The following is a 55153-nucleotide window of genomic DNA, read 5'->3' as shown; positions in this document are numbered from 1 at the left end:
GAAGACAGCAACGCCGGCGACGATCGCGACAAACTAGGCCGCGACCTCTTCAGTCCAAACGGCAAAGGCGCCATCGAGGCCGTCAAACGTTTCAATCAACGCGACCGCGCGCCGGGCACGCATTTCAGCTACGCAAGTATCGAAACGGAAGTACTCGGTCTGGTTCTGAGTCATGCAACGCATCAGACCGTGGCGCAGTATGCGAGCGAGCGCATCTGGAAGAAAATGGGTATGGAAGCGGATGCATCGTGGGGACGTGACGCAACCGGAGACGACATCACCTACTGCTGCGTGAACGCAACGCTGCGCGATTGGGCAAGACTCGGTTTGATGCTCGCCTACGACGGCAAGTGGAACGGTCAGCAGATCGTGCCGCGCGACTGGGTGTTGCAGGCGACCAGCGTGGCCTCTCCCGATAGCTTTCTTGCTCCAGGCAAGGCTACCCCGTTGTTTGGCTACGGTTACCAGGTTTGGATATTGCCCGGCGACCACCGCATGTTCGCGTTGCAAGGCATGGACGGTCAAAGAATCATTGTCGACCCACGCTCGAAGCTTGTCCTCGTGCAAACCGCGGTATGGACTAGCGATCATGACCCCGGCATGCGTGAGGTCTACGCGTTGTGGAACGCGCTGGTCGCCCAATTCGGATAACGTGATCTCGGGAAGGCTCGCGGTGATCGCCATTCGCCCAGCCTTCCCACGAGCCGAATCTCGCTAGCTCAACCCTTGAGCCGTCATCGCCAGCAACAACCGTTCCGCGCCAATACCGAAACCCGCCCCCTCGCGATACGCCCCACCGCCCACTACCTGCTGTTGCGCGCCGAGTTCGGTACAACGCAGTTCGAAACCCCGGCCGTTCAGATAGTAGCTAAGCCCTCTTCTTGCAGCGGTGTCGATCTCGTAGCAAAGTCCGAGCGAGTCGAAAAAGCCGGTCACGATCTCCTGACTGCGTCTTGCCGCGAAGTCGGGATCGGCGCACAGGTATTCGAATCCGAATTGCGAGAATTCACGATAGCGCCCTGCCTGCGGTCTCTCATACCGGTAGCACCGCGCGATGTAGAAGAACATACGTTCAGGCTGTCGCTCCAGCAACTCGGCACAGCGCTCCTGGAATAGCGCGGTAGCTTCCGGAATGAGGCAACACGGTCGCCCTTTCTTGTCGGGGAAGGCCCACATCTGGCCGACGATCTCGCTGCCGCCGGCCTTCTGGATAAACGTGTCTTGCGACCAGAGCGCGGGAACGATCGCCTCCTCCGCGCCGAGGTCAATGAAGATAACTCCGGAACCGGTTTTCCAGTGCGCGAATTTTTGCCGCCTCTTTCCCGACGACGAAGCGGGTTCCGCGGATCATGGTCATAAAAACCTCTCTGATTTGGTGGTGGAGTGCTGGAAATAAAAAAAGGCGCCTGAGGGGCGCCTTGGTTGTCGTGCAGGGAACGGAGTGGAGATCCCGCGTTCCTTGCTATGGACGTAACGAACCATGGCGCAATGCAGTGCGACCGTGGTGGTGAGACTTGCTTGTGACGTTACGGAGTTCCATGCTGTCTATAGTGGCACATTAAAAAGGTTCTGTGTGCACGTTTGCCGATGTGTCCGAGTACTTTTTCAATCAATCAGGCCGACGCACATCATCTCTGAGCGGCAACCAGATTTCCACCACGCCCGTGCCGGCGCAGGGATCGAAGTCTTCGCTATACCGTTCGAATTCCGGCGCCTCCGCCGCCTCCCTGCCCGACTCCGGCAGCCAGCGATTCCAGATGCCGTGAACCGTTTCGTGCAGCGTGGAGATGTGCCCTTTGTGTTCAAAGACCGCATAGCACCGCGGTTCAATTTCCACGCAGCGGAAAGAAGCGGGCAAGCGCTCGCGGTTTGTCACCTGCACACCCGCGATGTAGTCGAATCCGCCCTCTCCATCCGCATTGCAGCACACACCATAGGTCACGCCATTCACCTGGTCGGGCAGATTGCCGATGTACGGATTAAAAGTTTGCCAAAGCGCCGGAATACCTTCGTTGGTTTCGAACGTGAATCGGCCGCCCATGCCGGCGATCAGCAGCCTTTCGCCCATTTCGAAGCGCGGCGCGGCAATCTCGGTGAGTTTCGTTTCTTTCATACGTAGCGGCTCCACAAGGGAAAGTCCATTGAGTTCGCGCCGTGCCCGCACCTGTTCGGGTGTAAGCCCGAACAAATCGCGAAAGGCGCGTGTGAATGCCTCGTGAGAGCCATATCCGGCGTCGATCGCCACGCCGAGAATGTCCGGCGCGCCTTGCGTCAACGAGCGCGCGGCGCGCGTCAGCCGTCGTGAACGGACGTAGCGCATGACAGGCCAGCCCGTGCTCATCGAGAAAAGGCGTGAAAGACCGAAGCGCGACATGCCGCAATTCGAAGCGATTCGTTCAAGCGTGAGTTCGTCGCCGAGTTCGATTTCAATGAACCACAGCGCCTTGGTAACCGGATTCATACCGTTCCCAGAATTGGCGTCCGACGGGAATATACGATATCGGCGGACGATCCATTTGATCGTTCTTGCGCAATGGTTAATGAACTGGACGGCTAGCCCATTACCCGCATCAAATCGCCTCGGCCACACGCACAATCAGAAATGCCGCTGGCACCAGCATCAGTTGCGCGAGCAACGTTCCCACCACCCGCGCGCCGATCAGCGTGGTGATCGCGCGCCGGAACCGGTTCTCGGTGACGCGCCCTTCCATGACGTCGTCCGTCATGACGGATATTTGCGGGTCGATGACGACGGTCAGCACGATCGTCGCGAATCCGTTGATCACGGAAGAAAGATTCGCACAGGTCACACGCAACTCAGGCTTCAGAAAACCCGCGTATAACGAAGCGAAAACGCCGACCGTCCAGAGCGACATGGCCAGTACATTCAGCGTGATGACTTTCCACGACACCCCGGCATCGACGGCCAATTGGGTCACGTTTTGCCGGGCAGGCAGGCGCGCGCCGCCGCGAATGTAGGCGATTCCGCCACGACTAAACGCATGAAGCGCAAGGCGTGGAATCGACCGATGCACCTGGAAATGGATCACCGCGCGGCTGAAGTAGCGCTGAAAGGTCGGAATGAGAAACGCCCCCACGACCGTCGCGAGGGTCGCCGCTAACAGGAACAACCGGAAATCCCCCAGCATGCCAGTCTGCACGTGATAGGCGAGATCTTCTTCGACCCGCTTCGCCAGAAACGGCCCCTGGAACGAATTCGCCGTGCGCGAAACCAGCGCGATAATGCCGAACAACGCGAACGAAACGGCAATCCGTCGGGTACGCACCCCGGCGATCCGAACGGCGTACGCCAGTGTCGCGATAACGTGAATGACGAACGTGAGCGCGCAGATGATGATCAGTTGGGTATCCATGAGCGTGGCGGGAGTCCAGGCTGGGAGAGTCTACCTGACCTGCTTCCAGCCCATGGACACGCCACGCTCACCGCGTGCCGACCTTATGCCGGCTCATCGGCAGATCGGCGCGCCGTTCCAGCACGGCCGGCGCCGTTTCGCGCATGGACAGCGCGCACAGGCTGGAGATAATGCCGAGCAGCGAGAACATGACCGCCGGCCCCATCCACCCCACCACGCCATACAGGCCGGTGGCCACGAACGGCAGCAAACCCGCCACGACCGAAGCCCCGTTGTAACCCAGCGAAATCCCCGACGATCGCACATTCGCCGGAAACTGCTCGGAGAACCAGCTCGATTCGACCGCGAAGATCGGATCGTGACTGAACAGCAACGACAGCGTGACTGCCGTAATGACCATGATGGCGGCGCCGGTGTTGATCAGCATGAACATCGGCATGCCGAACACAACGGTGAATAGCGCACCGAACAGGAACAACGGCCGCCGCCCCAACCGGTCGCTCAGCATGCCGTAAAGCAGATGACTGCCGAGACCGAGCGCCGAACCGATCATCGTCCCCCACAGCACATTCTCTTTAGCCGAGACATGCGCAAGGATCACGTACGACAGCATGAAACTGGTCGTAATGTAGTACCCCCCCGTTTCCGCGAGACGCAAGCCGATAATCTTCAGGATCATGCGCCAGTCGCTGCGAATCACCTGCAACGCGGGCTGTTTGACGATCGTGTCGCTGGCCTTGATTGCCTCGAAAGCGGGCGACTCCTTCACGCTCAAACGGATAAATAAGCCGATCGCCACCATCACGAACGACACCAGAAACGGCGCGCGCCACACCCAGTTGCCCTCGAACATCGTCGACGAAATAAGAAACGCGCCGTTGGCCAGCAACAGACCCAGCGGAATCCCCACTTGCGGCACCGCGCCGAAAAATCCGCGACGTTTGGCCGGCGCATGCTCGCACGCCATCAGCACCGCACCGCCCCATTCCGCGCCGAAGCCGATGCCTTGCACCATGCGCAGCAGAATCAGCAGTACGGGTGCCAACACACCGACCTGATCGTAAGTGGGCAGCGCGCCGATCAGTACAGTCGCGGCGCCCATGGCGAGCAGCGACCAGAACAGCACCGTCTTGCGCCCCAGACGATCGCCATAGTGTCCCGCCAGATAACCGCCGAACGGCCGCATCAGAAAGCCGACCGCCAGCGTGGCGAAGGCCGCCAGGATACCGACGATCGGTTCGTTCGTGTGAAAGAATATCTTGCCGAACCAGCCGGCGGCGGCAGTGCCGTAGATAAAGAAGTCGTAGCTCTCCACCGCCGAGCCGATCATCGAGGCAAAGGACACCTTGATCGGATTGTCCCTGGCGGGAAGTGTCGCGGATGAGGTACTCATGGCTTGTGTCTCCGAATCGTTTTAGTAGCTGAATATCGCGCCGAGGCCAAGGCCGAGGCTAAAGCTAAAGCCGAGGCCAGCCCCGCGGTTGAAGCCGCCCGTCAACGCCAGGTTTCGATGACCCGGCTGTCGTCGCGCAATCCCAATCCCGCATCAGCCGCCCGCTGATAACGCTCGTGCGCGATTTTCAGCAGCGGCACGTCGGCACCGCACTGCGCGGCGGCCGCATTCACCAGGCCGCTGTCCTTAACGAAAATATTGATCGCGCTGGTGACCTCGACGTCGGTGCCGGCCATCATGCGCGGGCCGCGATCCGACAGCATCCACGAGCCCGCCGCGCCTTTTTCGATCAGCTTCAGCACGGCGGCCGGATCGAGTCCGAGCGCACCGGCGAGATTCAGCGCTTCGGCGGCGGCCACGATATGCACCGAACACAGGTGCTGATTCACCACCTTGATGCTTTGCCCATCACCGAGTTGCTGGCCCGTGACATGCACGCTGCCCATGGCTTCCAGCACCGGCAGAATGCTGTCGACGTCCCGCTGCTCGCCCGCCGCGAAGATCACGAGCATGCCGGTTTTCGCCCGCGCGACGCCGCCCGTCACCGGCGCATCGACCACGCGCGCGCCGGCCTCGCGCAAACGCGCACCCTGCTCGCGCACGCTTGCGGGGCCGACCGTGGACATGATCACCCACGTCTGCCCCTTCACCGCGCTCACGGCCTCGTCGACCAGCGTCGACAGATGCTCCGGCGTGGCGACCATCACGACGACGACCTCCGCCGCCGGCGCCGCACCCAGGCTGGCGACCGCCTCGATCCCGCTCGTCTGCGCGTTGTCACGCGCGCGGCCGACCACATCCACGCCGGTCACCGCATGCCCCGCCTGCTGGATGCGCAGCGCCATCGGCAAGCCGATCGCGCCGACGCCCACAAAGGTCACGTTCATCGTGGTCTCCTCACGCCAACCATTGTTTGATGCTGCCGACCAGCGACGACGTCGAGATGCCGTACCGGTCGTGCAGCGTGGGCAGCGCGCCCGCCGCGAGAAACTGATCCGGCAGTGCGATCTGCCGGAATACCGGCTGCACGCGGGCACGCATCAGCGCCGTGGCGACGGCTTCCCCCAGGCCGCCGACACAACTGTGATTCTCCGCGACGATCACCAGACGCCCCGAGCGCCGGCACGCTTCGACAATGGTCTCCTCGTCGAGCGGCTTGATGGTGGGCACGTGCAGCACGGCGACATCGGCGGCGCCGTCGCCGAGCGCTTGCGCGGCTTCGAGCGCGCGCATCGTCATGATCCCCGACGAGATGATCAGCACGTCGCGGCCGTCGCGCAGCAGCTTCGCCTTGCCCAGTTCGAACCGGTAGCCGTATTCGTCGAGCACCAGCGGCACCTTGCCGCGCAGCAGACGCATATACACCGGACCATCATGCGCGGCGATCGCGGCGACCGCCTGTTCGGTATCCAGCGCATCGCACGGATCGACGATCGTCAGGCCTGGAATGCCGCGCATCAGCGCGATATCCTCGGTGGCCTGGTGGCTCGGACCGTAGCCCGTCGTCAGACCCGGCAGCGCGGCACAGATCTTCACGTTGAGGTTTTCCTCGGCGATCACCTGATGGATGAAGTCGTACGCGCGGCGCGTGGCGAACACCGCGTACGTCGTCGCGAACGGAATGAAGCCTTCCTTCGCCATGCCGCCGGCGGCGCCCATCAACAACTGTTCGGCCATGCCCATCTGGAAATGGCGCTGCGGGTACTCGTTGGCGAAGATGTGCAGATCGGTGTACTTCGACAGATCCGCCGTCATGCCGACGATATTCGGCCGTTTGGCTGCTTCCGCCACGAGCGCGTGTCCGAACGGCGCGGCCGTGGTGCGCTGGCCTTCCGCCGCGATCGACGCGATCATTGCCGACGTCGTCAGGCGGGGTTTATTGATCACGGTGCTCATGTCCGGTCTCCTGCAGGTTGCGCTGCATCGAGCACGGCGATGGCCTGCTGCCATTCCTCCGGGTCGACGCGAATGAAGTGGTTTTTCTCGCGCTGTTCGAGGAACGGCACGCCTTTGCCCATCAGCGTATCGAACAGGATCACGCGCGGCACCGGGTCGCTGACGTCACGCGCCTGATCGAAGGCGGCGATCACGGCGGCGAGATCGTTGCCGTCCACACGCTGCACGTGCCAGCCGAATGCGCGCCATTTGTCCGCCAGCGGCTCGAAGCCGAGAATGCGCTGCGACGGGCCGTCCGCCTGCTGCTGGTTGACGTCCACCAGCGTGATCAGATTGCCGAGCTGGTGATGCGCGGCGGACATCGCAGCTTCCCACGTGGCGCCTTCGTCGAGTTCGCCGTCGGACATCGAATTGAAGACCCACGCGGGGTTGCCTTTCTGCCGCAAGCCGAGCGCCATGCCCACCGCGATGCTCAACCCTTGGCCCAGTGAGCCGCCCGAGATTTCCATGCCGGGGGTATAGCTCGCCATGCCGGACATCGGCAGGCGGCTGTCGTCGGAACCATAGGTTTCCAGTTCCACCTCGGGAATCACGCCCGCTTCGATCAGCGCCGCGTACAGCGCAATCGCGTAGTGCCCATGCGACAGCAGAAAGCGATCCCGGCCTTCCCACTCAGGTTCGCCGGGACGCAGGTTCATCGCATGGCAGAACGCCACGGCAAGCACGTCGGCGAGGCCGAGCGCCTGACCGATATAGCCTTGGCCTTGCACTTCGCCCATGCGCAACGCAAAGCGGCGGATCCGGTACGCGTGACGTGCGAGCTCGGCGTGGGGACTTGCGCCGGAATCGGCCTGAGAACCAGCCTGAGAGTCGGCGGGTGTAGCGGCGCGCTGCCGCTGTGTTTCGGTGATCGCTGTCATGTCTCCGTCCTGGGTGTCTTTGGAATGCGCTGCCTGGCGTGGCGGGCGGGTCGGCTGACTCGTTGGCGATTGATGCCTTTCATTCATCAGTTGCTAACCAGTTCGACGTAGAGCCAGCGTATCATTGGGGAAAACGCGCTGACAAAAGAAAAGATTGCACCCATTCATGAACGGAATTCACGCATGAAGCCGATCCGCAAATTGCCACTGCCGTTTCTGCGCGTGTTCGAGGCAGCGGGCCGCACCGCGTCGTTCGCAACGGCGGCGCAGGAACTCGATCTGTCGCCGAGCGCGGTCAGCCACTCCATTCGCAAGCTGGAAGAAACCGTGGCTTTACGCTTGTTCCAGCGCAGCACTCGCGAGGTGACGCTGACCCGCGAGGGAGCGATCCTGCTCGAACACGTGCAGCGCGGCATGGAAGAGATGCGCCGCGGCCTCGCGCTCGTCACGACCGACGAACCGAGCCCGCTACGCCTGCACACGGCCCCGAGTTTCGCCACGCAATGGCTGTTGCCCAGACTGGCCGGCTTCGTGAAAGAGAATCCCCGGATCGACCTGCGCTTTTCCGCGAGCACGGATTACGCGCGCTTCGAGGACGACGACTTCGACCTCGATATCGTCTACGGCGAGCCCAAACCGTCGCCCTACGAAAAGATTCCGCTCGCGCTGGAGAAACTGACGCCGCTTTGCGCGCCGGCACTCGCGCGAAAGATTCAGCGCCCGGAGGATCTGTACGAACACACGCTCATTCAATGCGACGTGCAGATGTTTCAATGGAAAGGATGGTTCGAGGCCAACCAGCTAACGCCGCCGAATCAATATGGATTGCGCTTCGATCGCAGTTCGATGGCGATCGCCGCCGGCGTCGGCGGACTCGGCGTGGTGCTCGAATCCACGCTGCTGGCCGAGCGAGAGTTGAATCAGGGCACACTGATGTCTCCCTTGATCGGCACCACGCGGGAAGTGCCGTACGTGGGTCACTATCTGGTGTACCCGAAGCGGCTGCATCATCACCAGGCGTTCGACACGTTCAGGAGCTGGTTGCTGAAGGAATTGGGAATCGAGAACTTACCTGGCTCTTTAATCTAAACCGGCTTTCTGGATGGCCCATGAAATGGAATGTAAGTTGGGCTGCATTCCGACAATGCACTGGGCATCAAATTAGCCGGCACACGACTCAAACGCTCAGGCTTATTTATTGTGGCATCCGACGTACTTGCTTTAGATTCAAACCTGCTTTATCGTAATCCGTATCGCGTCGACAAGAAGCAAAATAGACGGCACTCCGGCTTCACTCCAGTTGCACTGCGGCAACGGCAAATACATTAAACGAATCGATCAACGCGCGGGCCAGCGTGATATGCAGGGCCAGGTTCTTCGTCAACGAAGCGTCCTGCAAGGTTGTCATCCACCACTAGTCGAGCTCTTCTGAAAGCCGTCAACCTATGCAAAGCAGCTATAACCTGGGGTTAGTCGCTTTTTCGCTTATCGTTGCGACATTGGCGTCCTATACGGCATTGGACCTCGCCGACCGTATCTCCTTACTCGCTTACTCCCGTTCCCGGCATAGTTGGTTAGCCGGTGGCGCATTGGCCATGGGAATTGGAATCTGGTCGATGCACTTTATCGGCATGCTCTCGTTTTCCCTGAGTATTCCGATTGGCTATGACCTTGCATTGACCGGTTACTCGCTCGCGATCGCCATTCTCGTTTCGTGGTTCGCGTTGCATGTCGTCACGCTCGATCGCCTGAAGATATCGGGCCTCATTGCCGGCGGCACGCTAATGGGATTCGGTATCTCCGGCATGCACTACCTCGGCATGGCCGCCATGCGGATGAACCCGGCCATTCACTACGATCCCGTTATCTTCGCCGCGTCGATTCTGATTGCGATCGCGGCCTCCACGGTGGCGCTGTGGCTCACCAACACATTGCGCGGCGCAGGGCCCAACCGTTTGATGCGCAAACGCATTGGCGCGGCCTGTGTGATGGGCATTGCGATCGTGGGCATGCATTACACCGGCATGGCCGCGGCGGACTTCGCTGTCGGCTCGATTTGCGGCGCGGCGGGCGGCATCAAGCCGCAGTGGCTGGCACTCGCGATCGTTCCGCTGTCTATCGCGATTCTGATCGTGACGTTGCTGCTGAGCCGGCTCGACGCGAGAGCGACGTTTCTGTCGAACTCGATTACCCGGCTCAATGAACAGATCGATCGAATTCAGGGGCCGGCGCGGTAGGTCGCGCCGATCTTTACGTGCCCCTCATTGCGGTTGCCGCGCGTAGTAGATGTCCCATTCGTCCTCCGCCTCTTTGACGAACCCATGCCGCTGATAAAAGCGGTTGGAGTCGCTATCGCGGAGCGCGCCTAGTTTGACTTCAATGGAACGCGCGTCCGCATCGGCGAGGATCGTCTTCATCACCATCGAGCCGATGCCTTTTCCCTGATGCTCGGGTATGACATAGAAATGCCCGAGTTTCAGAAAGTCCTTTTCGGGTCGCGTTAGAACGAAGCCCACCGACACACCGTCGATCACGATGAACCTGCACAGTTCCGGTTCGAACGATGCGAGGAAACGATCGCGTGCCCGCTGCGGGTCGAAGCGCCCAATCCGCTCCAGACTTTCCCTCATCGCGGCGATGCGCATTTGAACCAGCGTATCGGCGTCGGCGTGGGTGGTAGTCTCGAACCTCAGGTTCATTGTCATGGCTCTAAAAATAGCGTTATTCGTGGGTCTACAAATCATGGCGCGATTTTCTTATCGTGTGAGCCTTCCCGATTGAACGCACAGGAGTTCCACCATGACCACCCCCGAAGCCACGCCGCCGTCCGAGCGCAGCCGCATTCGCCGCCTCGCACAGCGTGGCCATTACGACCGCGCCACGCTCCATGCGGTCATCGACGCCGCGTACGTCTGCCATGTCGCCTTCGCCGACGAGCACGGCGTGCATTGCATCCCCACCGCGTGCTGGCGCGACGGCGACTATCTGTACATTCACGGCTCGAACGGCAGCCGCATGCTGAAGCTGGCAGCCAGCCGCGCGCAGGTCTGCGTGACGATCACGCACCTCGACGGCCTGGTGCTGGCGCGCTCGGCCTTCAACCATTCGATGAACTATCGCTCGGCGGTGATCTACGGTGAATTCGATGTGGTCGCGGAGGCGTTCAAGTCCGCGGCGCTCGATACGTTGATGGAGCACATCGCGCCAGGGCGTTCACGCGAGGCCCGTCCAGGCAACGCCAACGAACTGGCCGCGACCACCATCCTGCGTATTCCGCTCGACGAAGCCGCGTGCAAGATCAGCACCGGCGGTCCGGAAGATGACGAAGCGGATCTAGATCTGCCGGTCTGGGCTGGCGTGCTGCCACTGGCGCTGCAACCGAACGTGCCGGTGGTTGTCGCCGCGCCGCGCGGCACGCCCGACTACGTGGAACGTTGGCAGAAAGCCGCGCTCAACCGCAACGCCGTGGAAACGCTAACGGCGACAACGCCGTAAACGACCCCGCGCTCGCATTACCCCGCGTGCTTCTGCCGGTTCATTTCTTTCGACTGATCCGGAGAAGGCGCGGACATCTGCTCGGCGCGTCGCTTCAACGCATCGTTCATTTCACGCATGCTGTCGATCGTGTCTTTTAGAACACTTCGCGTCAAACGCCCGACGAGAACACCGGTGAATGTCTCGCCTTGAATAAAACGTGTTCCGTTGCCCACCGGTTCGAGCACAAACCAATGCTCTCCGTCGAACAGACCAGGAAGCCACACGGACCCTTTCCACCGCAACTCCCGCTCCTGCCGAACGACCAGGATTCGCGGATGAAACACCATGGCGTCCGGCCCCGTTCCTGCGGCGAATTCAATCACGCTGCCTTCCCGGAGAGGTCCATCCAGCCTCGAAATTTCGGGGTTCCACGCGGGGTAGTCGGCGGTCGCGGTGAGAACCTGCCAGACTGCTTGCGGCGAACTGTCGATCATCACGTCGGTTTCTATCGCGCCGTCGCGGTGCAGCGCGATGAGTGCCAACGCAACCAGAACAATCAGGCCAAGCAGGCCGACGATCAGGCGTTTTACCAGCTTCAAGTTTGATTCCTCGATATGCGCGCGGGGGCTGGCGCATGCTCTGCGACGGAACCAGCGCTCATCACACTATCGCCCAAGCGGCCAGTAGGACATGAAATGCCGCTCGTCCGTTGAACGATCCACTTTGAAGCCATTTCTTTCGTAGAGGTGCCGGGCCGGCCAATTCGATTCGCCGCAACATGCTCCCCCTCACCCCGCCCCCAGCACCAGCCCCATGATCGGCTGCAAAAAAATATGGGTACTCACGTGCGCGGTTTCCGCCGTGACAAAACCATAGCGCCAGTAGAGAAAACCCCACAGAACGCCAGCGAGAATAAACCGCACGACCACATACAGCAAAAAAACCGGCGTCAGGTGCGGCGGATAAAACGGCGCCTCGTTGATCAGCATCGGCACAGCCTGGGCAAGAATAATGGCGAACCAGTAGGCGGCATTCGGCAAACGCCCTTGCGAATCCCGCCAGACAAGTCCAAGAACCCACAACACCGTCGACATGAAAAACAGGCGATAGAAGATGTCCTCGTTGAACGCGCGCAGCATGAAGTAAGTCAGGCGCGCAGTCAGCGTAGTCCCGGAAAAATAAGCGACGTAACTCGAAGGCAGCAAGCGCCGAAACACGACAAGATCGACGAACGCAACGTAGAGCGCGACGAGCAGGCCAATACCAAAAGCAACCGCAAACGGATGACGAAGACCGTGAGCCGCCAGTCGAAGCCCACTATGCTCGGCGCAATAAATCCCAACTACGCCGAGCGCAAGAAACAACGCGACGCGAGCCCACGGCAGGCCGGCGGTAACGGCGTCGAAAACCCTATCGAGCCCAGCCCGCGAAGCGATCAGCGCGCCGACGCCCAGAAGCACGCCGGCCGGCAGCCAGTTCGAACGAAGTGAGCGTTCGGGGAATGTCGACATACTCATGGGCTTTCAGAAACCATGCAACACCTCGATAACGTTGAACGATATTCGCCGCGACATCCGCTACGTCTGTTCGACTCGAACGTATTGAAACATTGAAAAGAACGAAACGCGCATTTTGCTTAAACGAAATTCAGCCTTACAACTTTGCCGGTCGCAACGAATCACACCAGCGCCAGCCTGTATGATGGCGGCTCCGCGCCGGACCGCACACCGAGGCGGCTCGCGCGACTCGCAGCCACCACCCTGGCCACCGCGCGCCAACGCATTTCATTCACCCATTCACTCACCCTAAGCAGGAGGAAGACCGCCATGACGGCCGCCACGCAATTCGATCAAGTTTCCGTTATCAAACGCGCCAACGTCTATTTCGACGGCAAGTGTGTCTCGCATACCGTTCTGTTCGCCGACGGCACACGCAAGACCCTCGGCGTGATTCTGCCGGGCACGCTGAACTTCGGCACCGACGCGCCGGAACTCATGGAAGTGCAAGCGGGCCAATGCCGCATCCGCCTGGAAGGCAGCGAAACGTGGCAGACATATAGCGCGGGCGAGTCGTTTTCGGTGCCGGGCAAGAGCCGCTTCGATATCGACGTGGTCGAGACGCTCGACTACGTTTGCAGCTATCTGTAAGCGCAACAATAGCGACGACGACGCGCGGACACCTTGCCGCCCGTCATCTCCGCGAAAGGCAAGCGTTCGGCACGCTAATCTAAGCAGCCGCCGCTTCCCCAACCAGCCAATCGCGGAACGCAATCAGCTTCGGTAACGCGCCGCATTCCGGCCGATACACGACGTAATACGCCAGCGCCGAGGTCAACGCCACCTCGGGAAACAGACGCACCAGCCGCCCCGCCGCCAGGTCGTCGCTCGCCATCACACTGCGGGCCAGCGCTACACCGTGTCCATCTATCGCCGCCTGCAGCACCGCGGCGGAGTTGTTGATCCGCAAACCCCGTTTCGTCGCCACGTCTTTCACACCGGCGGCGTCGAGCCACGCGTCCCATGTCGCGAAGCCCGCGTGACTTTCCACCGACTGATCGTGAATCAGCGTCTGTCCGGCAAGATCGGCCGGCTTGCGCAAGCGGCGGCTGTTCTGCAGCAGCACCGGCGAACAGACCGGATAGAGCTCCTCGTCCATCAGCTTGAGCGCCGTCAAGCCGGGCCACGACCCGGTGCCGTAACGCACGCCGATATCGATACCCTGCGCGACGAAATCGAGCAGTTTGAGGCTCGTGTCGAGCCGCACGTCCGTCTCCGGCCATGCTGCCTGAAAGCGGTCGATACGCGGCAACAGCCACTTCGCCGCGAACGCCGGACTCACCGTGACGGTCAGCACGCCGTTCGCCGACCCCTCCTTCAAACGCGACAGCCCGAGATTCAGGCGATCGAATCCCGCGCGAATGTCCGGCAGCGCGCGCTGCGCCGCTTCCGTCGGCACGAGACGCGCGCGGCCGCTGCTGCTGCGATGAAACAGCGGCGTGCCGAGCCAGTCTTCGAGACTGCGCACCAGTTGCCCGATGGCCGCCGGCGTCACGTTGAGCTCGACGGCCGCCGCGGAAAAGCTCTGATGCCGGGCGCTCGCCTCGAAGGCGCGCATTGCGTTCAGATAGACAGGTGACTTCATCATTAAAAGATTTTCTTTACTGACCACGAAGATTATCTCATTTGCCGGGGCAGCCGCCGACGCCAATAATCACTTCGCAGATCGAGCTGATTTCACGAAAAAACGCGGCGCCAGTAAGACACGCGGCGCAATCCGGACTCTTATCACGGAGAATCATCATGAACAGTTTTTCTTCTAATGTAGCGATCGTCACGGGCGGCGGGTCGGGGATCGGCAAGGAAGTGGCACGGCGTCTGGTCGAAGCCGGCGCATCAGTAGTGATAGGTGGTCGCGACGCGAAAAAACTCGCGCAAGCCGCCAGCGAAATCGATCCGGGCGGTGCGAAGGTGCGCACGCTGGCGGGCGACATCGCGTCGCCCGCGACGGCCAATGCGCTGGTCGATCTCGCGACACAAGCGTTCGGCGGCGTCGACATTCTGATCAATAACGCGGGCGTGTTCCGTCCGAAGGCGTTCCTCGACGTCGACGAGTCGGAGTACGACTGGTTCCTCGACACCATTCTGAAGGGCAAATTTTTCATGGCCCAGGCCGCGGCACGCGCAATGAAACTTCGCGGCGGCGGCGCGATCGTTCAGACCGGTTCGCTGTGGGCCTTGCAGGCGATCGGCGCGACGCCATCGGCGGCTTACTCGGCGGCGAACGCGGGCGTACATGCGCTCACCCGCAACCTCGCGATCGAACTCGCGTCGGCCCATATCCGCATCAATACGGTGGCGCCCGCGGTCGTCGAAACGCCGGTCTACAACACCTTCATGAGCGACGAGCAGGTGAAAGACACGCTGCCGTCGTTCAACGCGTTTCATCCGCTGGGCCGCAATGGGCAACCCGCCGATATCGCCGAAGCGATCCTGTTCCTCGCGTCGCCGCGAGCCTCGTGGATCACCGGCACGGTGCTGCCGGTGGACGGCGGCGTGATGGCCGGCCGTCAGGCTTGATCGGTTCGCGCGCTCTCACTCAACGAGGTTGCCCATGATGCAAGACTGGAATGCTTACCGCGACACCCTGCTCGGCCGCGTCGCGGACTACGCGAAACTCAGCCCCGACGTAATGCGAGGCCTGCAAACGATGGACGGCGCCGCCGCGAAGACCGGCCACCTGGAGCCCAGGATTCACGAGCTGATCGCGCTCGCCGTGGCGGTGACTACACGTTGCGACGGCTGCATCGCCGTGCATACGAAAGCGGCCGTGAACCACGGCGCGACACGCGAGGAAATCGCCGAAGCGTTGGGCGTCGCGATCTCGCTGAATGCCGGCGCCGCGTTAACTTACTCGGCGCGCGTGCTCGATGCGCATGCCGCGTTGCCTGGCCGGTAGCCCAACGCCGCATGGCCGGTGACCAGGTGCGGTGCCGGCCATGACCACCGTTGTCTCGCTATCCATTCGATCAAGGATCGGATCAAGGAGCAACGCCATGACACACACCGGCAAAACCGCGCTGCGCGCCGACGTCCGCTCGCGTGCGGACATGCGGAACGTCAGTCAGCGTAGCGCCGATGAACTCGGTGGACTCGACATTTTCTTCGCGAACGCGGGCGTCGCTTTCTCCCAGCTTTGAACAGCGCGCCACGCCGCCCGGATCACGTGAAAGCGATTGACGTCGGCGACTTCGCAGCCGGACAATTACTTCCCCTTGCGGTCGTTTCACGACGGCGGCAAGACGGTGTTTTGCGTGCCTCCACATGGAGATTCGTATGAGCTATCACCTGGAAGGGCGTTTACTCGAGGTGTGCAATTGCAAGGTTCTGTGCCCCTGCTGGATCGGCGAGGACCCCGACAACGGAACCTGCGACACCATCGTCGCATGGCACATCGACAAAGGAACGGTTGAAGGCGTGGATGTCGGCGGCAACACCATCGCGGCCGTCGCGCATGTCCCCGGCAACATCCTGCAAGGCAACTGGACCGCCGCGATTTATATCGGCGACCAGGCGTCGCCGGAGCAGGAAGCCGCGCTATTGAAGGTCTACACCGGCCAGGCCGGCGGCCCGGTCGCCGACCTCGCCAAGCTGATCGGCCAGGTGGTGTCGGTGGAGCGCGCGCCGATCCGCTTTACCGTGGTCGCGGGCAAGGGCGAACTCGAGATCGGCACGGACTACTACGCGGAACTCGAGCCTTACTCGGGGGCGACCGGCGGTCAGACTACCCTCTCAGACACCGTGTTTTCCACCGTGCCGGGTGCGCCGGTGTTCGTCGGCAAGGCCCCCACCTATCGATCGAAAAACGCGGCGCTCGGTATCGACCTCAGTATCAAGAATCACAACGCGCTGCAGAGCATCTTCGTCTTCGACGCATGAACGCGCCGGCAAGCCGGGCGCCGCCCGGCTCCTCGCGCCATGGTCATGTATTCGTGCCGGTCCTGGCCGCCTTGATCGCGTTTGCCTGGGCGACGTTGTGGGCGTGGGCGCGCAGTCCGTATGGCAACTATCTCGCTCACGGCGACTGGACCGCGTCGGGACCGGCGGCTTTTCTGTGCCGCGCCGTGCCCGGCGGTAGCGTGTTGTTGCCCGCACTGCTCTACGCGGTCGCATGGATTCTGATGACGGCGGCCATGATGCTGCCGAGCACCTTGCCGTTATTCAATACCTTCGACCGCCTGACGGCGCAACGTCACGATCATGCGCGCCTCCTCATGCTGCTCGGCCTCGGCTATATGACGGTGTGGGGCGCCTTCGGACTCGTGGCGCACCTGCTTCATAGCGCCGTGTTCGCGGTGTTTTCCCGCGTGCCCGCACTCGCGTGGCACGGCTGGATGATCGGCGTCGCGATCGTCGGCCTGGCCGGCGCATTCCAGTTCAGCAAGCTCAAACATCGTTGCTTGGACAAGTGCCGCACGCCGCTGAGTTTCGTCATCGAGCACTGGCATGGGCACGCGCAGGCCCGCCAGGCATTCGCGCTCGGTGCGCACCACGGGCTGTTCTGCGTCGGTTGCTGCTGGGCGTTGATGCTGTTGATGTTCGCGCTCGGCGCCGGCAGCCTCGGCTGGATGCTTCTGCTGGCCGCCGTGATGGCGATCGAAAAGAACGTCCGCTGGGGCAGGCGGCTGAGCGCGCCGTTCGGTGTGGCGCTGCTGTCGTGGGCAGCCTTCATGGCGGCGACTCATGCCTGAGGCACGAGGGTCCGCCCGGGTTGCGGACGATGCGCGTCATCGGTTTGGACAGCGCGCCGGTCATCCTCCGCGAGTGCGCTACGGCCTCATTCGGCAGCCGCGACACGCGGTGCCGCCGCCTTCGCGCGCGTCGTCGTCGCGAGTCGTTTCGTGCACCATTGCACGAACATCGCCAGCAAGGCGGCCTCGATAAACGCGACCAGCCGGCGCTGATGAGGCAACGCGAACGACAGCAGCAGACAGAACGCAGCAAACGAAAACCGGCCGAGCACCATGCCGCGCAGCAGCGAAATCACGAAAGCAGGACCGTGCGCCCGCTGCGACGACACCGACAGCACGATGCCGAGCAGCGGAAAGACCGCGAGCAAACCGCTCCAGGCGGCGCCTAGCCGTCCCGACAACGACGTAACCAGCAGCGTCAGTACCGCACCGGCCGCCATCCGGCCGATCAGGTCGGCGCGCGACAGCGGCGCACCGGCTGCGACCGCCGAACCGCGCGGCAGGAACGACTGGCCGAAACACACCGCGGCGAGCGCCGCGAGAGCGGCCCATACCGGCGACGCAGGCAACCCGGACAGACCGCACGCGGCCACGAACCAGGCGATCAATCCGCTCGCCAATGCAACCGGCCACGAGCTCGAGCGGCAGGTCCACGCGTAAGCGAAATTGAAGGATTCAGACGCGAGGATCGCGGACAGCGACAGCGTCGCGGCACGCGCGCCGAATGCGGGTCCGTGCTCGAGCACGAGCAGATACAGAATCGGCCCCGCGACCACCGGCAGACCCGCCAACCAGCCGGCGATGGAGGGCCCCCACCACTTGCCCGACATCGAAACGATCAGCAGAAACAACGGGACGAGCGTGAGTTTGAGCGCGAGCATGCCGGGAATCGAGCGGATGTAAAGTGGGATCTTACCGTGCGCTCCCAGCCAGTTCCTTCCGTAACCGTTTCCTCGACCGTCAGCCAACCGGCGGTACAGAGCGCGCATCGTGCCGCCGTAACGTGCGATACAGCATCCACGTAGCGGCCGAGCCCATGCCGATCGTCATCGACCACGCGACGCCGGTCACACCCCAGTAGTGCGTCATGGGCGGCACGATCGCGATCAGCAGCACCATCTGGATCAGCGACGCATGCGTGACCGCCTTCGCATCGCCGACCGCGCGTAGATACGCGACGAACACCGCGATCAGCGCGCCGATCGCCATGTTGATGACGAAGATCTTGAAGAGCGGCACGGCCGACATCCACGCAGGCCCGAGAATCAGCGAGAACAGCGGTTCGGCGATCATGCGCAGCAGCACGACCAGGACCGCGAGGCCACCGGCCACGATCATCAGATACAGCCTGACGCGCCGCGCCGCCATGCGCGCGTCGTGCCGGTGTTGCGCGGAAAACGTCGGGAACAGGTATTGGCCCATCGCGAACGCGGCATCGGTCAGCAGCATCTGCGCGAGCTTCGACGACATCTGATACGCGCCGAGTTGCGCCGGCCCGAGCAGCTTGCCGACAATCACCTTGTCGAACTGGTTGAGCAGCAGGTTGACCACACTGCCCGCCCAGATCCACCGGCTGAAGTCGATGTAATGGCCAATGCCGGCCCACGCGAGGCGGATCGGCGGGCGCGGCCGCATGGTGAGCCAGGTGAGCAGGCTTTTCAGCGTATCGCCGACGATCATCCCGATCAGCAGCGAATACGCGCCCGCGCCACTGAGTGCGAGAGCGAGTCCGGTACAGCAATCGACGAACGCGGCAGCGGTCTCGATCCCCGCAAGTTGCTGAAAACCGCGATTGCGTTGCACGACGAAATAGGCAGGCGAAGCGAGACCGCGAATCAGCGGCAAGGCCGCCGCGAGTTGCAGCAGCGTGAGTGCATTGCCGAGGTGAAACTGCCGATTCATCACCGGCGCGAGCGCGACCAGCAGCAACGCGACCACGATGCCGCGTGTCGTCAGCGTGGTCCAGACCGCACCGAGTTCCTGATGCGTGGGCGTGTCGCGTCCCTGAATGACCGCCTGCGCCAGTCCGGTGTCGGACAGCGATTCCGCGATCGCCACCGCGAGCAGCGCAATGCTGACACTGCCGATCGCCGACGGCCCGAGAATGCGCCCCAGCGCAAGAAACTTCACCGCCACGAGACCGCGTACGACGACCTGCTGCAACAATACCCAGGTGGGCGCACTCGGCCCGAGGCCTCCTCGCACCGAGAAGGCCGCAACCCTGATCGATCTCACTGTCTCCCCTCCCTGGTCGCTTGGTCCCCGGATGGCGTCTTGCTTGGCGATCAGGGCGGATGCGGCGTCGACCGAATTTGCGTCATCTTTGGACAACGCTCTGTGCGGCACTGAACGTGGCGTGACAGAAATATGGCCGGAGCGAGTCAGGCAGACTTTGTTTAGGAACGGAAAGCAAACGGAAACCAAACGGAAACGGCGCCAGCGAGCCTTCGCTTGCGCGGCTGGCGCTGGACCGCCAGGGTATTTCCCTGGCGACCTACGAGGGGCTGCCGCGGCGGCGCAGTTCTTCGGTGGTCGCGCCGTCGCCGTCGGGCCGCCAACCAGGTGGCTTGAACAGATACCCGCAGACTTCGCCCAGCGAACGCGCGGTCTTCAGGTCGCGCCATAGCGCACGCCAGTGATCGAACTCGATCGTCAGCAAATTGTAGGTCGTGACAGGATGCACGAGCCCGTAGCGGCATGGCGTGTCGCGCCGCTCAGCGATGTAAGTGCCGAACAGCCGGTCGAACACGATCAGCACGCCGCCATAGTTACCGTCCAGGTATTCGACGTTCGACGCATGATGCACGCGATGCGCGGAAGGCGTATTCAGAATCCACTCCAACGGCCCGAGGCGGGGAATCCAGGTGGTGTGTATCCAGAACTGATACAGCAGGTTGAGCGCCAGCAACGTCAGCACGATGCGAGGCGGCATGCCCAGCCACGGCGCGAGCAGGAAGAACAGTTGCGAACCGGCGAGGCGCCCGGCCCACCCCAGGCGATACGCCGCCGACAGCGTCAGTTGATTCGGCGAATGATGAACCGCATGGTTGCACCAGAACCAGCGTGTGCGATGCGCCGCGCGATGAAACCAGTAGTAACAGAATTCCTGACCGATGAAACAGGCGACCCAGCCGCTCCAGTGGTTCATCGGCACGGTCCAGAGCCGGTGATGCCAGACCCAGTTCATCGCGTCGCCATAGAAAGCCAGCGGCAGCAACCAGCGCAGCGGATATTCGCGCACCATGAAGTCGGCCAGCGACACCGCCGCCGCGCGCCAGTCGTAGCCGTGCCGGCCGCGCCGAAGGGTTAGCGCGAGCGCCTCGATCAACGAGGCCACGAGCACCAGCGCGAGGCTGTATTTGAGGATCGTCAGCAACACATCCATGAGCAGACACTCCGTTTGGGGAATGTCAGTCAGCGTAGAGCCACGCACCTCGCGCCGCAATCGACCTGGGACGAGCCGGGTCTGCTACGTGGCGAAACGTCGGTACGACAAACGCTCCTACGGCCGCAGACGCTCCATCAACGCCGCACGATGCTGCCGGCTGCATGGCACTTCGGCGCCGCTCCGCAGCACGAGCGTGGCATCGCCCTTGCCTCGCGGCCGCACCGCGAGCACGGCCGCCAGCGCCACCGCGGCGCCGCGATGCGTGCGCACGAACGCTGGGCCGAGGTCGTCGAGCACGGCGCCCAAGGTGCGCCGCAGCAACAGACTTCGGCCCGGCAGATGGAGGCTGACGTAATTGTCCGCGGCCTCCAGCCACTCGATATCGGCGCAACGCACCACGTGCGTTTGCCCGCGCTCGGCGATCACGAGGTGGGCCGGCACGCCGGGATTCGGGCGCGCGGCAGCGGGCCGCTGCGCACCGCGCAAGCGCTGCACCGTGCGCGCGAGGCGCTCCGGCTCGACCGGTTTGAGCAGATAGTCTGCCGCGTGCGTATCGAAAGCGCGCAAGGCGTACTGGTCGAACGCCGTGACGAAGACCAGCGCCGGACCGGGGTCCGGCAATGAAGCCGCGACGTCGAAACCGTCCACCTCGGGCATCTGCACATCGAGGAAGATCACGTCCGGCTGCAACTGCGCCGCCAGCGTCAGCGCCGCCGCGCCGTCGGCGGCTTCGCCGACCACCTCGAGGTCGGCAAAAGCGCCCAGCATGCGCGCCAGTTTGCTGCGCGCGAGGGCTTCGTCGTCGACGATCAGGGCGCGCATGGCAAGCTCACTCCGGCAATCAGGCCACCGCCCGGCCGCAGCCGCAACTGGAGGCTGGCGCGCGTGCCGTACAACGAGCGCAGACGGCCCTCGAGGTTGCCGAGACCGACGCCGCGCCGCTCCGGCAGGCGCTGCAGATCGCCGTCGTCCTCGATCTCGATGCGCAGTTGGTTCGCATCGCGCTGGGTACGGATCGCGATGTGGGTGAACGCGCTGCGCCGCTCGACGACATGGCGAAAGCAGTTTTCCAGCAGCGGTTGCAGCCCGAGCGTCGGCACCCGGCAACGTTGCGCGGTGCTATCGACGTCCCACGAGATTCGCACCCGGTCCGCGAAACGTTGGGTCATGATGTCCGCGTACGCGTGCAGCAGCGTCAACTCGTCGGCGAGCGACTGCTCGGGGCGCTGGCTTGCGTCCGTCGCCGCCCGCAGCAAGGTCGCGAGGCGCGTCAGTAGCAGGTCGGCCGCGTCGGGGTCGCTATGAATCAGCGAAGAAACGGTATTGAGCGCGTTGAACAGAAAGTGGGGTTGCAGCTGCTGGGTCAACTGGGCGAGTTGCGCCTCGCGCGCGAGCTTCGCCTGCTGTTCGGTGCGCAGCCGCTCGGCGGCCCACGCGGCGTACGATCGCAAACCGAAACCGAGGCCGCCGAACAGCGCGTAGAACACGACGAATTTGCTGCCTTCGTAAGCCAGCACGTCGAGCCATGGTCCGTGCACGAATCGCACGCCGGCGAGGGCATAGATACCCATCCGCAGCGCGTACATCGCCGCCACGTACGCGACCAGTTGCAGCGGCAGCCACGCCCAATGGTGCAGGAACCACTGCAGCGGGCGGCTGAGCAGATGATCGAAACGGTTGGCGCGCCGCACCTGCACGACGACCAGCACCGAGGCCGCCAGCGCCGAGGTGCCGCCGTCGACCAGCGGGCGCCAGAACTGCCGGCCGCCCGACCACGCGTACTCCTGCACGTCGATCGCCAGCATGAACAGCCAGAACGCGGCCCAGATCCACACGAGGCGTCGCCGTGAGCGCGGGGGCATTGTTTCAACGGCGAGGCGATGAGCGTTCATGTGGGTGTCGATGAACCACGTATCCGTTCCGGGTCGATCGTGCCTGGCAGCAGCGCGGCAGTCTTCAGGCGCGGCTCCGGCGAGCGGACCATGGTAATCGCGAATTCGCCGCCGGGTCCAGAATTACCGCTCGCCGCCGTCCACGAGATAGCCGGCCAGCCGAACCAGCATCGCATCGCAGTCGCTCAGTTGCCGAACCGTAATGAACTCGTCGGGTTTATGTCCCTGGTCCATGCTGCCTGGTCCGCAGACCACCGTGGGAATGCCTGCTTCATCGAACAATCCGCCCTCGGTGCCGAACGCCACCGTGCCGAACTCGGCGGACCCGCTCAGCAGCGTCAACAGACGTGCCGCTTCGCTATCCGGCGAGGTGGCCAGTCCCGGGTACGCGCCCAGCGACTGCAGATGAATATCGGTCTCGGCCTGAACCGAATGCATGGCGGGCAGCAATTCCGTTTCAGCATACGACCGCAGTTCGTCCGAGACCGCTTGCGCATCGAAGCCCGGCAGCGCGCGCACCTCGAAATCGAACTCGCATTCCGCCGGCACGATGTTCAGCGCCCGGCCGCCTTTGATCAGGCCCGTCTGCACCGTCGTGTACGGCGGATCGAAACGCCGATCGTGATGGTCGGTCTCGGCCAGCCGCGCGCCGATCTGCCCCAGCCGCCCGATCAGCCGCGCCGCGTATTCGATCGCGTTGACGCCATACGGTGCGTAAGCCGAGTGACACGCCGCGCCTTTTACCTGGCAGCGCATGGCGAGTTTGCCTTTATGACCCAGCACGGGCTTCATGCCGGTCGGCTCGCCGATCAGGCACACGCGCGGCTTGTGCGCGCGCTTTGCCAGTTCGGCCAGCATCGGTCGTACGCCGAGGCAGCCCACTTCTTCGTCGTAGGAGAACGCAAGGTGCAAGGGCAACGCCAGCGGCGGGTCGAGAAAAGCGGGCACGGCCGCGAGCACGGCGGCGATAAAGCCTTTCATGTCGGCGGCGCCGCGACCGTACAGGCGGCCGTCTTTCTCCGTCAAACGGAACGGCTCCACCGTCCATGCTTGCCCGTCGACGGGAACGACATCGGTATGACCGGACAGCACGATCCCGCCGCGATCCGTTGGGCCGATGGTGGCGAACAGATTCGCCTTGGTGCGCTCCGGGTTGTAGAACAGTTCGCTGCGCACGCCGAGATCCGCCAGGTAATCGCGAATGAACGCGATCAGTTCCAGATTCGAATCCCGGCTCACCGTCGCGAAGCCGATCAGTTGTTCGAGCAGCGCGCGGCTGGACCCCTTATTCATCGCCCGGCACTCCGTAGCCCGGTGCCGCCGTTGGATTCAACGCGCGCGTCAGATAGTCCTGCATCTGCGGCCGATACGCTTGCCAGAGATCGTCGAGCTTGCCGATCGGGTCTTGATCCGCCCAGTCGAGCCGCAAATCGACAATCGGCCAGCTTACGTCGCCGACCACCTTGAGCGCCGCCGAATGCACCGGCCCGGCTTCGCCGCCGGCCGCCATCGCGGCATGCATGGCCGACAGCAGACGCTCCGCGAGCATGCCCGGCGCCTGCTCGAATGCATGAACCATCGCGTCGATTACCTCGCGAGCCGCCAGCAGATTGCCCGCTGCAACACACTGCTTACCGGCCACTGCGTGGTGCAGACCCAGCGCCTCGTCGCCGCTGAAAAACGCGGTACGTCCCGCGCTATCGATCACCGTCACCTGTCGATAAGCGCGCCACGCGTCGGCGCCGAGCGCGTGCTCCAGAGCCGCCGCCGGATCGCCCCGTGGTGCCTCTTCGAGGCTATCCAGAATCCGTGGCCCGAGCGCGGGCAGCGTGACGTTCTGCGTCGCGACCGCGCCCACACCCGCGCGCACCCACGGGCAGCGGGCGCCCACCGCGATACTCGACGAACTGATCGCGATGCCAAGCTGGCCGGTCTCCGGACAACGTCCAATGATCGAGAATGTCATGCCCTGCTCCTTAAGCGTGGTTCGCCTGCCAGCCGTCCGGGATCACCGCGATCACGTCGATTTCCATCAGCCACTGCGGCTGGCCCAGCGCGCTGACCACCAGTCCGGTCGAAATCGGGAACACGCCCTTCAGCCATTTGCCGACTTCCTGATAAACCGGTTCGCGATAACGCGGGTCGATCAGATACGTCGTCGTCTTGACGATGTGGGACAGATCGCTGCCTGCTTCCAGCAGCAGTTGCCTGACGTTTTTCATCGCCTGTTCGGCCTGCGCCTGCGGATCGCCGAGACCGATCAGACGACCGTCGAAATCGGTGCCGACCTGGCCGCGCACATAGACGGTATTGCCCGCGCGAACGGCCTGGCAAAGATCGTTATCGAGCGACTGGTTCGGATACGTGTCTTTCGTGTTGAACATGCGGATGCGCGTATGAGTCGGCATTAATTCACTCCCAATTCGTTGACGTGTTGAACTCGCGATACAGCGGACGAGCTGGCGGGTACTTCGTTGCGAGCTTGCGGGGTCTCGCGCTGTGAAGCGTCGCGATAGGACAGGTATTTGCGCTGCGTGGCGATGTGATCGGCGATATGTTTGGCGTCGTGCCACACGCCCCAGATGAACGTGGAGCCGCGCCGCGACAGCCACGGCAAACCCAGAAAATAGACGCCGGGCTCGCTCGACACGCCGCGTTGATGCCGTGGCTTACCCTTCGCGTCGAACGCGTCGACGTGCAGCCAGTCGTAGTCGACCGCGTAACCGGTCGCCCAGACGATCGAGCTCACGCCGGCCGCGGCCAGATCGAGTTCGAGAATCGGATCGCTCACGCAGGCCGGGTCGGCAAACGTGCGGCGGGCTTCGGGCTCTTCCGGCAAATCGAGCCCGTTACGGGCGATGTACGCGTCCGCCGCATCCAGCAACGACAGATAGTTTTCGTCGCCACGCGCGAGGTTGATCGCGAGATCGGCTTCGAACGTGACGCGCGCGTCGTCGAAGGTTTTCGTCAGACCGACCAGCGTCACGCCCTGATGCGCGAGCGCTCTGAAGTCGACCGTATGGCCGCCGCGCGCGCCGCTTACCGCGATCGTCACGTGTTCCTTGCCAGGCTGCGCCGCTTCCTTGTCCCATTCGCCGAGCACGCCGAGCCACCAGCAGAAGTCGCGATTGCGATAGGCGCGCGGAGGACGGTCGTGAGGACCGACCGACAGGTAAACGCGCCGCCCGGCACGCTGCAGTTCGTCCGCGATCTGCACGCCGGACGAGCCGGCGCCGACCACCAGCACGCCGCCCTCGGGCAGTTGCCCGGGATTGCGGTAGTCCGCCGAATGAATCTGCGTGAGCGCGCCCGTTTGCGGCGCGATCGGCGGAATCACCGGGCGCTGGAATGGCCCGGTCGCCACCACCACGCGGCCGGCCTCGATCACGCCCGTCGAGGTCTCCACGGTGAATCCCGGCCGTCCTGCATGACGCGCCACACGCGTCACCTCGACGCCCGTGCGGATCGGTGCGTTAAACTTTTTCGCGTACGCCTCGAAATAGTCGGCGACCCGCTCTTTCGGCGCGAACGCGTCGGGGTCGAGATCGTCGAATTCCAGACCGGGGAAGCGGTCGTGCCAGACCGGACCGTTGGCGACCAGCGAATCCCACCGCCCGGTGCGCCAGCGTTCGGCGATGCGATCGCGCTCCAGCACGAGATGCGGCACACCGAGCTTGCTCAGGTGTTCACTCATCGCCACGCCGGCCTGACCTGCCCCAATCACCACCGTATCGATCGACATTTTTTCAGCAGTCATCGCTGTTTCCTTTTGAAAAGCGTTGGATGGCAAGCGCCCGTTCTGCCCTCAGCGCTCAACCATGAAGAAAATGTACGCCGGCCACCTGATTTGGAAAAACATATTTAAAAAATCCATAGCATCGTTTTTTTCTATGCAACGAGTTTTTGTGTGGATCACAATGCAGCCAGTGGAAACCTGATTGAGGAGAAGGACGGATGGAAAGCAATCCGCTGCGTTACTCGCTACGCCAGTTGCGTTATTTCGTCGTGACGGCGGAAGCGCTGTCGTTCACCGCCGCGGCGAAACGCCTGCATATCTCGCAGCCGTCCATCTCGACGTCGCTGGCGGATCTCGAGGAATCGTTCGGCGTGCAGCTGTTCATTCGCCATCACGCGAGCGGTTTGTCGCTGACGCAGGCGGGGCGCGACCTGCTCGGCCACGCGCGCAATCTGCTGAAGAATGCCGAAGACCTGCAATTGGCCGCGAAAGAAATGGATGGCGGCATGACCGGCACCATCGCGCTGGGATGCCTCGTTTCGCTGGCGCCGCCGCTCATGCCCGGCATCATCAGCCGCTTCGTGCAGGACCATGCGGGCATTGCGTTTCGCACCGTGGAGGCGCATCAGGACACGCTGCTGAACGGCCTGCACGACGGCTCGCTCGACATCGCTCTAACGTATAGCCTCGATATCACGGAGGGCATCACCTTCACGCCGCTGCTGTCGTTGCCGCCCTACGTGATTCTGCCCAGGACCCACCGGCTCGCCCGCGCCCGCAAGGTGTCGCTCGAAGAATTGTTGTCCGAGCCTTATGTGATGCTGGATCTGCCGCACAGCCGCGAGTATTTTTCAGCGCTGTTCGACGCGGTGGGCAGCCGTCCGGTCGCCGCGTTCCGCTCGTCGCAGCCGGAAGTGGTGCGCGGCATGGTGGCGAACGGGCTGGGTTACAGCATCCTCAATTTTCCACTGAAGTCGAACCGCACCGTGGATGGCGAGGACTTCGTGATCAAGCGGTTCAAGGACGACGTGAACGCCACCACGCTCGGTATCGCGCAATCCAACGCAATGAAGCCGCGTCAGGTGGTGCGACGCTTTTCGACGTTCTGCGAGTCGTATATCCGGCGGCTGCATATCGATCGGTGAGTCAACAAAAAAAAGCAGCGACGGAAACTTCGTCGCTGCTTTCCTGCCGGCCAGTGTTATCGGCCGCGACAGTGAACCGCTTCAATGAACCGTTACGCTCGCCTGATTCTGGCGCCGACGATACGCGGTGTCCCGCGTGGCGAGCCAGTAGTACAGCGGCGTCGTGACGATAATGCCCACCAGCCAGGACAGGTCCGCGCCGTCCAGGTGCGCCGAGAACGAGCCGACGTACATCGGCGTGTTCATGAAAGGAATCTGCACGACGATCCCCACGGCGTAGGCGATCAGCGCCTGCATGTTGAAGCGTCCGTAAATCCCGCCGTCCACCCGGAAGATCGAATCGACGTCGTATTTGCCCTTGTGAATCACATAGAAGTCGATCAGATTGATCGCCGTCCACGGCACGAGCACCACGAGCAACGCCAGCACCAGATCGACGAAGTGGCCGACAAAATCCTTCGACGCGCCCACCGCCGCAAAACAGCAGGTCGCCATGATGATCAGCGACAGCACGGCGCGCGCCTTGACGGTCGGAATCCACTTATACGCAAAGGTCTGCAACGATGTGATCACCGACAGCACCGCGCCGTACAGATTGAGCGCATTGTGGCTGATCACGCTCAGCAGAAACAGCACCAGCATGAACGGCCCGATCGCGCCGGTCGACAGTTTCACGGCGTCCATCGTGTCGACGCCGGGAGGAACGGCCAGCACCGCCACCGCGCCGAACACGAACGCCAGCGACGAGCCGAGCGTGCAGCCGAGGTAAGTCGCCCAGAACGTACGGGCCACGCCGACATTGGCCGGCAGGTAACGCGAATAGTCGGACACGTACGGCGCAAACGCGATTTGCCAGAGCGCCGACAGCGACACCGTAGCCAGCCAGCCGGCAAAATTGAAGCCGCCGCGCGTCAGAAAGTCGGCCGTCGTCACGTGGGTCGCGATATACGCGAAGCCGATCACGATACCGATACCCAGCACCCACGTGCCGATCCTGTTGAGAATGTGGATGAACCGGTAGCCGATGATACCGATCAGTCCCGACCCCAACGCACCGACCAGAATGCCGACCGGCACCGGGATCGTCGACTGGATACCGTGCAGCGACTTGCCCGCCAGCACGATATTCGACGCGAAGAAGCCGACGTACATCACCCCGGCAATCACCGTGACGAGCAGCGCGCCCCACGAGCCGAACTGGGCCCGGCTTTGAATCATCTGCGGAATACCCATCTGCGGGCCTTGCGCGGAATGCAGCGCCATCAGCACGCCGCCGATTGCCTGACCGACCAGAATCGCAATGACACCCCAGAACAGGTTGAGGTGGTAAATCTGCACGCCCAGCGCCCCTGTGACGATCGGCAACGGAGCGATGTTGCCGCCGAACCAGAGCGTGAACAGGTCGCGCACCTTTCCGTGTCGTTCCTCGTGCGGAACATAACCGATGGTGTGTTTCTCGATCAGTGGAACCGCACTGCGGCTGTCGGCCATATCACCCTCCCTTTGCTTCGTTGTCGCGCGGTGGCGCTCGGTAAGTTGCGACCGGGGCGTCGACGTCGCGCGGCAGACCGGCCTGCGCCCCTGCCTGTGCCCCGCCTGCGCCCCATGTGTCAATTCAATTTACTGAGGCCATATTTCTTTGACCAACACTGTTTACCGATGCCTTGCATAGATTTTTTCGATGCAGCGTGTGGCTCGATGCGGGGCACACACGGGCCGCCCGCAACCTCGCCACCGAGTCGCGGCACTTGCCGACGCGGTAACCAGCACGCGCAAATCGCTCGCGGCGCTATCCAATCGACAAAAGCTTATTGGCGTAGCGGTGCGCGAATTCTCATACTGGATAGCTCTCAATCCGCGGAGTCTCCCTCGTATGTCTCTTTCGCTAGACCACATCGTGATCCGCGTCAAGGATCTGGAACGGACCATCGCCGACTTCCACTCGCTCGGCTTCACGGTGCAACGCGGCGGCACGCACGCCGACGGCGCGACGCACAACGCGCTGATCGGACTCGCGGATGGCAGCTACTTCGAGTTGATCGCGTTTCTGCAGGACGCGCCACAACATCGCTGGTGGGATGCGGGCGACCGGGTTGGCGACGGGTTCGCCGACTTCGCCCTGCTGCCGCGCTCGGTGGCCGCGACCATCGAGGCCGCGCAGGGGCGCGGCGTGCGCTATGAAGGCCCGATCGACGGTGGACGCATCAGGCCGGACGGCGCACGGCTCGCGTGGCAAATCGGCAAACCGGCGACGCCGGACCTGCCCTTTCTCTGCGGCGACCTCACACCACGCGATCTACGCGTGGCGCCGGGCGAAGTGCGCACGCATCGGAACGGTGTGCTGGGGGTGTCGAGTTTGAGTATCGCGGTGCGCGATCTGCCGGCGAGCGTGGCCCGCTATCGCGCTTTGCTCGGTGATTCATTGGAGGTCAATGCGGGAAATCTCGCGGGCTATGGCGTGGCGTTTGCCAGCTTGCCTTTGGGCGAGACGACCGTTACCTTGCTCGCCCCTTCGGGCGACGACGCACGAAGCACTCTCGCCCATGATCTTCGCGAGCAACTCGCGACGCGCGGTGAAGGTGTTTTCGGCGTCACGCTGCGCACGCAAGACAAGGCGTTCGCGCGCGCGTTGCCGCTTGAAGGAACTCATGGCGCGCGCCTGGAGATCGTGGCGACGTGATCCGCTAAAGCACGCCGTGCGTGCGTCACAACGCAAACGCCCCCCTCGCCAAGCCACGCACGGCATTGCCATCCCTTCACGACGCCGTCTCGGCCGCCAACGCGCCACCCAGATACGCGTCGCGAATCCGCCGGTCGCCCAGCAACGCGCCGGCCTCGCCCGACAACACCACGCGTCCGGTCTGCAACACGTAGCCGCGATGCGCGATCTGCAACGCCAGACTCGCGTTCTGCTCGACCATGAAAAACGTCACGCCCTGCTGGTTCAGCGTACGAATCAGATCGAGCACCTTGTCGACATAGAGCGGCGACAAACCCATTGTCGGTTCATCCATGCAGACGAGTTTGGGGCGGCTCATCAACGCACGCGCCATGGCCAGCATCTGCTGCTCGCCGCCCGACAATGTGCCGGCCCGCTGCGCGAGTCGCTCCTTCACACGCGGAAACAGCTCCAGCATCCGCTCGTAATCCTGCGCGATGCCGTCACGGTCGCGTCGCGTGAATGCGCCCATCAGCAGATTCTCGCGCACGCTCATATCGCCGAACAGCCGGCGCGCTTCGGGGACGGACGCGATACCGCGCCGCACGATCTGCGGCGTGAGCAAGCCGTTAATCGGCTCGCCGTCGAAGCTGATCGTGCCCGAGCGCGGCCGGTGCAAACCCAGGATGATCTTCATCGCGGTCGATTTACCGCTCGCATTGCCGCCCAGCAAGCTGACGATCTCGCCGTGCGGCACTTCGAGGCTCACGCCGAAGTGGACCTGAATCTGGCCGTAATACGTATCGACCCGGTCGAGTTTGAGAAGCGGTTCTGTCATGGCGAAGCGGTTGGTTGGTGCAACGGTGAGGGAGTGCTCATGTCGGCTGATCGCGGGCCGTCATCCATGCTGTGCGGCGATAACGGCAGACTCGTGCGGCGCCGTGGCAATGCTTTCATTGCGTCCGCCTTGCGTGCCGACCTGCCGGTGGCCGAGGTAGGCCTCGATCACCGCGGGGTCGTTGCGCACGTCGTCGGGCAAACCGGCGGCGATTTTCTTGCCGTCGTCGAGCACGATCACGTGGTCCGATAAACGCATCACCAGATCGAGCTTGTGTTCGATCAGCAGGATCGTCAGACCGTCGCGCTTCAGTTCCAGAATCAGTTCGAGCATTTCGGCCGTCTCCGATTCGTTCATGCCGGCGGTCGGCTCGTCGAGCAGCACCATGCGCGGCCGTAACGCCAACGCGCGTGCGATTTCCACGCGGCGCCGGTTCGCATACGAAAGACTGTGCGCCGGCTGATCGATGCGCGGCGTCAAGCGCGTGCCGAAACGCGCGATGATCGCCTCGGCATCCGCGCGTAGCGCCTCTTCCTCGCGCCGCACCGAGGCCGGCCTGACAAGCGCGCGCGCCACTTCGGCGAACGCGCCGACCACCGGCCAGCCGGGACGCGTCAGCGCGAGCCGCGAGTGCGCGCCGATCAGCACGTTATCCAGCACGCTCAGGTTGCCGAACACGCGGCCATGCTGAAACGTACGCGCCACGCCGCGAGCCGCGAGACGTTCCGGCGAGGTGCCCGTCACGTCTTCGCCGTCGAGGCGCACTTCGCCTTCGTCCGGCACATCCATGCCGGTCAGCAGATTGAACAACGTCGACTTGCCCGCGCCGTTCGGCCCGATCACGCTGACGCATTCGCCGCGCGCGACCGAGAGGCTGACGCCATCCACCGCGGTCAGTCCGTCGAAACGGCGCGTCACGCGGCGCACGTCGAACAGAATGTCGCGAGCGGTTTCCGTGTTTCGATTCATGATGTCGTTGTCCTCATGCCGTGCCGAACAGACCTTGCGGCCGGAAACGCACCAGCAGAAGCAGCACGACGCCATAGATCAGCATCCGGTAATCGGCCGCGAAGCGGAATAGTTCCGGCAGACTGATCAGTGCGACGGCGCCCACCACCGCGCCGGCCACGCTGCCCAGGCCGCCGAGTATCACCATCGTCAGCGCGAGAATCGACACCTGGGAATCGAAGGTCTGATAGTTGATGTAGCTGTACAGATGCGCGGCGATCGCACCGCCGATCCCCGCCGCGAAACCGCCGCACGCGAACGCGATCGCCTTGTAGCGATTCGGCCGCACGCCGTAGGCACGCGCCGCCACGTCGTCCTCGCGAATCGCGCGCCATGTACGGCCTAGATGCGAACGCAGCAGACGAACCTGCAACAGGGCCAGCACCACCAGCACCGCCAGCGCGAACCAGTAAACCGAGCGTGCGCTGGTCACCTGCCAGCCGAACAGCGAGAGCGGCGCAATACCGGTGATGCCGATCGGCCCGCGCGTGAGGCTGTCCCAGTTCAGCACGACCAGCCCGACGATCTCGCCGATCCCCAGCGTGGCAATCGACACATAGTGGCCGCGCAAGCGGAACGACGGATAGATCAACAGCGTGCCGAGCAAGGCCGTGATCACGCCCGCGAGCGGAATCGTCAACGCGGGCGACCAGCCGAGATTCACCGACAGCAACGCCGAACCATATGCGCCGATCAACAGCAACGCGGCATGTCCCAACGAAATCTGCCCGACCGTGCCGGCCACCAGCGTCAGGCTCAACGCGAGCAACCCATAGATCCAGCCGTTCGTCAGCGTTTGCAGCAAATACGGCGACGGCGCCACCAGTGGCAGCGCGAACGCCAGCAACGTCACCGCAATCAACACGCTACGCGGCACGCGCAACGCGCGGCCAAACGATAGAAACGTGCCGGTCAACGGCTCGGGCGGCAAACGCCGGTTCGAGCTGAACAGACCGTTCGGCCGCCAGACGAGGAACGCCAGCAGCAACACGAACGCGAACAGGTCCCGGTAGCTCGTGCCGAACAACGCCACGCCGTAACTCTCGACGAGACCCAGCAACAGGCTCCCCGCGATCGCGCCGGGCACGTTGCCCAGGCCGCCGATCAACAGCGCGACCACGCCCTTGAGCGTCGCCTGAAAGCCCATGGCGGGGTCGATGCTGTTGTAGTACATGCCGACCAACAAGCCGCTCAAGCCACCGAGCCCGCACGCAATCGCGAAGACCGCGCGGTTCACCGCATGCACGTTGACGCCCATTTGCTGCGCGGCGTCGCGGTCCTGCGCGGTCGCGCGCACTGCCCAGCCGAGCCGCGTGAAGCGCAGAAACACGTACAGCACGGCGGCCGCGCCGATACCCGTGGCGGCGATCAGCAGATCGAGCGAGCCGAGCGTCGCGCCGCCGATCGAGATCGACCAGTCCGGCAACGTGCTCGGCACCGGACGCGGGTCCGGACCGAACACGATCTGCGCCAGTTGATCGAGCACGAAGCTGATCCCGATCGTCGCGAGCAACGGCGCGATGCGTGCCGCGCCCTGCAGCGGCCGCAGGCCGATGCGTTCGATCAGCATGCCGAGCAACGCGCACCCTGTGAGCGTGGCGAGCAAGGCGACCGGCAGCGGCCAGCCGAGCCGCGTCAGGCACAGCCAGCCGATGAAACCGCCGACCATGTACACGGAGCCGTGCGCGAAATTGATCAGATGCGAGACGCCGAAAATCAGCGCGAGTCCGACCGCCAGCAACGCATAGATATTGCCGACGATCAGCCCGTTGATCGTGTAGTCGAACCAGGCGCTCATCGCCGTTCACTCCTGTTCGAAGTCACTACCCGCGAAGCCGTCATTGCGTGCGCGCCGCACGCGCGCCGTCCCACAGCGCGAACTTGCCGTCCTTCACGACCAGTTCGAGATTCTTCGCGCCCGCCACGCGCCGCGTTTGCGGATCGAAACGGAATGTGCCGAAGATCACGCTCGGTACGTTGTCGATTTTCGCGAACCCGTCGTGGACGGCCGTGCGATTCGCACCGTAACGGCGAATCACTTCGCCCGCCAGAATCATCGCGTCGTAGGCGCGCGCGGCGAACGTGTCCGGATCGGCGCCATATTTCGCGCGGTATCGCGTGACGAAGCTCTGCACCTCCGGACGCGGATCGCCGGGGAAGAAATTCGATTCCGTGAATACGCCGTTCACCGACGCGCCGCCCAGATCGAGGAATTTCGGCGAATACACCGAACCCACCGCGGCGATCGGCTCATGCACGCCGGCCGCGCGCGCCTGCCGCACGATCTGCGCGCCGTCCGAGTAGTAGGAGATCAGCACGATCGAATCCGGATTCGCGCTGCGAATGCGCGTGAGCGTCGCGCGAAAATCCTTTTCGTTCGGTTGATACCCTTCGGCGGCGACGACCTGCGCGCCGTCGGCGCTTGCCGCCTTCGCGAAGATGTCCTTGCTGGTGCGGCCCCAGTCGGTGTTCAGATACAGCACTGCAATTTTCTTGAAGCCGAGACCGGTGGTGACGTAGTGCGCCAGCATCGGTTGCTCTTCCGCCTGGCTGATCGCCGTGCTCCACATATAGTCGCCGCCCTTCGTAAAGTCCGGGTGCGAATTGGTGAAGCCGAACTGCACCAGGCCGCCACGCTGATAAACCGGCGAAGCGGCCATCGAGGCGCCGCTCGACAGATCGCCCAGTTCGACCAGAATGCGCTTGTCGTCGACGAACTTCTGCGCAATCTGCACCGCCTGGCGCGGATCGCTGCGGCTGTCCTCGAAATCGTATCGCAGCTTATGACCGTTGATGCCGCCGTTGCCGTTGATCTGCTCCAGCGCGAGATCGAAACCGCGCTTCCACTGCTCGCCGTACTGCGCATCCTGTCCGCTCAACGGACCGGTCACGCCGACCCAATACGGCTCGGCGGCCGTATTCGTGGCGTTCGCAGCAATCACCTCGCTCGCCGGGGCGAACGTGCCGACTACGCTTGTCGCCACCAGCGCCACCAGCGTCGCTAACGCGCGCCCCCTGCCGCGCCACGTGTGCGCCTGAGTTCCCGTTTGCTTTCCGACAATCGCCATGCTGGTCTCACACCTTGAAATAGAGTCCAACGATGAAACCATGTCGCCAGGAAACGGGCCAACGAAGATAAGCGTCGAACCTTATTCCCCGTTTGAAGAAAAGCTTATGAGGCCGACGCGTGGACACGCTTCTCCGGGGTGCTCGCGGGCTGGCCATCCGTTCATAAAGCACCTGTATTTCAAGGGTTTTATCGAATTTCCCGAATGCGATTCATGATCCGGCTGCGGCGCATACGTCGCTGGCAATGGTTAAAAACCTGCTTTGTATAGCCCAATTTATTATAAGAATTTCGCATTCACCGGCCCCTACAATGCACCGCAGACATGAACGGAACCACGGATCGACCGATGGAGTTGCATCATCTCGAGGCTTTTTCAGCAGTGATGTCGGCGGGCAGCATGACGGGCGCGGGTCGCCTCGTCGGCCGCTCGCAGCCCGTCATTACGCGCATGATCCAGGAACTCGAACAGGAGATCGGCTACGCGTTGTTCGATCGCAAAGGGCCGCGCGTGACGCCGACGCAGCGCGCGTTTCTCCTTTACGACGAAGTGGAGCGCTCGCTGGTCGGACTCGCCGCGATCCGCGCCAGCGCGCAGGCGATCGGCGCCGACGCGGCCACGCCGCTGCGGATCGCCGCCACGCCCGCGCTCGGCGCCGCGCTGGTGCCACGCGCGATCGCGGCGCTGGCCACGCGCGACACGCCGCTCGACGTGCAACTGCGCAGTGCCTCTGCGGAACACGTCGTGCAGGCCTTGCTGGCGCGAACCGTCGAGCTCGGTATCGCGACGCTGCCGCTCGACCACGCCACGCTCGACATTCACTATCTGTTCGAAGCACCTTGCGTGGCCGTGCTGCATGACGCGCATCCGCTGGCAGGCCACGATCTGTTGACCTTGCCTGAGATCGCGAAGCATCCGCTGGTGACGGTGGCCAATCGCTACCGTCTGCGGCGCCGGATCGACGCGGCGTTTAACGAAGCCGGCCTGCATCCGCGCATCGCGCTCGAAACCAATGCGTCGCTGAATGCGGTGATGGCGGCTCAGGCGCAACTCGGCGTGGCGCTCGTCGATCCCGCTACCGCATTCGGTACGCGGATCGACGGCACCGTGGTGCGACCCATCGCTGCGGCTATTCCGTTTCTTTACGGCGTCGTCACGCTGCCCGGCAAGGCGCTCGGCGCCGACGCGCGCGCGTTGATCGACGCGTTGGTGCGGGTCTCGCTCGACCTGTTGCCGGATGCGGTCCAGCACCCGGCGTCGCACCACGATCTGCTGATGGCGCGCGGCGCCCACCCCCTTCAACCTCATCCAACAGGAGTGCCGGCATGACGACGTCCGCCGCACGACCCGACCCGGCGCCGACGTCCGCCGGACTCACCGCGCTCGAAGCGCGTCTGCGCGACGATCTCGCGTGGCTCGAACTGCCAGCGCCCGCGTGGGTGCCGGCGCGGCATGTCGATACGCAGCGTGTGCTCGATGTCGCGATTATCGGCGGCGGCATGGCGGGGCTCACGGCCAGCGCTGAACTGCGCCTGCTCGGCATTCACCATCATTGCATCTTCGATCAGGCGGCAGAGGGACGCGAAGGGCCGTGGATCACCTACGCCCGCATGCAGACGTTGCGCTCGCCGAAACAACTCACCGGCCCGGCGTTGCGTTTGCCCGCGCTGACGTTTCGCGCGTGGTTCGAGGCGCAATTCGGCCGCGAACAATGGGAGGCGCTCTACAAGATTCCACGCACGCAATGGATGGCGTATCTGCGCTGGTATCGGCGCGTGCTCGATCTGCCGGTGCGCAACGAGACGCGCATCGTCCGCGTCGCGACACGCGAAGACGGCCTGATCGAACTCGACGTCGTGTCCGGCGCGCACGCCGTGCACGAGCGGGTGCTCGCGCGTCATGTGGTGCTGGCAACCGGGCGCGAAGGTCTGGGCGGCCCGTTCATGCCGGACGTGGCGCAGTCGTTGCCGAAACGGTTGTACGCGCACTCATCGGACGAGATCGATTTCGCCGCGTTGCGCGGCCGTCGCGTGGGTGTAGTCGGCGCGAGCGCCTCCGCGTTCGACAATGCGGCGAGCGCGCTCGAAGCGGGTGCGGCGAGCGTCGATCTGTTTATCCGGCGTGCGGCGCTGCCACGCATCAACAAGCTCACCGGTATCGGCAGCCCTGGGCTGGTGCACGGTTTTCTGCATCTGCCGGACGAATGGAAGTGGCGTTTTCTGCACTATTCCGCGCAGTCGCAAACGCCGCCGCCACGCGACAGCGTGTTACGTGTGTCGCGCCATGAACACGCACGCTTTCATCTCGGCAGTCCGCTGGAGCGTGTCACGGTGCAAGGCGACACGCTGCGGGTCGAGACGCCGAAGGGCGGGTACGAGGTCGACTTTCTGATCTTCGCGACCGGTTTTCATTCGGAGCTCGATACGCGCGCGGAATTTTCGGCCATTGCGCCGCGGGTGCGGCGCTGGCGCGATCGTTATACGCATCCCGATGGATTAGCGAACGAAGAGCTGGCGTCGTCGCCGGATCTCGACCGCAATTTCGCGTTTCAGTCGCGTGAACCGGCTACCGATTACGCGCTCTCGCGGATTCATTGCTTCAACCACGCGGCGAGCCTGACACACGGCAAGGTAGCCGGCGATATTCCCGCCATCAGCGATGGTGCGCAACGCCTCGCGCGCGCCATTGCGGCCATGCTGTTCGACGCGGATCGCGAACGGCACTACGAGGCCCTGCTCGCGTTCGACACCGCCGAACTCAACGGCGACGAATGGTCCGACGCCGATGCAACGGCAACCGCCCCCTGACCTCCCCACTGAATCGATCATGTCAACCGAACCTTTCGCTCACTCCCCACCGCTCGCCGCCGACCTGGTGTCGCAACTCGCCGGGCTGGACGCGAGCGGCAGCGTCGCCGCGCTGCGCGCCGCGCGCGCCGACGCCACCCGCTACACGCAAGCCAGCCACGACGCGCTGTTCTCACCGGACGTGGCCGATCTGACGCTCGTCGAACGGCTGTATGCGGCGTGGTACGCGGCATTCCTGACGCCGTCCGTTGCCGCCGCCCCGGCGTATCGCGAGCGCTTGCTGGCCGCGAGCGGCGACACGGCGCAAAACGTAAGCGCACGGCTGGCTGCCATCGAAACCAGAGGCGTCACCGCTGTGGCGACCGACGATCCCCGACTGGGCGCGATCCTCGCGCACACGCAAGCGTTGATCACCCAACCGGCCGCGGCAGGCAAAGCCGAACTGAACACGCTGGTCACGGCCGGCCTTGGCACGCGGGCCATCGTCGCGCTCGCGCAACTGGTGGCGTTCGTGTCGTACCAGGTGCGCGTCGTCGCCGCCCTCAAGGCATTGCAGGCACTGGAGCAAAACGCATGACGGATTCAACGCATAAGCCGCACGGCTTCACCGCCGAGACGCTCGACTGGACCGCATGGCTCGACACGGTCACGCTCGATAACGCGTCCCCTGAACAAACCGCCGTGCTCGAAACGAGTCATCCGAAAGCGAAGACCTCGGATTACTACCTGCTACTGGTACACGAACCGGAAATACTCCGGCAACGTTCGGGCGCATTCAACAGCATCATGTATGCGCCCGGCGGGTTGTCGCGCGCCGAGCGGGAATTGGCGAGCACGGTCGTGTCGCGCGTGAATGGTTGTGTGTATTGCGCGTCGGTCCACGCGCAGCGCTTTACGCAACTGGCACGGCGCAACGATGTGATCGACCAGGTTTTCGCGGATCCCGCGACAGCGGGAACGACGGCGCGTGAACGCGCGATCGTGCGTTTCGCAATCGATCTGACGTTGCAGCCCGACGCAATCGGCCGCGACTCGCTCGATGCGCTTCGCGAGGTCGGTCTGACGCCGGCCGCCATTCTCGATCTGAGCCACACGGTGGCGATTTTCGCGTGGGCGAATCGCTTGATGCTGACGCTCGGCGAGCCGGTCTTCCCGCAGTAACCGCGCGGTGAATTCGCGAGGCAATGGACTCGGCAGCAACGGCGGGATACGTCCCGGCGCTTTACGTCGCCACGTAGCCCGCCGGTTTCAATTGGCCGACAGCTTCGTATGCTGCAACTCGCCGACGATCGTCTGCGGGTTCCTGAGCAGATTGAAGATCGGGCAGACCGCGTGGCGTCGAAACGTGAGCGCCCGCCGCGACGCGGACTCGCACCGAAACAATAAAGCGTGCCTTCAGCGCGGCCTTTTGCGGTGTTTGAACTGAACTGCGAATGCGAGTGGACAAGCAGCGCTTCTCCGAAAATAATGGAGCTGAAACCCACCCATTATTCGAACGAGGACACAATCCCCATGAGTGCCGCCAGTCTCTTACTCAAGATGCTCCGCTATCAGGCTTGGGCGAATAAGGAAATTCTGGACGCCATGCAAGGGCTCGACGCCGCGCATCATGCCGAAGAACGGCATATCACCGTTCGGCTGATGAATCACTGTCTGGTGGTCGAAAAGATATTCGCCGCTCATCTGGCGGGCAACAGTCATGGTTTCGCCGCGGACAACACACCAGATACGCCTTCCTTGGACACGCTGCGCAAGGAACTGTCGGCGATAGACAACTGGTATCTGGAGTATGCGGAAACCGTCACGCCCACCATGCTCTCGCAGTCGATTCCATTTTCATTTACCGACGGCGATAGCGGAACCATGACCCGCGAAGAGATGCTGACCCACGTGGTTATCCACGGCGGCTATCATCGCGGCGAAGCAGGCCGGATCATGAAGCAGGTTGCAGCCAGTTCACCGCAGAGTCTGCAGTTGCCGTGGGATACCTATGCGGTGCATCTTCATCGCAGCGAGCCTTCGCGCAGGCTGCACGACGTGGTCGCGGAAAAATGATCGACGCGTCGCGCGCTGGACGGGCGCGACGCGATTGCCCTTATTCGGGCGTACCCTGAGCCTGCTCGACGTCCGCGAATTGCGGCTTGGTGGCCTTGATATCGCGCGTATTCTTCTGCACCGCGACCGAGCCGAACAACGCGAGAATAAACGCCATGCCGTAGAAGCCTTTTTCGCTCAACGCCAGCGTGGCATTAAACAACCCCACGCCAAGCAACAGAATGGACAGCAGAAGCGAAACCCAGCACAGCCCGTAGTAAATCGCTGTCACAGGAATGCCTTCTACGCGATCGCGGACACTCTTTTGCAGTGAAATCGCCGCGAACAAACCAAACACGAGCACCGTGAAGTAATAACCTTTCTCGTTGAGTTGCATGCTGGCATTCCACAGGCCGAGCAGAAACGCGCAGAATCCAGCCAGCAATGCGCCCCATGAGGCGGCCACGAATGCGAAAGACGGCTGTTGCGTGGAACGGTCCATAAAAAACTCTCCTTTTGTCGATTAATTTGTTCGAAGGGTAACGCGAATCAGACGTGACCGCAAAAAATTATTGCGCCTGCATGAGAAAGAGTGATTACTACGTTCAGCGCGGTCTATTGCTCAATTACCGCTCTTTCTCGTTATCGAAAGCCGCAGGCGCTGTTTCGGGGGCGTCGCACACAATCCGCACATGCGGGCTTCGAAGCACACTCGCCGGGGTCACGGTGGACCGGTGCCACGGAATCCGGCCGAAATACCAGAGCCGCCAGAACGCCAGCTTCGGATCGGGATGACGGCGCAGCAGCGTCGCAAAAGTCTCCACCTCGCCGAGCTGAGTCCCGGTCGCCTCGAAAACCACCTCGCGCACGAAGCGGGAACAGAACTGCCCGCGCGAATTCAGATTGAAGCCCGTGTCGTAGAACGCGCCCATGCGGCGCTTTGCCGCCTCGATCAAGCGGTGGCGATGCGTGTCGTCGAGCGGCATGGCGAGTCTCGCCACCGCGTGGCGCCCATGTTCGGAGCGTTCGACAAAGCGTGTCATCGGCGTGGTGCGCGCCAAAGGAAAGGTGCTTTCCGCAATCAGAGGATCGTCGCCGCGATCGTCGACGACGATACCCACGTGGTTCGTCCAGCAGTTCGTGGCGCTCGCCACTTCAAGGAACGGCCGCGCGGTGACGCGGATGAAAACCAGGTCGCCCACGCGCAGAGGGGCCGGCGACGTGGTGACCGCTGGTCTCGACATGCTGATCTCCTCACTCGTTCGATGAAGCGCAGTATGCAGGACGGTCGCGAATATCGCATCTTCTCGTTCTAAAATTGCTTAGACTGATACCTTTGGTATCGAAATCCAATACTCTCATGACCGAGACCCGTCAGCTCATCGCCACCATCAAGCAGCAACTCAAGGCAGCAGGACTAACCTATCGCCACGTCGCACTGGCGCTGGATTTGTCGGAACCCAGCGTCAAGCGTTTGTTCGGCGGGGAGAGTCTGTCGGTGGATCGCCTCGTGCAGATCTGCGACCTACTCGGCGTCACGCTGATCGAACTGCTACAGGAAGCGGAGTCGTCGATTCCGCGCCTGCATGTCCTCACGCGCGAACAGGAGGCGCAGCTCGTCTCGAACGAGAAGCTGCTGCTGGTGGCGATCTGTGCGCTGAGCCACTGGTCGCTGGAAGACATCGTGTCGGCCTATCGACTGTCGAAAGCCGAGTGCATCAAACATCTTCTCGTGCTGGACCGCATGGGAATTGCCGATCTGAAACCGGGCAACCGGATCCGCCTGCTGGTGGCGCGAGACTTCGACTGGTTGCAGGACGGCCCGATCCGATCGCTGTTTCTGGAGCAGGGTCTGCCCGACTTCATGGCGAGCCGCTTCGACGTGCCGGACGAGTCGATGGACTTCGCGCATGGCATGCTGACCGAAGCGGCTTACACGCAACTGCAGGTGGAAATGCGCAAGTTACGCGGCAAGCTGGCCGCGCTTCACAACGAGTCGTCTGCCGCCCCGTTGACGGAAAAGCGCGGCACCGCCCTGCTTCTGGCCATGCGCGTGTGGGAACCCGAAGTGTTCAGAAAACTCCGGCGGGCGGCGTGACGCACGGCGCGTGCGGACACCTGAGCGCTTTTCGATAAATGGATGCGCCTGTCACCGTTCGATCATCAGATTCAGGTTCTGGACGGCCGCGCCGGAGGCGCCCTTGCCGAGGTTGTCGAACACGGCGGCAAGCAGCACCTGGCCGTGCTCCTCGTTGGCGAATACCGTCAACTGCATGTCGTCGGTGTCATTCAGCGCTTGCGGATCGAGGTGGGTCAACCCCTGCGATTCCGCCAACGGCGTAACTCGCACGTGAGCCGCGCCGGCATAGTGCCGCGCGAGACAATCGCGCAGTGTCGCGCCGTCCACACCCGCTGCGAGCAGACGCAATTCCAGCGGCACGGTCAGCACGATGCCCTGCCTGAACGCACCATAAGCGGGAACGAAAAGCGGCCGATGCGCGAGCCCCGCATGTTGCTGAATTTCCGGCGGGTGCTTGTGCGACAACGCCAGGCCGTAGATCTGGAATGGCAACGGCGAGGTCGCGCCGGGTTTTTCGTGCGCCTCCACGGCGGCACGTCCGCCGCCCGAGTAGCCGGACACCGCGTGGATAGCGAACGGGTAATCGCGCGGCACGAGGCCCGCCTGCAACAACGGACGCAACAGGCCGATCGCCCCGGTGGGATAACACCCCGGATTCGTGACCCGATGCGCGCCCGCAATGCACTCTGCCTGCCCTTGCGTCATCTCCGGAAAGCCATAGGTCCAGCCGTCCCGCGTGCGATGCGCGGAGCTCGCGTCGATCACCCTGACGGCGGGATTGACGATCATCGACACCGCTTCGCGCGCGGCGGCGTCGGGCAGACAGAGAATCGCGATGTCGCACGCGTTGAGCGCCTGCGCGCGATGCTGCGGATTCTTGCGCTCGGCGGCCGCCAGCGTGAGCCGTTGCAGATCGGTCCGGCCGCTCAGCCGCTCGTGAATCTGCAACCCCGTGGTGCCTTGGTCGCCGTCGATGAAAACAAGGGGAGCGCTCATATCTGCAATTCTCGCGTGGTGTAGGGAACGGTTCAGTCCGGAACCGCTATCTTCCCCGTGAAGCTAGAATAGGGAAAGTTGAATTTCATGACGCTGATATTCAGTTTTTCTGAACGAGGAAAACCGCCATGCGAGAGATCAGTCTGGACCGCTTGCGCACGCTGGTGGCGATTGCCGAGCGCGGCTCCTTTGCGGAAGCGGCGCGCGCGTTGAACCTCGCGCCGCCCACCGTCAGCCTGCACATCGCGGAACTGGAAAGCCGCATCGGCGCGCCGCTTCTGTCGCGCAAACGCGGTCAGGTACGGCCGTCGGCGATTGGCGAATCGCTGGTGGAGAAAGCACGCCGCTTGCTGGACGACGCGGAACGCACGCTCGAGGAGGTGCAGCGCCAGGTGCAGGGCCTTGCCGGCCGCGTGCGGCTGGGTGCGTCGACGGGCGCGATCGCGCATCTGTTGCCGCAGGCGCTCGAAGTGCTGGGGCAGCAGCACGCCGCCATCGACGTGCAGGTGGCCGTGCTCACCTCGCAGGAAACGCTGACGCGACTCGCGGACGGCTCGCTCGACGTGGGGCTCGTCGCGCTACCGCAGTCGCCCGTGGCGGGGCTCGTGATCAAACCGTGGCGCCGCGACCCGGTGATGGCCTTCGTGCCGGCTCAGTGGCCGTGCCCGGCGCGCGTCACGCCCAGCTGGCTCGCCGCTCAGCCGCTCATTCTCAACGACGCCACCACCCGCCTCTCGCGCCTGACCGCCGAATGGTTCGCGAACGGCGGGCAGCATCCGGCGCCGCGTATCGAGGTCAATTACAACGATGCGATCAAAAGTCTGGTGGCCGCCGGCTACGGCGCGGCGCTGTTGCCTCATGAAGCCACCACGCCGCTGCTCGATACGCGTATCGTCATGCGTCCGCTGCGGCCCGCGTTGTGGCGCCAACTCGGCATTGCGCATCGCGCCGGACATGTCGAGCGGTCAACGCGGCATGTACTCGACGTACTGTGGGATCTGCGGCTGAGATAGCGATTGAGCGATATTTTCACAGGCTGCGGCATTCAAGGATATTCAGCGCGACGTGAATATCATGAATGTCGGTCGCGGATAATGCGCCCCGTCAGCACGGATTTGTAATATGCCGTTTGCATTGTGTAAAGGGTCAGCTACAAAGCGCTAATCGACGCCGTTCCGCGAATCGGTGACAATCTAGCCTTTTACCGAATTGACCCACCACTCGCGCGACCGGTATTTGGCCGATGTCAACCTACGCGCGGCGAAAACCGAATTCAGAATATGATGGAAAGATTTAACTCCGCGGCACCGAATTCTCTCTTTCGGGAGTGGCAATAACGATGTACTCGGGACATTGCCTGAAATGGAAACCGGAATGAGCACAGTCAGCAGCGTACCTACTGAAATCGCCGTACCGCGCGATACGGCCGTGTTCGTGGCCCGGCAACCCATCATGGACCGGGGCGGCCGCGTGGTCGCTTACGAACTGCTTTTCAGGGACGGGCCCACGGGCGCCGGCCGCATCGACGACGACTTGCGTTGCACCACGGCGGTGGTGCAACGTGCGGTCGGCTCGATCGGTCTCGAACGTCTGGTCGGAAACAAGGCCGCGTTTCTCAACTGCCCGCATGATTTTCTGTTCTCGGACTACCCGAATGTATTGCCGGCTTCCCGATTCGTGCTGGAGATTCTGGAGTCGGTCGAACTGACTGCGAATCTCGCGCGACGTTGCAGCGAGTTGCGCGGCGCGGGCTTCCAGATCGCGCTCGACGACGTACGCGGCATGACCGACGAAATCCGCTGGTTTCTGCCGTCCGTGGATATCGTCAAGATCGACTGGCCATTCGTGGATCGCGACGCCTTGCCGGAACTGGTCGCCGAATTCAAACGTGCCGGCAAGGTCGTGCTCGCCGAAAAGGTCGAGACCGTGGAGGACGCGGAACTGGCCCGTGAACTGGGTTGCGATCTGCTGCAGGGCTACTATTTTTCGAAGCCGCAGATCTTCTCCGGCAAGCGCGCCATGCCGCCTGTCAAGGCGATCCTTCGCGTGTTCGATCTGGTCGGCAGCGACGCGCCGTTGAGCAGTATTGCGCGGGCGTTGAAAGAAACGCCCATGCTGGTCGCGCAACTGCTGCGGCTGGCCAATAGCAGCGAGCAACCCAATGGCAAGGCCGAGCGAATCTCGTCGTTGAAACAGGCGCTCTCTATCGCCGGCAGCCGCCGGTTGCTGCATTGGTGCGGGCTGCTGCTTTACGCCAATCGCGACGGCCTGCCTATCGACGACGATCCGCTCGTGCTGCTCGCGCAGCGGCGCGCGCATTTCATGGAGAAGGCCATCGACCTGCTGCCGGACGCGTCGCGCCCGCTGCTCGCCACGGCTTATCTCACCGGCATGCTGTCGCTACTGCATATTGCGTATCACATGGAGTTGCGCAACTTCGTCGACGAGTTGCCGGTGTCCGACTCTATCCGTGGGGCGATTCTGGACGGCGGCGGCGTGCTCGGCGAATTGCTGCTGATTGCGGGGCATCTCGAACGTGGCGAGGGAGAGGCGGCGATTGCAGGGCTGCAACGGCTGGCTGTTTCGGCGGAAGAGTCGCGGAAGATGATCGAGGTGTATTGAAAGTTGTCCGCCGCTCGAACGGTGCACGCCGATAACCCGGCGAGGTGGATCGACGCGGGAACTTGAAGTATCGGTGACTACTTCCGACAACATCGCTAGCGGTCGAACAGCAGTTAAGTGTTGACACGCGTTGCAATTGCAAAGAAACTTGATTCCATGCTGACGCTCAACTTCTTCTCTTTCGCAATGTTCCGCCAAATGGCAATCCGCTCGGATATGCCACGGGGGGCCTGTACGCGTTAGACAAGTAGACACGCAGCTTACAAGGCCTCGCCGTAATACGGACGAGGCCTTTTTTGTTTGTGGCGTCTCCGTGATCGGCATTACTCGCGGAGATCATCATGGACGAAAGAAGCCCAAAGTTGACAAGGTATGCAGACGCCAATACCGAATGGCATGACGACAGGCGCGATGCGCATTTTCGCCTCAGCCGGATGTTGTATCCGTACGAGTACTGGACTCTTCCAATGCAGGAAGAGCGGAACAGTTACGCGTTCAATGTGCGCGTGGCCAAGGACAATTCGCGGACAACCGCGGGAACAACATCGGCCAACGGCATGCGTGCGGTGGTGGCACGCCTGTGGTTGCTGTTGACGCGTAGCATCTCGACACGGTGAGCAAACCGTCGAGGCCGCCTGATGGCGGCCTCACGATTTGCCCGCCCGCCTGCGTGCGAAATCACGCATTCAAGGAATCACCGGCTCGACCAGCGTCGCCAATTGAGCCAGCGACTCCTGCCAGCCGAGATAGCACATCTCCACGGGAATAACTTCAGGCACGCCTTCCTGCACGATCGTGAGCGCACTCCCGCACGATACCTGCCGAATGGAAACCGTCGTCGTCATCTGACCGGGCAAATTCGGATCGTCGAATCGATCCGTATAGCGAATCTTCTCGAACGGCACGAGTTCAATGTACTCGCCGCCGAACGAGTGGCCCTCACCCGTGCCGAAATTGTGAAAAGACATCTTGTACGTGCCACCCACGCGCGCATCCAGATGATGAACCTTGCAGGTGAAACCATACGGCGGAAGCCATTTCGCTTTCGCATCGGCATCCAGAAAAGCGCGATAGATTCGCTCGGGCGTCGCGTGCAGGACGCGGTGCAGATGAATGGTTCCGGTAGTCATGGTGTGTTCGCCTTTCATTAAAAAAGTTGGACATACCCGTACGACGAATCCGCGGCATCGTTATCGACAAATTTATTGGCCAGGGAAAACCCGGCAGTGCGGCGACGGCGGTTAGAGCCAGTGCCAGATACCCGCGGCAAATCCGCTGAGCGGCCCATGCGCCCAGGTTGCCGCGAGCCACACAAAAAGCCCACCCATCAGCGCGTGCATGCCGAACCCGCCGAGCCGCGCACGGCCCGCAACGATCGCGGCGAACGGCAGATAGCTCGTCTTCGACTCCCACACCGGCCACTGTTCGGGCTGAAGCTGCTCCTTCTTGCGGTCCTGCATGACGGAGCCGACAAGCGCCAGAACGATAACCGCCGCGCCAAGAATCATGTTCTTCGCGATCGGAAACACCGCGATATGGCACAGCCCCCACAAAGCGAACGACCACATCATCGGATGACGCGTTACCGCGAATACCCCGAGCGCGACCTCGGGAAACGCGCCCGGCTGCCCCATGGTGGGCAACGCCGGATTGCGGATCAACGAGCCCATCAGGAGAATCGACGCGATCAACATGACGACGGTGACCACGGCCCAAAGCACGTCCCCAACCGGCCAGAACGGCGACGTTAAAGGCGCTTTCACATAGGCCCAAATCAGCCAGCCGAGGGTCGCGAATGCCACCAGCGAATAAATACCCTGGAAACCCGCTGCGCCGATTGCACGAACCAATACGCCGCGCAATGGATGAGACAGAAGAAAGTGGCTGCCCACAAAGGCGACCGCCGCCACTGCCACTGCCTGGGTGCTGTCCATGGCGTTGCTCCTCGGGTTTTCCACGCGATGAAAACGTTATAGACGATGCAAGTGCGTGTACATTTGCAACGAGTGGTTTCCGACCCGCCACTGCGTCTTCTAATCGGTCGTTATCGGAGTGAGCCGGTATGAACAAGCACAGCAAGAAAGCGCATCTCGAAGCGGCGGCCTCACATCACGAACAGGCAGCGCGATATCACCACGGAGCGTCGCGGCACTTCGACACGGCTCAGGGTCAGGATCAGGATCATGCACACGCCGCGCATCAGGCGATGATGGCCCACGGCCATACATTGCAAGCCATCGACGAGGCCCACGAGGCCGGCGCGCACAGTACCGGCGCACCGCCGACAACACCCGCCTCGGCCGCCCCGGGCGCCAGCCATGCCAGCGTGGTTGGCGCGGCGGCGAAACAGCACGCGGCGGCAGCGGAACTCCACCTGCAGGCAGCGCAGCATATGCGCCACGCCGTCAAACTTTTCGATCAGGATCGCGGCGCAGTCGCTCACGACGCGCAGCTGGCGCTCACGCTAGCATTGCGCGCGTTATCTCACGGCAACGAAGCGGCCCGACTGTTTGTCAGGCTGGCTGCCGTCGACGCTTAAGGAACCGCTCATGCGCCTGGCGTGCGCCGGATCCGCGCGCGCTACGCGCGGCGGAATCCGGCGTTCAATCAGGGCTAGGCTTTCCTCTCGAGCAAGTCCGCCGCGACGGTCTTCGCATGCGCGACGGCCTCTTGCGCATTGAGGAAGACACCGAGCTGATCCCAGTGCTCTTCCACCGCGTACGTGCCCCTGGTACCTAGCGCGCGCTGGACGCGCAATTGCGCCGCATAGCCGCCCTCTTCCAGTGGTTTGGCCGTTGCAATGACCTTGTGAGGCAGACCGGGGCGCTCTGGCTGAACCAGTTCCAGAGAACCGCCCGGCACACCCACATCGTTCAACGCATTCCTTGCCCTGCAGTCCGGGCAGTAAAAACACCACCCGTTGTCTTCGCGCTTAGGCTTGACCTGCCCGCGAGCGAGCACGGCGCGACACTCAACGTTTTCGCAGATGAACGGCATAGCTGTCTCCGGAGTTGTTTGCAGAAATCCTAGCATGACCGTCGACGCGCAACCATTGGCATTGATGCCTTATTTGCGCTGCGTTCGGTCGACCTGCGGAATGACGCACTGGGGCAGAACGCGCGCGTCAGCGTCAGAGATAGGTGGCGAGCGCCACGACCACGGCCGCCGCGATAGCCAGCAATACCAGCGCCAGCGCCGCCGACGCCACGCGCGGCGCCCGGACGTATGCCGGCAACGATTTACGGCCTGTCAGCATGGGCCGCAACAAGTTGTGCCCCTTGGCGGCCGCGTAGAGCAGGATGGCCGTCACGTGCAGCACGACGGCGATCAGCAGCACGTCCCATACGACGGCATGCAGCGTGGAAATCGCATTGGCGATCGGTGCGGGCATCCATTCGGAAAGGGGGCCCACGTCGGCGACATCGTTGTAGACGTAGAGCCCGGTGAGCGTTTCCGTCAGCAATAAAGCGAGCAGCAGTAAAACCATCCAACCGCCTGCGGCATTGTGGCCTACCTGCACGTCTCGATCGCGGCGCAACATGTGCCGCAGATGCTGCAGCGCGGCAACGGGCGAAGCCAAAAAACTGCGGAATCGCGCGGTCTCGCTGCCGAAGCAACCCCATAGCAAACGAAACAGCACCAGCGCAAGTAAGGCTTCGCCGATCCGGACGTGCCAGTCCATCCAGTTCAAGCGGATGGTGACGTAGGCTGCGACGACCAGCACTACCACGGACCAGTGGAACAGACGGACGGGTAAATCCCAAACAACGACCGCTCGATGAGCAGACTGCTGCGCTGCACTGAGTGGCGGATCGGGATTCACGTATTAACTCTCGCGTGCCTATGGCTGAGTGGGCGAGGCCGTTTTATCGCTCGCCGAATACATCACGATAGCTACCATACAGCGACACGACGATCAGCGCAGTGGCCAGCGGCGTCACGATCAGTGCGCGCGCAAGCATCGGTACGAAAGGAACCAGCGATGCACTGGCGACGATCGCAAAGACACCCAAACAGGCGACGGGCCAATTGCGCAGCACGGCACGCACACTCGCTACGATCGCATTCGCTGGCGAAGCGTTATTCAGCACCACCAGCGCCGGGGCGAACCACAGCAGCGCGACCGGAACCGCATGCAGCACCACATTGAACAGCGGCTCCAGTGCGTTGTCCGCGCCCGTGTGCGTAGCGTAAGCGAACGTCAGCGCATGCACGCCATTCGCCGCAACGGATGCCTTCACGCTCACATGGAATGCCGCGAACAAAATCCATCGACCGACGTACGTCGCGGCAACGCAGCACGCGCCGACCGTGAGCAAGGGGTTCCGGTGCGCATGGGCCAGCGCAACCGTCTCGCTGAGCGACCAACGTGGCGCATTATCCGCGTGCTCCTGCATCAGCACGACCGCTGCCATCGCGATCGGCGCGACGAGCATGCCCAGCATCAGCAACGACGGTACGAAGTCCACTAGCGTCGCCAGATCGGCACAGGCCAGCACCGCCGCAAGCCACAACACCGGCCGCACGCGCGCCATGCGCACACCCTCTTCGAGCCAGCGCGCGACACTCGACATGCCGATCACACGCGCGTTCGGAACACATGAGCCTTGCGCATTGCGTGCGCCGTTTGGGACTGCCGAGTCGTGCAAATAGTGCGTTTTCATGACCATGTCCTTGTTACGGAATGAGTAGACAGACGTGAGTCACCCGCGCCGCCCTGATCAGGAGGCGTGCCCTGCTTCCAGCCGGGTGGTGATGACCTCAAGTTGCCGCTGAACGTAGCGGGCCAGCGCGCGCCAGGTCATGCGCGTCAGCCACACACACAAAAACAAACCGAAAACACCGGCCAACAGCATCGCGAATCCGTAGATCATCACGCCGATGCTCGAATGACGGGGTCCGAAGATCATCACGTCATTGATGCCGTTCCTGATCGCGATGTGATCACGATCGATCACCACCGAATCCGAGCCGCTGTGTACCGACAAACTTTTAGGTTGGCCGCCCGCGCCTTGTACGAAGGACAAACGGTCGCCGTGATTCGACACGTCCCACGCCATGGCTTTCGGATCGCTCCCAATGCGCGCGACGGACACATGGTCGCCGTCGGCATCTTTCAAATCGAGTGCGACGATGTCGGCGCGTGCGATCGACCATGAACCGTCTGCCTCGATCTTGAACAGATCGCGCCCACCGCCGACCGAGTCGATCTTCAGCTTGCCGTTGTGATTCTTGATGTCCAACGGGCCCGCAACCGTTACCACCGAAATTCGCGTGGCGTCGTCGGGACGCAGAAAGAAACGGTCGCCCACTACCCTGAATACTTTCATGTCCACTTTCGCAAGACGGGCGTCGTCAGCGCTGGACGCCGCGTTTTGATCATCCTCATCCTCATCGTCGTCGTTGTCCGCTGCCTTGCTGTTCGATTTGGCGCTGACGTGGCTCACCTCGTCGCTTTCGAAGTTAAACGGCAGCGACGTGAACGACGGCCACCCCACCAGATGATGACTACCGAGCGCGATGACCGTCACGAATCCGGTGACGGCAAGCGCGCCGGACACGGCGTAGCCCACCGTCAGCATCAGGAGATAAAACATGAACGGAATCAGCAGCAACAACTGCAACAAGCCGAGCCCGGCGATCGACACGATGACCTTGGCCAGGTTGCCGAACGAGCGGCGTGCTTCCCACTGACGCAAGGTGGCCTGCGCCTTCAGTTCGCGCGCCAGTTTGATCGGGTCGCCGAGCGCCGCGACCACGTCGGCTTCGCTGCGGCCGGCGGCGATCGCGTCGCCGAAATACTCGTGGTAGTCGGCCACGATCTCGTCCACGACGTGCTTCGGCAGACTCCCCAGTTCAACGCGGAGCTTCTGGATAAATTCTTCCTGCGTCATTCCTGTTCCCCTGTTCCTGAGGGCATGCGGGATAGAGCCAGCACGCCGTTAACCTCATCGACAAAACTGCGCCATTCGTCCTGCATTTCCGCGAGACTGTCGCGGCCGGCGTTCGTCAAGGTGTAGTACTTGCGCGGCGGCCCCGAACTGGATTCGACGAAGTACGTGGTGACCCACGCTTCAGCCTGGAGCCGGCGCATCAGCGGATAAATGGTGCCTTCGCTGATTTCCATGGTTTCCGATAGGGTCGAGACAATCTCGTACGCGTAACTGTCGCCGCCGGCGAGGACGGCAAGCACACACATGTCGAGGGTGCCCTTCTTAAGCTGGGTTTTCATTCAGAGCCATTTTGTTGCGTGCATAGCACGGTACCTTGTTATGCACTGGCGGGAGGTAGTTTCCGCGTTTGTTGGTAGGTACTCTAGCAGCCGGTACCGTTCAATGCAAGGTATCTTTTTATGCACGGGCCGGAGACGGCCGATGGATCGATTGAGCACCGCGCGAAGCCAAGCAAAGCTTCGCGCGGCGCTGTGGGCAGCGGTTTAGTTCGTTGACTGGGGAGCGCCTTTCTCGTGCAGCGTGATGACGAGCGACGGCAAATACTGCGGGACGGTAATCAGCGAAGACTCGTCGTCATCGCCGCCGTCGCCGCCGGCATCGGTGCCGAAGCGGAAATGCTTGGGCTCGATTTTGGCCGTGGTGGCTTCGATTGCGCCTTCAGTCGCCGCGAACCCTTCTTTTTCGCAGCGGATCTTGAGCGCGGATGCGGAGCGGCGGACCGTGACGGTGTCGGGCGCGGTGACGGACCAGTCGCCTTTGTCGTTGGACAGCGAGCATTTTGCGTCCGTAATCGGCCCGGCTGGGCCTACGACCGAGACCGACAACTCTTCACGTTTCGGATCCTGGCCGCCGTCGTGACCGCCGTTGGCGCCGGTCACGTTGACGGTGTTTTTTCCCGTGACCATGAATTCACTCATTCCTTGACCTGCCATTGCAGCGGCCGAGAAACTTGCGATTATTACGAAGATGACAGATTTCATACAGGGTATGTCCGTGTCGCGTGAGTTATAAATTGTTCTTTGCGACGGCGATCTTATTACATGTCAATTTATTTAGGCGTTTGTGCGGGATGTTTATTCACTCCGAAATATCGGGGGTGTGAATGGAATCGGGTTATCTATTGTGCATTGGCGGTTGGGTCGGGCCTGATGCATTTTCTGGTTTGATCAGGGCAGATATTCCAACCAGGCCTTGAGCTCTCGCGTACGGTCCGCCGTGCGCTGCGTCAGGCAGTTCGACTGAAATGCGTTACGCCCCGTCCCCGCTTCGTTCACCTTGTACCAGGCGTCGCATTCGCTATCGCGAAAGCGTATCCATTGGCGCTGAGCCTCGGCGAGCTTTACCTTCAACGCCGGATAGTCGACATACTCGGTCTTAGGCACCGATACCTTTCGCAGCACCTGACTGTATATCGCATTCAGATCGCGATCAGCCCTTTCGTATTCGCGCTGAGTGGCCTGTTCAACGCAAGGGTCCGAGACGTCGTTCGGCTTGCATTCCTGTGCGGACGCGTCGGACATCGACACCAGGGCAGTGACGAGGGCGAATGAGAGGGTGAGGTACCGGTGTAGGCGCAACGAAGGCTCCGATTCTTTCAAGCGAGGACGATGTCCGGAATAAAGCGAAAACGACTTCAAAAAGTCGAGTTCAAAACCGCTTTTTCAGTCAGGCTCTGCCGCAAGATTTCCAGACATTTATCCTGCTCATGACGGCGCATCTCCCAGAACGAAAGTGACGCTCTACGTGGTTTGGCACGGGCTTCGTTCGGGCGGTTGTAGTGGATCGTGAGAAGAAAACGGCCCCGCTTGATAAACACGATGTTCTCGTAAAAAATCTCGATGCGCGCCACCTTGCACCGGTCGTCATAAAAAACTGCGCGGGTGGTGAGGTTCATGCTGATCAGCGCGATCAACGGTGTAAAAAAGGTCATCAAAACCGTGCCAAAACTCATGAACGGGTTCGACGCCGCGAGGAAGACGTAGCACCCGAGAATGATCAGAATCGTGGCGCCGAAGGCCGGCATCGCAAAGCGGCTACCGCGTATTGTCAGTTGCGGTCCGTTGGGCTGGGATAGGGTATTCATAGCTGGAATTCTCGAATTGAAAATTGGACTCGTAGTCGATATCAGGCCGGTTTTATCTTGCCCTTCGCTGCGCGGGGTAAGGCTGCGATCGTTTTTTAAAACCGCTATTGGGCTGGGTGGGTATTTTGCACGATGGCGTGGACGATGGGCGTGTAAAAACCAAAATTGATTCATTTAGCATCAATTTCGGTGGCTTCATTGTTTTATCGTCCTTTAGTCGACAAGGATTTCGCGACCAAACCTTGATTAATCAAGTCGTTTGTCGGACACGCTCATGCATGATCGTCAGCCACCCGTCTCCACTTGACTGGCGATGAGGCGCGCACCGCACGCGAGTTCGTCGCCATCACATGCGGCCGGTTGTCCTGCGAAGCGCGCATTGCCGGACACTCGGGCGATGTAGGTCGGGCCGTGAATCTCACAGATCGCCGGGTCGTATAGGCGTGCAATGGCACGTCCCTTTATGCGGGAGTGCGGGGCGCCGGACAACACCTGGCCGCCGTGGCTGTGAGTGTCGCCTTCGACGATGTATCGGTTTTTTCTCATCCATTTCTCTCGTTGCGATTGATGACAGCCTGGCATCGCTGCCTAGAAATCCCAGCTGAATGTTTGTGGATTCGCCTCGCGCGACGCTTGGTCGGGCGGTGACACCATCACGATGCTCGCATGAAGTGGATCGCGCAGATTGATGAGCGCGTTTGTTTTGCCGTCGCTGTATCCCATCATCAGTGCGAGCGTCATTTGTACCCACGTCGAACTCGTGCCGGTATCGCCGCCGATGCGGCGCTGCGTGTCGAACGCGTCTTTCGGGTCGTCCAGATCGATGTGCTGCGGGTTGTCGTGAAGGGCCTGGATGAGCAATGGGAGATTGTTCGTCGACATGCCAGTGTCGTGGAATATTCGGCCGGGCTGGTTGTTGGGAGCGAGGGTGCCTAACGCCTGCTGCCAACCTTCACGCAGTTTTTCGATGCGCTCGCCCTTTTTGAGTGGTTCGCCGTGGTTGTTGCTTAGATCGATTCGTACGGGCTGATGCAGATACGCGAGTACTGGCCAGTTGTCGTATTCCGTTAACTGCCATGTGGTCCATGGTATTGGGACCCAGGGGTTCGGTTTGAAGCCGTGCGGGATCTTCAATGGTGTGGTCTTCCAGAATTCCGGCAGCTTGCTTTGCCAGTAGTCCCATGGCATTTCATATACACCGACGGACGGGGCTGGATAGGCCTTTTGCTGCGCCCAGAAATAATTCCAGAGCTTAATCACGTCGTAGTGTGTTTTGGTGTTGTCAAGCTTCTCGGGAGCCTCGACCACGTACGGTCGAATCATCCGATCGACCCGATCCTTGCGTGTTACAAGTAACGCCACGTAACTGTCCGGTCGCTCAGGACCTATCCGTGATTTTGTGGGCGAGGCATATCATGAAGGATGAATATCATGGATATGCCGATCATGAAAAAGAAACGTACTGTGGCCTCTCAG

62 protein-coding genes (1 of these 62 cut by a window edge) are annotated in these 55153 nt (G+C 62.4%); 22 read left to right on the top strand and 40 right to left on the bottom strand.

What is annotated here, in order from left to right; translation table 11 throughout:
* Positions 1–651, top strand: the 3' portion of a protein-coding gene (locus BX591_RS20350; RefSeq protein WP_111933117.1) for a serine hydrolase domain-containing protein. 588 nt of this gene lie to the left of the window's left edge; 651 of the gene's 1239 nt are visible here — the last part of the coding sequence; the start codon falls outside the window, past its left edge; the stop codon is at positions 649–651.
* Between the two features lie 63 nt (positions 652–714).
* Here BX591_RS20350 and BX591_RS20345 read toward each other — a convergent pair whose 3' ends face one another.
* The 7 genes from BX591_RS20345 to BX591_RS20315 form a co-directional block, all read right to left on the bottom strand.
* The gene (locus BX591_RS20345) at positions 715–1269 is read right to left on the bottom strand and encodes an ATP phosphoribosyltransferase regulatory subunit (protein WP_476739455.1); all 555 of its coding nucleotides are present in this window, start codon (positions 1267–1269) and stop codon (positions 715–717) included.
* A 340-nt stretch (positions 1270–1609) separates the two neighbouring features.
* Positions 1610–2461, bottom strand: a complete 852-nt coding sequence (locus BX591_RS20340) for an AraC family transcriptional regulator (protein ID WP_111933115.1) — start codon at positions 2459–2461, stop codon at positions 1610–1612.
* Between the two features lie 109 nt (positions 2462–2570).
* Positions 2571–3374 carry a lipid II flippase Amj family protein gene (locus BX591_RS20335; RefSeq protein WP_111933114.1) on the bottom strand — a complete coding sequence of 268 codons (804 nt, stop codon included), beginning with the start codon at positions 3372–3374 and terminating at the stop codon, positions 2571–2573.
* A 67-nt stretch (positions 3375–3441) separates the two neighbouring features.
* Positions 3442–4704 carry an MFS transporter gene (locus tag BX591_RS20330; RefSeq protein ID WP_420849400.1) on the bottom strand — a complete coding sequence of 421 codons (1263 nt, stop codon included), beginning with the start codon at positions 4702–4704 and terminating at the stop codon, positions 3442–3444.
* Positions 4705–4868: 164 nt separating this feature from the next.
* Entirely contained in the window at positions 4869–5714 is an 846-nt protein-coding gene (locus BX591_RS20325; protein WP_111933112.1) for an NAD(P)-dependent oxidoreductase, read from the bottom strand.
* Between the two features lie 10 nt (positions 5715–5724).
* Complete coding sequence (locus tag BX591_RS20320) at positions 5725–6723, bottom strand: transketolase family protein (protein WP_111933111.1); 999 nt, start codon at positions 6721–6723, stop codon at positions 5725–5727.
* Entirely contained in the window at positions 6720–7643 is a 924-nt protein-coding gene (locus BX591_RS20315) for a transketolase (RefSeq protein ID WP_111933110.1), read from the bottom strand. Before BX591_RS20315 ends, BX591_RS20320 begins: the two co-directional genes overlap by 4 nt.
* A gap of 183 nt (positions 7644–7826) precedes the next feature.
* Between BX591_RS20315 and BX591_RS20310 the strand changes: the two genes are divergently transcribed.
* Together BX591_RS20310 and BX591_RS20305 are read left to right on the top strand one after the other, a co-directional pair.
* Positions 7827–8732, top strand: a complete 906-nt coding sequence (locus BX591_RS20310) for a LysR substrate-binding domain-containing protein (protein WP_111933109.1) — start codon at positions 7827–7829, stop codon at positions 8730–8732.
* 506 nt (positions 8733–9238) lie between these two features.
* Positions 9239–9880 carry an MHYT domain-containing protein gene (locus BX591_RS20305; protein WP_338068904.1) on the top strand — a complete coding sequence of 214 codons (642 nt, stop codon included), beginning with the start codon at positions 9239–9241 and terminating at the stop codon, positions 9878–9880.
* Between the two features lie 24 nt (positions 9881–9904).
* On the opposite strand, the gene BX591_RS20300 is transcribed toward BX591_RS20305, so the two are convergent.
* On the bottom strand, positions 9905–10342 hold the full coding sequence (locus BX591_RS20300) for a GNAT family N-acetyltransferase (protein ID WP_111933107.1): 438 nt from the start codon (positions 10340–10342) through the stop codon (positions 9905–9907).
* 100 nt (positions 10343–10442) lie between these two features.
* Between BX591_RS20300 and BX591_RS20295 the strand changes: the two genes are divergently transcribed.
* A complete protein-coding gene (locus BX591_RS20295; RefSeq protein ID WP_111933106.1) occupies positions 10443–11138 on the top strand; it encodes a pyridoxamine 5'-phosphate oxidase family protein in 696 nt (231 codons plus the stop codon).
* Between the two features lie 17 nt (positions 11139–11155).
* On the opposite strand, the gene BX591_RS20290 is transcribed toward BX591_RS20295, so the two are convergent.
* Both BX591_RS20290 and BX591_RS20285 read right to left on the bottom strand, forming a co-directional pair.
* Positions 11156–11719 (bottom strand): SRPBCC domain-containing protein, encoded by a 564-nt coding sequence (locus BX591_RS20290; RefSeq protein WP_111933105.1) that lies wholly within the window; start codon positions 11717–11719, stop codon positions 11156–11158.
* Positions 11720–11908: 189 nt separating this feature from the next.
* A complete protein-coding gene (locus tag BX591_RS20285) occupies positions 11909–12580 on the bottom strand; it encodes a hypothetical protein (protein ID WP_146749798.1) in 672 nt (223 codons plus the stop codon).
* A gap of 366 nt (positions 12581–12946) precedes the next feature.
* Here BX591_RS20285 and ppnP point away from each other — a divergent pair, with 366 nt between their 5' ends.
* Positions 12947–13267: a pyrimidine/purine nucleoside phosphorylase gene (ppnP, locus tag BX591_RS20280; protein ID WP_111933103.1), complete on the top strand. Its 321-nt coding sequence runs from the start codon at positions 12947–12949 to the stop codon at positions 13265–13267.
* Between the two features lie 79 nt (positions 13268–13346).
* On the opposite strand, the gene gcvA is transcribed toward ppnP, so the two are convergent.
* Positions 13347–14261, bottom strand: coding sequence for a transcriptional regulator GcvA (gene gcvA, locus BX591_RS20275; RefSeq protein ID WP_111933203.1), 915 nt, complete (start codon positions 14259–14261; stop codon positions 13347–13349).
* Between the two features lie 158 nt (positions 14262–14419).
* Between gcvA and BX591_RS20270 the strand changes: the two genes are divergently transcribed.
* The 5 genes from BX591_RS20270 (at position 14420) to BX591_RS20255 (ending at position 17367) form a co-directional block, all read left to right on the top strand.
* The gene (locus BX591_RS20270; protein WP_111933102.1) at positions 14420–15196 is read left to right on the top strand and encodes an SDR family NAD(P)-dependent oxidoreductase; all 777 of its coding nucleotides are present in this window, start codon (positions 14420–14422) and stop codon (positions 15194–15196) included.
* 34 nt (positions 15197–15230) lie between these two features.
* Complete coding sequence (locus BX591_RS20265) at positions 15231–15575, top strand: carboxymuconolactone decarboxylase family protein (protein WP_111933101.1); 345 nt, start codon at positions 15231–15233, stop codon at positions 15573–15575.
* Between the two features lie 97 nt (positions 15576–15672).
* Entirely contained in the window at positions 15673–15816 is a 144-nt protein-coding gene (locus BX591_RS36555; RefSeq protein WP_167444589.1) for a hypothetical protein, read from the top strand.
* Between the two features lie 136 nt (positions 15817–15952).
* A complete protein-coding gene (locus tag BX591_RS20260) occupies positions 15953–16555 on the top strand; it encodes a DUF1326 domain-containing protein (protein WP_111933100.1) in 603 nt (200 codons plus the stop codon).
* Entirely contained in the window at positions 16552–17367 is an 816-nt protein-coding gene (locus BX591_RS20255; RefSeq protein ID WP_111933099.1) for a DUF2182 domain-containing protein, read from the top strand. Before BX591_RS20260 ends, BX591_RS20255 begins: the two co-directional genes overlap by 4 nt.
* 86 nt (positions 17368–17453) lie before the next feature.
* Here BX591_RS20255 and BX591_RS20250 read toward each other — a convergent pair whose 3' ends face one another.
* The 9 genes from BX591_RS20250 to BX591_RS20210 form a co-directional block, all read right to left on the bottom strand.
* Complete coding sequence (locus BX591_RS20250) at positions 17454–18248, bottom strand: hypothetical protein (protein ID WP_111933098.1); 795 nt, start codon at positions 18246–18248, stop codon at positions 17454–17456.
* Between the two features lie 79 nt (positions 18249–18327).
* Positions 18328–19602: an oligosaccharide flippase family protein gene (locus BX591_RS20245; RefSeq protein ID WP_111933097.1), complete on the bottom strand. Its 1275-nt coding sequence runs from the start codon at positions 19600–19602 to the stop codon at positions 18328–18330.
* A gap of 259 nt (positions 19603–19861) precedes the next feature.
* Positions 19862–20752: a sterol desaturase family protein gene (locus BX591_RS20240; RefSeq protein ID WP_111933096.1), complete on the bottom strand. Its 891-nt coding sequence runs from the start codon at positions 20750–20752 to the stop codon at positions 19862–19864.
* Between the two features lie 117 nt (positions 20753–20869).
* Positions 20870–21577, bottom strand: coding sequence for a LytR/AlgR family response regulator transcription factor (locus tag BX591_RS20235; protein WP_111933095.1), 708 nt, complete (start codon positions 21575–21577; stop codon positions 20870–20872).
* Complete coding sequence (locus tag BX591_RS20230; RefSeq protein WP_244147070.1) at positions 21565–22590, bottom strand: sensor histidine kinase; 1026 nt, start codon at positions 22588–22590, stop codon at positions 21565–21567. Before BX591_RS20230 ends, BX591_RS20235 begins: the two co-directional genes overlap by 13 nt.
* Positions 22591–22770: 180 nt before the next feature.
* Positions 22771–23940 (bottom strand): acetylornithine deacetylase, encoded by a 1170-nt coding sequence (gene argE, locus BX591_RS20225; RefSeq protein WP_111933093.1) that lies wholly within the window; start codon positions 23938–23940, stop codon positions 22771–22773.
* The gene (locus BX591_RS20220; protein WP_111933092.1) at positions 23933–24613 is read right to left on the bottom strand and encodes a DUF1028 domain-containing protein; all 681 of its coding nucleotides are present in this window, start codon (positions 24611–24613) and stop codon (positions 23933–23935) included. The genes argE and BX591_RS20220 overlap by 8 nt, the downstream gene beginning before the upstream one ends.
* Positions 24614–24623: 10 nt before the next feature.
* Positions 24624–25055, bottom strand: a complete 432-nt coding sequence (locus BX591_RS20215; RefSeq protein ID WP_111933091.1) for a RidA family protein — start codon at positions 25053–25055, stop codon at positions 24624–24626.
* On the bottom strand, positions 25055–26404 hold the full coding sequence (locus tag BX591_RS20210; protein WP_111933090.1) for a flavin-containing monooxygenase: 1350 nt from the start codon (positions 26402–26404) through the stop codon (positions 25055–25057). Before BX591_RS20210 ends, BX591_RS20215 begins: the two co-directional genes overlap by 1 nt.
* 197 nt (positions 26405–26601) lie before the next feature.
* Between BX591_RS20210 and BX591_RS20205 the strand changes: the two genes are divergently transcribed.
* A complete protein-coding gene (locus tag BX591_RS20205) occupies positions 26602–27528 on the top strand; it encodes a LysR family transcriptional regulator (RefSeq protein WP_111933089.1) in 927 nt (308 codons plus the stop codon).
* Positions 27529–27609: 81 nt separating this feature from the next.
* Here BX591_RS20205 and BX591_RS20200 read toward each other — a convergent pair whose 3' ends face one another.
* On the bottom strand, positions 27610–29019 hold the full coding sequence (locus tag BX591_RS20200) for a purine-cytosine permease family protein (RefSeq protein WP_111933088.1): 1410 nt from the start codon (positions 29017–29019) through the stop codon (positions 27610–27612).
* Positions 29020–29401: 382 nt separating this feature from the next.
* On the opposite strand from BX591_RS20200, the gene BX591_RS20195 reads away from it, so the two are divergent.
* A complete protein-coding gene (locus BX591_RS20195) occupies positions 29402–30208 on the top strand; it encodes a VOC family protein (protein WP_111933087.1) in 807 nt (268 codons plus the stop codon).
* 76 nt (positions 30209–30284) lie between these two features.
* Here BX591_RS20195 and BX591_RS20190 read toward each other — a convergent pair whose 3' ends face one another.
* Genes BX591_RS20190 through BX591_RS20175 form a run of 4 tightly spaced genes read right to left on the bottom strand, consistent with a single transcriptional unit; the run spans position 30285 to position 35101 of the window.
* Positions 30285–31025, bottom strand: coding sequence for an ABC transporter ATP-binding protein (locus tag BX591_RS20190; protein WP_111933086.1), 741 nt, complete (start codon positions 31023–31025; stop codon positions 30285–30287).
* A 60-nt stretch (positions 31026–31085) separates the two neighbouring features.
* Positions 31086–31994 carry an ABC transporter ATP-binding protein gene (locus BX591_RS20185; RefSeq protein ID WP_111933085.1) on the bottom strand — a complete coding sequence of 303 codons (909 nt, stop codon included), beginning with the start codon at positions 31992–31994 and terminating at the stop codon, positions 31086–31088.
* A gap of 13 nt (positions 31995–32007) precedes the next feature.
* Positions 32008–33831, bottom strand: coding sequence for an ABC transporter permease (locus BX591_RS20180; protein ID WP_111933084.1), 1824 nt, complete (start codon positions 33829–33831; stop codon positions 32008–32010).
* A 40-nt stretch (positions 33832–33871) separates the two neighbouring features.
* Positions 33872–35101: an ABC transporter substrate-binding protein gene (locus tag BX591_RS20175; protein ID WP_111933083.1), complete on the bottom strand. Its 1230-nt coding sequence runs from the start codon at positions 35099–35101 to the stop codon at positions 33872–33874.
* Positions 35102–35449: 348 nt separating this feature from the next.
* Between BX591_RS20175 and BX591_RS20170 the strand changes: the two genes are divergently transcribed.
* From BX591_RS20170 to BX591_RS20145, 5 genes are all read left to right on the top strand, one after another.
* Positions 35450–36430, top strand: a complete 981-nt coding sequence (locus tag BX591_RS20170; protein WP_111933082.1) for a LysR family transcriptional regulator — start codon at positions 35450–35452, stop codon at positions 36428–36430.
* Entirely contained in the window at positions 36427–37908 is a 1482-nt protein-coding gene (locus BX591_RS20165) for an NAD(P)-binding domain-containing protein (protein ID WP_111933081.1), read from the top strand. The genes BX591_RS20170 and BX591_RS20165 overlap by 4 nt, the downstream gene beginning before the upstream one ends.
* A 19-nt stretch (positions 37909–37927) precedes the next feature.
* On the top strand, positions 37928–38485 hold the full coding sequence (locus tag BX591_RS20160) for a carboxymuconolactone decarboxylase family protein (RefSeq protein WP_111933080.1): 558 nt from the start codon (positions 37928–37930) through the stop codon (positions 38483–38485).
* Positions 38482–39069, top strand: coding sequence for a peroxidase-related enzyme (locus tag BX591_RS20155; RefSeq protein WP_111933079.1), 588 nt, complete (start codon positions 38482–38484; stop codon positions 39067–39069). The genes BX591_RS20160 and BX591_RS20155 overlap by 4 nt, the downstream gene beginning before the upstream one ends.
* Positions 39070–39420: 351 nt before the next feature.
* Positions 39421–39963: a DinB family protein gene (locus tag BX591_RS20145; RefSeq protein WP_111933078.1), complete on the top strand. Its 543-nt coding sequence runs from the start codon at positions 39421–39423 to the stop codon at positions 39961–39963.
* Positions 39964–40003: 40 nt separating this feature from the next.
* Here the strand turns inward: BX591_RS20145 and yiaA are convergent, their stop codons facing one another.
* Both yiaA and BX591_RS20135 read right to left on the bottom strand, forming a co-directional pair.
* Complete coding sequence (gene yiaA, locus BX591_RS20140; protein WP_111933077.1) at positions 40004–40444, bottom strand: inner membrane protein YiaA; 441 nt, start codon at positions 40442–40444, stop codon at positions 40004–40006.
* Positions 40445–40568: 124 nt separating this feature from the next.
* Positions 40569–41186 (bottom strand): YebB family permuted papain-like enzyme, encoded by a 618-nt coding sequence (locus BX591_RS20135; protein WP_111933076.1) that lies wholly within the window; start codon positions 41184–41186, stop codon positions 40569–40571.
* A gap of 116 nt (positions 41187–41302) precedes the next feature.
* Between BX591_RS20135 and BX591_RS20130 the strand changes: the two genes are divergently transcribed.
* Positions 41303–42040, top strand: coding sequence for a helix-turn-helix domain-containing protein (locus BX591_RS20130; protein ID WP_111933075.1), 738 nt, complete (start codon positions 41303–41305; stop codon positions 42038–42040).
* 51 nt (positions 42041–42091) lie between these two features.
* Here BX591_RS20130 and argC read toward each other — a convergent pair whose 3' ends face one another.
* The gene (gene argC, locus BX591_RS20125) at positions 42092–43018 is read right to left on the bottom strand and encodes an N-acetyl-gamma-glutamyl-phosphate reductase (RefSeq protein ID WP_111933074.1); all 927 of its coding nucleotides are present in this window, start codon (positions 43016–43018) and stop codon (positions 42092–42094) included.
* A 128-nt stretch (positions 43019–43146) separates the two neighbouring features.
* Between argC and BX591_RS20120 the strand changes: the two genes are divergently transcribed.
* The 3 genes from BX591_RS20120 to BX591_RS36170 all read left to right on the top strand — a co-directional run bounded on the left by BX591_RS20120 (position 43147) and on the right by BX591_RS36170 (position 46257).
* Positions 43147–44031: a LysR family transcriptional regulator gene (locus tag BX591_RS20120; protein WP_111933073.1), complete on the top strand. Its 885-nt coding sequence runs from the start codon at positions 43147–43149 to the stop codon at positions 44029–44031.
* 361 nt (positions 44032–44392) lie between these two features.
* Positions 44393–45640, top strand: a complete 1248-nt coding sequence (locus BX591_RS20115; protein ID WP_167444588.1) for an EAL and HDOD domain-containing protein — start codon at positions 44393–44395, stop codon at positions 45638–45640.
* 341 nt (positions 45641–45981) lie between these two features.
* Positions 45982–46257 carry a hypothetical protein gene (locus BX591_RS36170; protein ID WP_146749797.1) on the top strand — a complete coding sequence of 92 codons (276 nt, stop codon included), beginning with the start codon at positions 45982–45984 and terminating at the stop codon, positions 46255–46257.
* Between the two features lie 69 nt (positions 46258–46326).
* On the opposite strand, the gene BX591_RS20110 is transcribed toward BX591_RS36170, so the two are convergent.
* Together BX591_RS20110 and BX591_RS20105 are read right to left on the bottom strand one after the other, a co-directional pair.
* A complete protein-coding gene (locus BX591_RS20110; protein ID WP_111933071.1) occupies positions 46327–46770 on the bottom strand; it encodes an SRPBCC family protein in 444 nt (147 codons plus the stop codon).
* A 111-nt stretch (positions 46771–46881) separates the two neighbouring features.
* Entirely contained in the window at positions 46882–47574 is a 693-nt protein-coding gene (locus tag BX591_RS20105) for an NnrU family protein (protein WP_111933070.1), read from the bottom strand.
* A gap of 128 nt (positions 47575–47702) precedes the next feature.
* Here BX591_RS20105 and BX591_RS20100 point away from each other — a divergent pair, with 128 nt between their 5' ends.
* Positions 47703–48179 (top strand): hypothetical protein, encoded by a 477-nt coding sequence (locus tag BX591_RS20100; RefSeq protein WP_111933069.1) that lies wholly within the window; start codon positions 47703–47705, stop codon positions 48177–48179.
* A gap of 74 nt (positions 48180–48253) precedes the next feature.
* On the opposite strand, the gene BX591_RS20095 is transcribed toward BX591_RS20100, so the two are convergent.
* The 10 genes from BX591_RS20095 to BX591_RS20050 form a co-directional block, all read right to left on the bottom strand.
* On the bottom strand, positions 48254–48637 hold the full coding sequence (locus tag BX591_RS20095) for a hypothetical protein (protein WP_111933068.1): 384 nt from the start codon (positions 48635–48637) through the stop codon (positions 48254–48256).
* Positions 48638–48770: 133 nt separating this feature from the next.
* Entirely contained in the window at positions 48771–49463 is a 693-nt protein-coding gene (locus BX591_RS20090; RefSeq protein ID WP_111933067.1) for a cytochrome b/b6 domain-containing protein, read from the bottom strand.
* A gap of 43 nt (positions 49464–49506) precedes the next feature.
* On the bottom strand, positions 49507–50304 hold the full coding sequence (locus BX591_RS20085; protein WP_111933066.1) for a BPSS1780 family membrane protein: 798 nt from the start codon (positions 50302–50304) through the stop codon (positions 49507–49509).
* A 57-nt stretch (positions 50305–50361) separates the two neighbouring features.
* Entirely contained in the window at positions 50362–51534 is a 1173-nt protein-coding gene (locus BX591_RS20080; RefSeq protein WP_111933065.1) for a DUF1700 domain-containing protein, read from the bottom strand.
* Positions 51531–51872, bottom strand: coding sequence for a PadR family transcriptional regulator (locus BX591_RS20075; RefSeq protein WP_105506100.1), 342 nt, complete (start codon positions 51870–51872; stop codon positions 51531–51533). The genes BX591_RS20080 and BX591_RS20075 overlap by 4 nt, the downstream gene beginning before the upstream one ends.
* A 204-nt stretch (positions 51873–52076) precedes the next feature.
* The gene (locus BX591_RS20070) at positions 52077–52574 is read right to left on the bottom strand and encodes a hypothetical protein (RefSeq protein ID WP_146749796.1); all 498 of its coding nucleotides are present in this window, start codon (positions 52572–52574) and stop codon (positions 52077–52079) included.
* Positions 52575–52760: 186 nt separating this feature from the next.
* On the bottom strand, positions 52761–53192 hold the full coding sequence (locus tag BX591_RS20065; protein WP_146749795.1) for a lysozyme inhibitor LprI family protein: 432 nt from the start codon (positions 53190–53192) through the stop codon (positions 52761–52763).
* Between the two features lie 35 nt (positions 53193–53227).
* On the bottom strand, positions 53228–53677 hold the full coding sequence (locus BX591_RS20060) for a hypothetical protein (protein ID WP_146749794.1): 450 nt from the start codon (positions 53675–53677) through the stop codon (positions 53228–53230).
* 285 nt (positions 53678–53962) lie between these two features.
* The gene (locus BX591_RS20055; protein ID WP_111933061.1) at positions 53963–54223 is read right to left on the bottom strand and encodes a PAAR domain-containing protein; all 261 of its coding nucleotides are present in this window, start codon (positions 54221–54223) and stop codon (positions 53963–53965) included.
* Positions 54224–54265: 42 nt separating this feature from the next.
* Complete coding sequence (locus BX591_RS20050; protein WP_244147071.1) at positions 54266–55039, bottom strand: DUF2875 family protein; 774 nt, start codon at positions 55037–55039, stop codon at positions 54266–54268.
* Positions 55040–55153 lie beyond the last annotated feature (114 nt).

Origin of the sequence: Paraburkholderia bryophila, from assembly GCF_003269035.1 — a bacterium.
Classification (GTDB): domain Bacteria; phylum Pseudomonadota; class Gammaproteobacteria; order Burkholderiales; family Burkholderiaceae; genus Paraburkholderia; species Paraburkholderia bryophila.
Note: the sequence above shows the minus strand (reverse complement) of the source record. Positions and strands in the feature narration are given on the sequence as shown.

Excerpts from the sequence above, each read along its gene's own strand:
- BX591_RS20295 (WP_111933106.1), top strand. The coding sequence starts at position 10,443 with ATGACCACCCCCGAAGCCACGCCGCCGTCCGAGCGCAGCCGCATTCGC.
- BX591_RS20095 (WP_111933068.1), bottom strand. The coding sequence starts at position 48,637 with ATGCCGTTCATCTGCGAAAACGTTGAGTGTCGCGCCGTGCTCGCTCGC.
- BX591_RS20130 (WP_111933075.1), top strand. The coding sequence starts at position 41,303 with ATGACCGAGACCCGTCAGCTCATCGCCACCATCAAGCAGCAACTCAAG.
- BX591_RS20145 (WP_111933078.1), top strand. The coding sequence starts at position 39,421 with ATGAGTGCCGCCAGTCTCTTACTCAAGATGCTCCGCTATCAGGCTTGG.
- BX591_RS20250 (WP_111933098.1), bottom strand. The coding sequence starts at position 18,248 with ATGCTCGCGCTCAAACTCACGCTCGTCCCGTTGTTTCTGCTGATCGTT.
- BX591_RS20120 (WP_111933073.1), top strand. The coding sequence starts at position 43,147 with ATGCGAGAGATCAGTCTGGACCGCTTGCGCACGCTGGTGGCGATTGCC.
- BX591_RS20340 (WP_111933115.1), bottom strand. The coding sequence starts at position 2,461 with ATGAATCCGGTTACCAAGGCGCTGTGGTTCATTGAAATCGAACTCGGC.
- BX591_RS20080 (WP_111933065.1), bottom strand. The coding sequence starts at position 51,534 with ATGACGCAGGAAGAATTTATCCAGAAGCTCCGCGTTGAACTGGGGAGT.
- BX591_RS20255 (WP_111933099.1), top strand. The coding sequence starts at position 16,552 with ATGAACGCGCCGGCAAGCCGGGCGCCGCCCGGCTCCTCGCGCCATGGT.
- BX591_RS20100 (WP_111933069.1), top strand. The coding sequence starts at position 47,703 with ATGAACAAGCACAGCAAGAAAGCGCATCTCGAAGCGGCGGCCTCACAT.
- BX591_RS20205 (WP_111933089.1), top strand. The coding sequence starts at position 26,602 with ATGGAAAGCAATCCGCTGCGTTACTCGCTACGCCAGTTGCGTTATTTC.
- gcvA (WP_111933203.1), bottom strand. The coding sequence starts at position 14,261 with ATGAAGTCACCTGTCTATCTGAACGCAATGCGCGCCTTCGAGGCGAGC.
- BX591_RS20210 (WP_111933090.1), bottom strand. The coding sequence starts at position 26,404 with ATGACTGCTGAAAAAATGTCGATCGATACGGTGGTGATTGGGGCAGGT.
- BX591_RS20215 (WP_111933091.1), bottom strand. The coding sequence starts at position 25,055 with ATGCCGACTCATACGCGCATCCGCATGTTCAACACGAAAGACACGTAT.
- yiaA (WP_111933077.1), bottom strand. The coding sequence starts at position 40,444 with ATGGACCGTTCCACGCAACAGCCGTCTTTCGCATTCGTGGCCGCCTCA.
- ppnP (WP_111933103.1), top strand. The coding sequence starts at position 12,947 with ATGACGGCCGCCACGCAATTCGATCAAGTTTCCGTTATCAAACGCGCC.
- BX591_RS20155 (WP_111933079.1), top strand. The coding sequence starts at position 38,482 with ATGACGGATTCAACGCATAAGCCGCACGGCTTCACCGCCGAGACGCTC.
- BX591_RS20185 (WP_111933085.1), bottom strand. The coding sequence starts at position 31,994 with ATGAATCGAAACACGGAAACCGCTCGCGACATTCTGTTCGACGTGCGC.
- BX591_RS20330 (WP_420849400.1), bottom strand. The coding sequence starts at position 4,704 with ATGATCGGCTCGGCGGTGGAGAGCTACGACTTCTTTATCTACGGCACT.
- BX591_RS20170 (WP_111933082.1), top strand. The coding sequence starts at position 35,450 with ATGGAGTTGCATCATCTCGAGGCTTTTTCAGCAGTGATGTCGGCGGGC.
- BX591_RS20325 (WP_111933112.1), bottom strand. The coding sequence starts at position 5,714 with ATGAACGTGACCTTTGTGGGCGTCGGCGCGATCGGCTTGCCGATGGCG.
- BX591_RS20320 (WP_111933111.1), bottom strand. The coding sequence starts at position 6,723 with ATGAGCACCGTGATCAATAAACCCCGCCTGACGACGTCGGCAATGATC.
- BX591_RS20135 (WP_111933076.1), bottom strand. The coding sequence starts at position 41,186 with ATGTCGAGACCAGCGGTCACCACGTCGCCGGCCCCTCTGCGCGTGGGC.
- BX591_RS20265 (WP_111933101.1), top strand. The coding sequence starts at position 15,231 with ATGATGCAAGACTGGAATGCTTACCGCGACACCCTGCTCGGCCGCGTC.
- BX591_RS20055 (WP_111933061.1), bottom strand. The coding sequence starts at position 54,223 with ATGAGAAAAAACCGATACATCGTCGAAGGCGACACTCACAGCCACGGC.
- BX591_RS20240 (WP_111933096.1), bottom strand. The coding sequence starts at position 20,752 with ATGGATGTGTTGCTGACGATCCTCAAATACAGCCTCGCGCTGGTGCTC.
- BX591_RS20315 (WP_111933110.1), bottom strand. The coding sequence starts at position 7,643 with ATGACAGCGATCACCGAAACACAGCGGCAGCGCGCCGCTACACCCGCC.
- BX591_RS20235 (WP_111933095.1), bottom strand. The coding sequence starts at position 21,577 with ATGCGCGCCCTGATCGTCGACGACGAAGCCCTCGCGCGCAGCAAACTG.
- BX591_RS20310 (WP_111933109.1), top strand. The coding sequence starts at position 7,827 with ATGAAGCCGATCCGCAAATTGCCACTGCCGTTTCTGCGCGTGTTCGAG.
- BX591_RS20070 (WP_146749796.1), bottom strand. The coding sequence starts at position 52,574 with ATGAAATCTGTCATCTTCGTAATAATCGCAAGTTTCTCGGCCGCTGCA.
- BX591_RS20220 (WP_111933092.1), bottom strand. The coding sequence starts at position 24,613 with ATGACATTCTCGATCATTGGACGTTGTCCGGAGACCGGCCAGCTTGGC.
- BX591_RS20160 (WP_111933080.1), top strand. The coding sequence starts at position 37,928 with ATGTCAACCGAACCTTTCGCTCACTCCCCACCGCTCGCCGCCGACCTG.
- BX591_RS20115 (WP_167444588.1), top strand. The coding sequence starts at position 44,393 with ATGAGCACAGTCAGCAGCGTACCTACTGAAATCGCCGTACCGCGCGAT.
- BX591_RS20190 (WP_111933086.1), bottom strand. The coding sequence starts at position 31,025 with ATGACAGAACCGCTTCTCAAACTCGACCGGGTCGATACGTATTACGGC.
- BX591_RS20200 (WP_111933088.1), bottom strand. The coding sequence starts at position 29,019 with ATGGCCGACAGCCGCAGTGCGGTTCCACTGATCGAGAAACACACCATC.
- BX591_RS36170 (WP_146749797.1), top strand. The coding sequence starts at position 45,982 with ATGGACGAAAGAAGCCCAAAGTTGACAAGGTATGCAGACGCCAATACC.
- BX591_RS20195 (WP_111933087.1), top strand. The coding sequence starts at position 29,402 with ATGTCTCTTTCGCTAGACCACATCGTGATCCGCGTCAAGGATCTGGAA.
- BX591_RS20305 (WP_338068904.1), top strand. The coding sequence starts at position 9,239 with ATGGGAATTGGAATCTGGTCGATGCACTTTATCGGCATGCTCTCGTTT.
- BX591_RS20165 (WP_111933081.1), top strand. The coding sequence starts at position 36,427 with ATGACGACGTCCGCCGCACGACCCGACCCGGCGCCGACGTCCGCCGGA.
- BX591_RS20335 (WP_111933114.1), bottom strand. The coding sequence starts at position 3,374 with ATGGATACCCAACTGATCATCATCTGCGCGCTCACGTTCGTCATTCAC.
- BX591_RS20175 (WP_111933083.1), bottom strand. The coding sequence starts at position 35,101 with ATGGCGATTGTCGGAAAGCAAACGGGAACTCAGGCGCACACGTGGCGC.
- argC (WP_111933074.1), bottom strand. The coding sequence starts at position 43,018 with ATGAGCGCTCCCCTTGTTTTCATCGACGGCGACCAAGGCACCACGGGG.
- BX591_RS36555 (WP_167444589.1), top strand. The coding sequence starts at position 15,673 with ATGACACACACCGGCAAAACCGCGCTGCGCGCCGACGTCCGCTCGCGT.
- BX591_RS20300 (WP_111933107.1), bottom strand. The coding sequence starts at position 10,342 with ATGAACCTGAGGTTCGAGACTACCACCCACGCCGACGCCGATACGCTG.
- BX591_RS20260 (WP_111933100.1), top strand. The coding sequence starts at position 15,953 with ATGAGCTATCACCTGGAAGGGCGTTTACTCGAGGTGTGCAATTGCAAG.
- BX591_RS20105 (WP_111933070.1), bottom strand. The coding sequence starts at position 47,574 with ATGGACAGCACCCAGGCAGTGGCAGTGGCGGCGGTCGCCTTTGTGGGC.
- argE (WP_111933093.1), bottom strand. The coding sequence starts at position 23,940 with ATGAATAAGGGGTCCAGCCGCGCGCTGCTCGAACAACTGATCGGCTTC.
- BX591_RS20085 (WP_111933066.1), bottom strand. The coding sequence starts at position 50,304 with ATGAAAACGCACTATTTGCACGACTCGGCAGTCCCAAACGGCGCACGC.
- BX591_RS20060 (WP_146749794.1), bottom strand. The coding sequence starts at position 53,677 with ATGAATACCCTATCCCAGCCCAACGGACCGCAACTGACAATACGCGGT.
- BX591_RS20110 (WP_111933071.1), bottom strand. The coding sequence starts at position 46,770 with ATGACTACCGGAACCATTCATCTGCACCGCGTCCTGCACGCGACGCCC.
- BX591_RS20180 (WP_111933084.1), bottom strand. The coding sequence starts at position 33,831 with ATGAGCGCCTGGTTCGACTACACGATCAACGGGCTGATCGTCGGCAAT.
- BX591_RS20075 (WP_105506100.1), bottom strand. The coding sequence starts at position 51,872 with ATGAAAACCCAGCTTAAGAAGGGCACCCTCGACATGTGTGTGCTTGCC.
- BX591_RS20270 (WP_111933102.1), top strand. The coding sequence starts at position 14,420 with ATGAACAGTTTTTCTTCTAATGTAGCGATCGTCACGGGCGGCGGGTCG.